This window comes from Candidatus Binataceae bacterium (assembly GCA_035500095.1).
Taxonomy (GTDB): domain Bacteria; phylum Desulfobacterota; class Binatia; order Binatales; family Binataceae; genus JAKAVN01.
The window spans coordinates 54,470-109,919 of the sequence record DATJXN010000132.1 but is presented as its reverse complement, the minus strand read 5'-3'; the positions used below and the strand labels follow the sequence as shown (position 1 = coordinate 109,919).

Annotated in this window: 56 protein-coding genes, 2 tRNA genes, 1 other RNA gene and 1 pseudogene (1 of these 60 only partly in view); 16 read left to right on the top strand and 44 right to left on the bottom strand. The window is 65.3% G+C overall.

All coding sequences use genetic code 11. From position 1 onward, the window contains the following. On the top strand, nt 1-466 hold a 466-nt coding region (locus VMI09_14695), incomplete at its 5' end, for a GNAT family N-acetyltransferase (protein ID HTQ25936.1). Between the two features lie 32 nt (nt 467-498). Here VMI09_14695 and VMI09_14690 read toward each other — a convergent pair. Continuing rightward, nucleotides 499-1,710, bottom strand: coding sequence for a DNA recombination protein RmuC (locus VMI09_14690; protein ID HTQ25935.1), 1,212 nt, complete (start codon nt 1,708-1,710; stop codon nt 499-501). Between the two features lie 223 nt (nt 1,711-1,933). Between VMI09_14690 and VMI09_14685 the strand changes: the two genes are divergently transcribed. Then, the gene (locus tag VMI09_14685; GenBank protein HTQ25934.1) at nt 1,934-3,196 is read left to right on the top strand and encodes an ArsA-related P-loop ATPase; all 1,263 of its coding nucleotides are present in this window, start codon (nt 1,934-1,936) and stop codon (nt 3,194-3,196) included. On the opposite strand, the gene rnpB is transcribed toward VMI09_14685, so the two are convergent. From rnpB to VMI09_14660, 5 genes are all read right to left on the bottom strand, one after another. Continuing rightward, an RNA gene (gene rnpB / locus VMI09_14680) (RNase P RNA component class A) lies at nt 3,186-3,524 on the bottom strand. The two genes, VMI09_14685 and rnpB, sit on opposite strands and share 11 nt — an antisense overlap. A gap of 38 nt (nt 3,525-3,562) precedes the next feature. Then, complete coding sequence (locus tag VMI09_14675; GenBank protein ID HTQ25933.1) at nt 3,563-4,243, bottom strand: C4-type zinc ribbon domain-containing protein; 681 nt, start codon at nt 4,241-4,243, stop codon at nt 3,563-3,565. A 132-nt stretch (nt 4,244-4,375) separates the two neighbouring features. Beyond that, nucleotides 4,376-4,451, bottom strand: a tRNA-Ile gene (locus tag VMI09_14670). A gap of 114 nt (nt 4,452-4,565) precedes the next feature. Then, nucleotides 4,566-6,338 carry a DNA primase gene (dnaG, locus tag VMI09_14665; GenBank protein HTQ25932.1) on the bottom strand — a complete coding sequence of 591 codons (1,773 nt, stop codon included), beginning with the start codon at nt 6,336-6,338 and terminating at the stop codon, nt 4,566-4,568. Then, complete coding sequence (locus VMI09_14660) at nt 6,338-7,042, bottom strand: glycerophosphodiester phosphodiesterase family protein (GenBank protein ID HTQ25931.1); 705 nt, start codon at nt 7,040-7,042, stop codon at nt 6,338-6,340. Before VMI09_14660 ends, dnaG begins: the two co-directional genes overlap by 1 nt. Before the next feature lie 154 nt (nt 7,043-7,196). Between VMI09_14660 and VMI09_14655 the strand changes: the two genes are divergently transcribed. The 4 genes from VMI09_14655 to VMI09_14640 all read left to right on the top strand — a co-directional run bounded on the left by VMI09_14655 (nt 7,197) and on the right by VMI09_14640 (nt 10,043). Further along, on the top strand, nt 7,197-8,114 hold the full coding sequence (locus tag VMI09_14655; protein ID HTQ25930.1) for a 50S ribosomal protein L11 methyltransferase: 918 nt from the start codon (nt 7,197-7,199) through the stop codon (nt 8,112-8,114). Further along, on the top strand, nt 8,111-8,863 hold the full coding sequence (locus tag VMI09_14650) for an RsmE family RNA methyltransferase (GenBank protein HTQ25929.1): 753 nt from the start codon (nt 8,111-8,113) through the stop codon (nt 8,861-8,863). The genes VMI09_14655 and VMI09_14650 overlap by 4 nt, the downstream gene beginning before the upstream one ends. A gap of 3 nt (nt 8,864-8,866) precedes the next feature. After that, entirely contained in the window at nt 8,867-9,826 is a 960-nt protein-coding gene (gene gshB / locus VMI09_14645) for a glutathione synthase (GenBank protein HTQ25928.1), read from the top strand. A gap of 141 nt (nt 9,827-9,967) precedes the next feature. After that, a tRNA-Phe gene (locus VMI09_14640) sits at nt 9,968-10,043 on the top strand. 445 nt (nt 10,044-10,488) lie between these two features. On the opposite strand, the gene VMI09_14635 is transcribed toward VMI09_14640, so the two are convergent. After that, nucleotides 10,489-10,809, bottom strand: coding sequence for a hypothetical protein (locus VMI09_14635; protein ID HTQ25927.1), 321 nt, complete (start codon nt 10,807-10,809; stop codon nt 10,489-10,491). Nucleotides 10,810-11,084: 275 nt separating this feature from the next. Next, nucleotides 11,085-11,360, bottom strand: coding sequence for a hypothetical protein (locus VMI09_14630; GenBank protein HTQ25926.1), 276 nt, complete (start codon nt 11,358-11,360; stop codon nt 11,085-11,087). A gap of 1,365 nt (nt 11,361-12,725) precedes the next feature. Here VMI09_14630 and VMI09_14625 point away from each other — a divergent pair. Further along, entirely contained in the window at nt 12,726-13,010 is a 285-nt protein-coding gene (locus VMI09_14625) for a hypothetical protein (protein HTQ25925.1), read from the top strand. Between the two features lie 213 nt (nt 13,011-13,223). Here the strand turns inward: VMI09_14625 and VMI09_14620 are convergent, their stop codons facing one another. Beyond that, nucleotides 13,224-14,153, bottom strand: coding sequence for a hypothetical protein (locus VMI09_14620; protein HTQ25924.1), 930 nt, complete (start codon nt 14,151-14,153; stop codon nt 13,224-13,226). A 692-nt stretch (nt 14,154-14,845) separates the two neighbouring features. Next, nucleotides 14,846-17,104, bottom strand: coding sequence for a protease pro-enzyme activation domain-containing protein (locus tag VMI09_14615; protein ID HTQ25923.1), 2,259 nt, complete (start codon nt 17,102-17,104; stop codon nt 14,846-14,848). 350 nt (nt 17,105-17,454) lie between these two features. Here VMI09_14615 and VMI09_14610 point away from each other — a divergent pair, with 350 nt between their 5' ends. Continuing rightward, nucleotides 17,455-17,646: a hypothetical protein gene (locus VMI09_14610; GenBank protein ID HTQ25922.1), complete on the top strand. Its 192-nt coding sequence runs from the start codon at nt 17,455-17,457 to the stop codon at nt 17,644-17,646. Between the two features lie 110 nt (nt 17,647-17,756). Here the strand turns inward: VMI09_14610 and VMI09_14605 are convergent, their stop codons facing one another. From VMI09_14605 to VMI09_14590, 4 genes are all read right to left on the bottom strand, one after another. Continuing rightward, nucleotides 17,757-18,029: a hypothetical protein gene (locus VMI09_14605; GenBank protein HTQ25921.1), complete on the bottom strand. Its 273-nt coding sequence runs from the start codon at nt 18,027-18,029 to the stop codon at nt 17,757-17,759. 364 nt (nt 18,030-18,393) lie between these two features. Next, a complete protein-coding gene (locus VMI09_14600; GenBank protein ID HTQ25920.1) occupies nt 18,394-18,792 on the bottom strand; it encodes a nuclear transport factor 2 family protein in 399 nt (132 codons plus the stop codon). Between the two features lie 325 nt (nt 18,793-19,117). After that, nucleotides 19,118-19,318: a hypothetical protein gene (locus tag VMI09_14595; GenBank protein HTQ25919.1), complete on the bottom strand. Its 201-nt coding sequence runs from the start codon at nt 19,316-19,318 to the stop codon at nt 19,118-19,120. A gap of 154 nt (nt 19,319-19,472) precedes the next feature. Next, on the bottom strand, nt 19,473-20,036 hold the full coding sequence (locus VMI09_14590) for a hypothetical protein (protein ID HTQ25918.1): 564 nt from the start codon (nt 20,034-20,036) through the stop codon (nt 19,473-19,475). 38 nt (nt 20,037-20,074) lie between these two features. On the opposite strand from VMI09_14590, the gene VMI09_14585 reads away from it, so the two are divergent. Further along, nucleotides 20,075-20,341 (top strand): hypothetical protein, encoded by a 267-nt coding sequence (locus tag VMI09_14585; GenBank protein HTQ25917.1) that lies wholly within the window; start codon nt 20,075-20,077, stop codon nt 20,339-20,341. Between the two features lie 247 nt (nt 20,342-20,588). On the opposite strand, the gene ruvB is transcribed toward VMI09_14585, so the two are convergent. The 4 genes from ruvB to VMI09_14565 are packed head-to-tail and all read right to left on the bottom strand — an operon-like array spanning nt 20,589 to nt 23,609. Next, entirely contained in the window at nt 20,589-21,638 is a 1,050-nt protein-coding gene (ruvB, locus tag VMI09_14580; GenBank protein ID HTQ25916.1) for a Holliday junction branch migration DNA helicase RuvB, read from the bottom strand. Beyond that, entirely contained in the window at nt 21,628-22,263 is a 636-nt protein-coding gene (gene ruvA, locus VMI09_14575) for a Holliday junction branch migration protein RuvA (protein ID HTQ25915.1), read from the bottom strand. Before ruvA ends, ruvB begins: the two co-directional genes overlap by 11 nt. After that, on the bottom strand, nt 22,260-22,805 hold the full coding sequence (gene ruvC, locus VMI09_14570; GenBank protein HTQ25914.1) for a crossover junction endodeoxyribonuclease RuvC: 546 nt from the start codon (nt 22,803-22,805) through the stop codon (nt 22,260-22,262). The genes ruvA and ruvC overlap by 4 nt, the downstream gene beginning before the upstream one ends. Before the next feature lie 51 nt (nt 22,806-22,856). Further along, nucleotides 22,857-23,609: a YebC/PmpR family DNA-binding transcriptional regulator gene (locus tag VMI09_14565; protein HTQ25913.1), complete on the bottom strand. Its 753-nt coding sequence runs from the start codon at nt 23,607-23,609 to the stop codon at nt 22,857-22,859. Between the two features lie 170 nt (nt 23,610-23,779). Between VMI09_14565 and VMI09_14560 the strand changes: the two genes are divergently transcribed. Further along, a complete protein-coding gene (locus VMI09_14560; protein ID HTQ25912.1) occupies nt 23,780-24,352 on the top strand; it encodes a hypothetical protein in 573 nt (190 codons plus the stop codon). Between the two features lie 43 nt (nt 24,353-24,395). Here the strand turns inward: VMI09_14560 and VMI09_14555 are convergent, their stop codons facing one another. The 4 genes and pseudogenes from VMI09_14555 to VMI09_14540 all read right to left on the bottom strand — a co-directional run bounded on the left by VMI09_14555 (nt 24,396) and on the right by VMI09_14540 (nt 28,287). Further along, nucleotides 24,396-26,855, bottom strand: coding sequence for an arylsulfatase (locus VMI09_14555; protein HTQ25911.1), 2,460 nt, complete (start codon nt 26,853-26,855; stop codon nt 24,396-24,398). Continuing rightward, nucleotides 26,852-27,319, bottom strand: coding sequence for a glycine zipper family protein (locus VMI09_14550; GenBank protein HTQ25910.1), 468 nt, complete (start codon nt 27,317-27,319; stop codon nt 26,852-26,854). The genes VMI09_14555 and VMI09_14550 overlap by 4 nt, the downstream gene beginning before the upstream one ends. 131 nt (nt 27,320-27,450) lie before the next feature. Further along, nucleotides 27,451-27,810 (bottom strand): annotated as a pseudogene (locus VMI09_14545) (transporter). 108 nt (nt 27,811-27,918) lie between these two features. After that, nucleotides 27,919-28,287, bottom strand: a complete 369-nt coding sequence (locus VMI09_14540; protein ID HTQ25909.1) for a hypothetical protein — start codon at nt 28,285-28,287, stop codon at nt 27,919-27,921. 212 nt (nt 28,288-28,499) lie between these two features. Here VMI09_14540 and VMI09_14535 point away from each other — a divergent pair, with 212 nt between their 5' ends. The 3 genes from VMI09_14535 (at nt 28,500) to VMI09_14525 (ending at nt 31,725) form a co-directional block, all read left to right on the top strand. After that, nucleotides 28,500-29,117 (top strand): TetR family transcriptional regulator, encoded by a 618-nt coding sequence (locus VMI09_14535; protein ID HTQ25908.1) that lies wholly within the window; start codon nt 28,500-28,502, stop codon nt 29,115-29,117. 246 nt (nt 29,118-29,363) lie between these two features. Continuing rightward, a complete protein-coding gene (locus tag VMI09_14530; protein HTQ25907.1) occupies nt 29,364-30,542 on the top strand; it encodes a hypothetical protein in 1,179 nt (392 codons plus the stop codon). A gap of 97 nt (nt 30,543-30,639) precedes the next feature. Beyond that, on the top strand, nt 30,640-31,725 hold the full coding sequence (locus tag VMI09_14525) for a zinc-binding dehydrogenase (GenBank protein HTQ25906.1): 1,086 nt from the start codon (nt 30,640-30,642) through the stop codon (nt 31,723-31,725). A gap of 23 nt (nt 31,726-31,748) precedes the next feature. Here VMI09_14525 and VMI09_14520 read toward each other — a convergent pair whose 3' ends face one another. Both VMI09_14520 and VMI09_14515 read right to left on the bottom strand, forming a co-directional pair. After that, a complete protein-coding gene (locus tag VMI09_14520) occupies nt 31,749-32,666 on the bottom strand; it encodes a hypothetical protein (protein ID HTQ25905.1) in 918 nt (305 codons plus the stop codon). After that, nucleotides 32,663-35,650: a phospholipid carrier-dependent glycosyltransferase gene (locus tag VMI09_14515; protein ID HTQ25904.1), complete on the bottom strand. Its 2,988-nt coding sequence runs from the start codon at nt 35,648-35,650 to the stop codon at nt 32,663-32,665. Before VMI09_14515 ends, VMI09_14520 begins: the two co-directional genes overlap by 4 nt. 155 nt (nt 35,651-35,805) lie before the next feature. On the opposite strand from VMI09_14515, the gene VMI09_14510 reads away from it, so the two are divergent. From VMI09_14510 to rpsT, 3 genes are all read left to right on the top strand, one after another. Further along, nucleotides 35,806-36,468, top strand: coding sequence for an alpha/beta fold hydrolase (locus tag VMI09_14510; protein ID HTQ25903.1), 663 nt, complete (start codon nt 35,806-35,808; stop codon nt 36,466-36,468). 17 nt (nt 36,469-36,485) lie between these two features. Then, nucleotides 36,486-37,292, top strand: coding sequence for a nucleoside triphosphate pyrophosphohydrolase (gene mazG, locus VMI09_14505; GenBank protein HTQ25902.1), 807 nt, complete (start codon nt 36,486-36,488; stop codon nt 37,290-37,292). Between the two features lie 67 nt (nt 37,293-37,359). Further along, nucleotides 37,360-37,650, top strand: coding sequence for a 30S ribosomal protein S20 (gene rpsT, locus VMI09_14500; protein ID HTQ25901.1), 291 nt, complete (start codon nt 37,360-37,362; stop codon nt 37,648-37,650). 73 nt (nt 37,651-37,723) lie between these two features. Here the strand turns inward: rpsT and VMI09_14495 are convergent, their stop codons facing one another. From VMI09_14495 to VMI09_14400, 20 genes are all read right to left on the bottom strand, one after another. Next, entirely contained in the window at nt 37,724-38,791 is a 1,068-nt protein-coding gene (locus VMI09_14495; GenBank protein HTQ25900.1) for a hypothetical protein, read from the bottom strand. A gap of 71 nt (nt 38,792-38,862) precedes the next feature. Continuing rightward, nucleotides 38,863-39,462, bottom strand: coding sequence for an LPS assembly lipoprotein LptE (lptE, locus tag VMI09_14490; protein HTQ25899.1), 600 nt, complete (start codon nt 39,460-39,462; stop codon nt 38,863-38,865). Beyond that, entirely contained in the window at nt 39,446-39,907 is a 462-nt protein-coding gene (gene nusB, locus VMI09_14485) for a transcription antitermination factor NusB (GenBank protein HTQ25898.1), read from the bottom strand. Before nusB ends, lptE begins: the two co-directional genes overlap by 17 nt. A gap of 71 nt (nt 39,908-39,978) precedes the next feature. Beyond that, complete coding sequence (ribA, locus tag VMI09_14480; protein HTQ25897.1) at nt 39,979-41,190, bottom strand: GTP cyclohydrolase II; 1,212 nt, start codon at nt 41,188-41,190, stop codon at nt 39,979-39,981. 61 nt (nt 41,191-41,251) lie between these two features. Continuing rightward, nucleotides 41,252-42,358, bottom strand: coding sequence for a bifunctional diaminohydroxyphosphoribosylaminopyrimidine deaminase/5-amino-6-(5-phosphoribosylamino)uracil reductase RibD (ribD, locus tag VMI09_14475; protein ID HTQ25896.1), 1,107 nt, complete (start codon nt 42,356-42,358; stop codon nt 41,252-41,254). Nucleotides 42,359-42,403: 45 nt separating this feature from the next. Further along, nucleotides 42,404-42,949, bottom strand: coding sequence for a transcriptional regulator NrdR (gene nrdR / locus VMI09_14470; protein HTQ25895.1), 546 nt, complete (start codon nt 42,947-42,949; stop codon nt 42,404-42,406). A 169-nt stretch (nt 42,950-43,118) separates the two neighbouring features. After that, on the bottom strand, nt 43,119-43,358 hold the full coding sequence (gene acpP / locus VMI09_14465; protein ID HTQ25894.1) for an acyl carrier protein: 240 nt from the start codon (nt 43,356-43,358) through the stop codon (nt 43,119-43,121). A gap of 297 nt (nt 43,359-43,655) precedes the next feature. Then, nucleotides 43,656-44,612, bottom strand: a complete 957-nt coding sequence (gene fabD / locus VMI09_14460) for an ACP S-malonyltransferase (GenBank protein ID HTQ25893.1) — start codon at nt 44,610-44,612, stop codon at nt 43,656-43,658. Between the two features lie 90 nt (nt 44,613-44,702). Further along, nucleotides 44,703-46,067, bottom strand: a complete 1,365-nt coding sequence (plsX, locus tag VMI09_14455; GenBank protein ID HTQ25892.1) for a phosphate acyltransferase PlsX — start codon at nt 46,065-46,067, stop codon at nt 44,703-44,705. An 18-nt stretch (nt 46,068-46,085) separates the two neighbouring features. Next, a complete protein-coding gene (gene rpmF / locus VMI09_14450) occupies nt 46,086-46,265 on the bottom strand; it encodes a 50S ribosomal protein L32 (GenBank protein HTQ25891.1) in 180 nt (59 codons plus the stop codon). 39 nt (nt 46,266-46,304) lie between these two features. Further along, nucleotides 46,305-46,871 (bottom strand): DUF177 domain-containing protein, encoded by a 567-nt coding sequence (locus VMI09_14445; GenBank protein ID HTQ25890.1) that lies wholly within the window; start codon nt 46,869-46,871, stop codon nt 46,305-46,307. 57 nt (nt 46,872-46,928) lie between these two features. Then, nucleotides 46,929-47,609, bottom strand: coding sequence for an endonuclease III (gene nth, locus VMI09_14440; protein ID HTQ25889.1), 681 nt, complete (start codon nt 47,607-47,609; stop codon nt 46,929-46,931). 14 nt (nt 47,610-47,623) lie between these two features. Further along, the gene (locus VMI09_14435) at nt 47,624-49,204 is read right to left on the bottom strand and encodes a glycerol-3-phosphate dehydrogenase/oxidase (protein HTQ25888.1); all 1,581 of its coding nucleotides are present in this window, start codon (nt 49,202-49,204) and stop codon (nt 47,624-47,626) included. Between the two features lie 96 nt (nt 49,205-49,300). Beyond that, nucleotides 49,301-49,906, bottom strand: a complete 606-nt coding sequence (locus tag VMI09_14430) for a sulfite oxidase-like oxidoreductase (protein ID HTQ25887.1) — start codon at nt 49,904-49,906, stop codon at nt 49,301-49,303. A 49-nt stretch (nt 49,907-49,955) separates the two neighbouring features. Continuing rightward, nucleotides 49,956-50,945, bottom strand: coding sequence for an isocitrate/isopropylmalate dehydrogenase family protein (locus tag VMI09_14425; protein HTQ25886.1), 990 nt, complete (start codon nt 50,943-50,945; stop codon nt 49,956-49,958). A gap of 193 nt (nt 50,946-51,138) precedes the next feature. After that, nucleotides 51,139-52,515 (bottom strand): DUF4147 domain-containing protein, encoded by a 1,377-nt coding sequence (locus VMI09_14420; protein HTQ25885.1) that lies wholly within the window; start codon nt 52,513-52,515, stop codon nt 51,139-51,141. Nucleotides 52,516-52,532: 17 nt separating this feature from the next. Further along, complete coding sequence (rpiA, locus tag VMI09_14415; GenBank protein ID HTQ25884.1) at nt 52,533-53,222, bottom strand: ribose-5-phosphate isomerase RpiA; 690 nt, start codon at nt 53,220-53,222, stop codon at nt 52,533-52,535. Between the two features lie 68 nt (nt 53,223-53,290). Then, nucleotides 53,291-53,932 (bottom strand): GTP cyclohydrolase I FolE, encoded by a 642-nt coding sequence (gene folE / locus VMI09_14410; GenBank protein ID HTQ25883.1) that lies wholly within the window; start codon nt 53,930-53,932, stop codon nt 53,291-53,293. Next, nucleotides 53,922-54,824, bottom strand: coding sequence for a methylenetetrahydrofolate reductase (locus VMI09_14405; protein ID HTQ25882.1), 903 nt, complete (start codon nt 54,822-54,824; stop codon nt 53,922-53,924). Before VMI09_14405 ends, folE begins: the two co-directional genes overlap by 11 nt. Before the next feature lie 115 nt (nt 54,825-54,939). Continuing rightward, nucleotides 54,940-55,450: the final stretch of a homoserine kinase gene (locus VMI09_14400; GenBank protein ID HTQ25881.1), read on the bottom strand. 524 nt of this gene lie beyond the right edge of the window; 511 of the gene's 1,035 nt are visible here — the last part of the coding sequence; its start codon lies off the right edge, out of view; it ends in the stop codon at nt 54,940-54,942.

Sequence of the window (55,450 nt, the reverse complement as noted above, 5' to 3'; positions counted from 1 at the left end):
CGAAAAGCTCTACTGGGGGCGGCGTTACCTGACGCGCGAGTTTTTCACCGAGATGCGCGAGCGTTTCAAGCGCCATGTCTGCCTGGTCTGTGCCTATCGCGGGCGCAAGCTGGTCGCCGGCACCTTCAACCTGCAAAAGGGGGGCGTGCTTTACGGGCGCTATTGGGGATGCTTCGAGGACCTGAAGTATCTGCACTTCAATGTCTGCTATTACTCGGCCATCGAACATTGCATCGCCAGCGGCATCGGGCGCTTCGAACCGGGCGCGGGCGGCGAATACAAGTGGCTTCGCGGCTTCGATCCCGCGCTTACGCACAGCGCTCACTACGTCGCCCACGAAGGATTGCGCCGTGCGATCGCCAACTTCCTCGCCCGCGAACGGCGCGAGGTCGAGGCCTGGATCGCCGAAGGCCAGGAGCGAAGCCAACTCAAGGCGCCCTCGCCGTCAAACGTCGAGCAGCCGTAAGGCGGCGATACGACCCGCCGCGTCATCCCCCGCTATTTCGGCGGGGCCGCCTCGATCCGATCGTCGGCAGAAATCGCCGCTTCGCGCGGCGCGAGATCGATCTTGTCGATCTCGCCCAACTCCTTTTTCCCGACCACCCCAAGCTCGCGAAAGCGCCGCGCAAGCGGCATCACCCGTCCCTCGAAGGACCCGACGGCGTCGTTGAACGCGCCTACCGACGACTTCAACGCGGCGCCGAGGCGCCGCAGATGATCGACCATCGTCGCGAACCGGTCGGAGAGTTCGCGCGCCATCTCGTTTATCCGCTGCGCGTTTTCCGCGAGCTGCTCCTGGCGCCAGCCGTAGGACACCGCGCGCAGAAGCGAAATCAGCGTGGTCGGCGTCGCAAGAATCACGCGCTGTGCGACTCCCTGCTCGATCAGCGAGGGATCCTGCTCCAGCGCCGCGCTGAAGAACGACTCGCCGGGCAGAAACAGGATCACGAATTCGGGCGCCGGCTGAAACTGGTCCCAGTAGTTCTTGGAGGCGAGCGCGCCGATATGCGCGCGCAGTTGCTGCGCGTGCTGTTTCAGCTTCTCTTGGCGCCCGGCCTCGCTCGGTGCTTCCAGCGATTCGAGATACGCCTGCAGCGGCACCTTGGCGTCCACGATGACGTTCTTGCCGCCGGGCAGCTGCACGCGCAGGTCGGGACGCAGTTTGCCGTCGTCGTTGACGGCGCTCGCCTGCTGAAAGAAATCGCAGCGCTCCAGCATCCCGGCCATCTCGACCACCCGCTTGAGCTGGATTTCGCCCCATCGGCCGCGCACCGACGGCGCGCGGAGCGCGCGCGACAGGTTGGAGGCCTCCGAGCGCAATTCCTTCTGCGCCGTGATGAGCGAGTTTATCTGCTCGCCGAGCGCGCCGTAGGCCTGGCGGCGCGCGCCTTCGATCGTGCGGATCTCCTGGTCGAGCCGGCCGAGCGATTCGTTGACGGGACCGACTACCGAACCCAGTTTCTGATCGGCGAGAGTGAGGAAACTCGAATTCGCAGCTTCGAGCGCGTCGGCCGCGAGCGATTTGAACGTGTCGGCGAGCTTGCGCTCCGAGCTTTCCAGCAGCGTCTTCTGCTCGAGGAAGCTGCGCTCGCGCTCCTCCATCCGGACCGCGGCCTCGCGCACCTTGCCTTCCCAGCGCCGGGCGGCGGCGAGCCAGGCGACCGTCGCTCCCACCGCCAACGCCAGGATCACAGCCGCCAGCAATTCCATCGTGCAACCTCCCCGCCGCCACACCCCGAAAACGGCGCGGCCATCACATAGTATGCGCCGCATCCCGCCTGCGTCCAATTACCGCGGGCGAGCCCGTCCACAGGTCTGTGCGTGCGCGCGCTTTGCCCGCCCGTTCTGCTATTTTGGCGCGTGAGGTCCGCGGCCCTTCGCGGAGGCGCCGCAACCGCGCAAGACGCGTCGTGCAATCTGTTTTCAACCTCTCATGAAAGACCTGCTCAAGCCGCGCTCCGTCCTCGTCGTCCTTGGCTCCGGCGGCGTCGGCAAGACCACGATCGCCGCCGCGCTCGGCGTCGCCGCCGCAAGGACCCATATGCGCACGGCGGTCATCACGGTCGATCCTGCGCGTCGTCTGCGCCAGGCGCTCGGTCTTCCGCGCCTTTCCGGCAAGCCGACGCGAATCGATGTGCGCCGCCTGCGCGCCGCCGCGCTCGATCCGGCGCTCAAGCTGAGCGCGATGGTGCTTGACGTAAAAGGCGCATGGGACGCGATGGTGGCCGAGCACGTCGCGGATCCGGTTCTCCGCAGGCGGATTCTCGACAACCCCTTCTACCAGAGTCTCAGCACCCGGTTCGCCGGTTCGGACGCCTACGCTGCCCTGGAAGCGCTGCATGACCTTCACACGGCGGGCCGCTTCGACTTGGAAGTCGTGGATACTCCGCCCGCCGCGCACGCATTGGAGTTCGTGCAGGCGCCGGCGCGCCTGATGCGGCTGCTCGATTCGCAGGCCGCGCGATGGCTCCTGGGGCCGGACGGGCGGCCCGCATCGCTCGCGCTCAGGCTCGCCGGCCGGATCACCGGCTACGTCGCACGCGAGTTGGAGCACTTCGCAGGCGGCCAGACGCTGTCCGCGATCGCCGACTTTTTCGCCGCCGCTTCCGGGGCCGTCGAAGGGATCGGCGCCCGCATGCAAAAGGTCTCCGCCCTGCTGCGTTCGCCGGCCGTCCATTTCGTGCTCGTCACCACCGCCGAAGCCGATCGCCTGCACCAGGCCGAGAGGCTCATCGAGCGGATGGAAGCCGAAAGGCTTCACCTCGATGCGGTCGTCATCAACCGTTTCCTTGACGAATCGATCTTTCGCGGATTCGATCGCGCGCTCGATGAAATTCCCGCGCTGGCCGCCGCGCTGCGCCCGGATGGCGCCGGCGACAGCGGTATCGCCGCCGCGCTCGAATATCTGGAGAGCTATCGCGCGCGCGCCGAGCAGAACCTTCGCCGCGTGAAGCGCTTTGTTCATGGATTGCCGCCGCGGATGCGGATCGCGCTCGCACCCGAGCTTCGGCCGGGCGCACCCGGCCTCGCCGCGCTGGGCCGGCTTGCGGATTTCCTGGTGACGCCGCAGGCGAGCGTCGAGCGGCCGGGGCGCCGCACGAACGCGCCGCGCGGCGAGGCGGACGCGCGCCGCTCAGCAGCGGCAGCTGCGTCGCGGAAAAGTCAGAGCCATGAAACTCGTCGCATGCCGGAGTGAGCCTGTAAGCCGGGTTCTGTGCCCTTGCGGGCGGCGATCATTCATCTAGGCCGGACGATTGCTCGCCGGCTCCAGCGACCGAACCCGAGGGATTTTGAGCGGGCCGCTCACCCTCCTATTTGGTCTTGCTCCGGGTGGGGTTTAGCATGCGCACGCGATCACTCGCGCGCCGGTGGGCTCTTACCCCACCATTTCACCCTTACCCTCGCGGGCGGTGTATTTTCTGTGCCACTTTCCGCGGGTCGCCCCGCGCCGCCGTTAGCGGCCACCCTGCCCTGCGGAGCCCGGACTTTCCTCCCCCCAAAGGGGCGATCGCCCGGCCCACTCCGGCATCGACGATCCTAGCACGGCCGCGCGGCGCGCGGATCAGCCTTCGTAACAGAGGATTCGCTGGCAGTTGGGGCAGAAATGGATCTGCAGATGCTTCTGGATTTCGTTGTAAAGCTGTGGCGGCAGCCGCATCCGGCATCCCTGGCAGGTGCCTGATTTCGCCAGCGCGACCGCCAGCCCGCCGCGGCGACTGAAGATCATTTCGTAGCGCTGCAGCAGCCCGTCTTCGATCGACGCGGCCTCGCGGTCGCGCTCGACGCGCTGGCGCTGAATCGACATCTTGAGTTCTTCAACCTCGGCCGCGATCTCTTTCTCCGCTGCCCTGAGCTCCGCGCGCTTGCTCGCGATAAGTTCGGTCAGCTCCTTGATCCGCGGCCCGCGCGGCTCTGCCGCCTGCATCGAGGCCAGCACTTCGCCTTCCAGGCGCTGGTTGTTTTCCTTGAGCGCCTCGACCTCATGACCGAGCGCCTGCAACTCCTTGTCGTTGCGCACCAGGTTGAGCCGCATCCGCTTGTTGCGGATCTGCGCTTCGCCGTCGGCCAGTTCGCGTTCGAGCAGGCGGCGCGCAGCGGTCGTCTGCTGATCTTCCTCGGTGAGTCGGTCTAGTTCGGTCTGAGAGGTTTCGATCTCGCCGCGGAGCTGATTGACGCGCTCCGCGACCGAAGACAATGATTGCCCGAGCTCGTGCAACTGCCGGTCGATGGTTTGCAAATTCATTAACCGGGCTATCTCTTCCCGCAATTCTGCCTCCGTTTCATGCGAGCCGCTGCAGACGCGCGACGCCGAGCGTGCGCAGATCGCGCGCGCCGCGGCCCTGCGGCCAAACCAAAGTCCTGTCTGTTGATGATATGGGCCCACCAGGATTTGAACCTGGGACCAGCCGGTTATGAGCCGGCAGCTCTAAACCGGACTGAGCTATGGGCCCTCGCGAGCGCATTGAACAACAATGCATCATATCAAGTTTTGCGGCACAAATTAAATAGCGCTTCCGCCACGATTTCGCTTGACTGCCGCGATGCCATGCCTTCAACGGCCTGGTTCATCCGCCGCGCCTTCGAAGCGCGATCATTTCCTGCGCGGCGGCTACCCTTTCGTCGTCGCTGCCGGCGCTCGCCGCGGCGCGCCGCGCGTTCTCCATCGCACGTTGTTGCCGCCGCCGCGCGAGCGCGCCGGCAAAGTCGCGCGCGAGCGAGCGCGCCTGCTCTGCGGTTTCCATCAGCGGCCCCACGGCGAACGCTGTAAGGCGCGAGCGCTGCCCCTCCCCGAGCCGCTCGGCAACGCGCACTTCCAGCGTCGCCGCGCCCTCGTCCGAAGCGCACACTTCGCCAAGCGCCGCGGCGACCGCCGCATCCTCGAGCATCGCGGCGTGCGCCGCTAACTCGGCGCGCAATTCGGGGTAGAGCAGCGCGACGGCGAGCAGCCCGGCTTCGGCCGCCGCAGCGCCGTCGCCCGCTCCCGCTCCTGCGCCAGCGGAGCCGGTGCGAGAGACACCCGCCGCTCCGCGCGCGACGCTGCCCTGCGGACCGGCGCTGCGCGTTGAGCGACGCGCTTCCGCGCGCAGTACCTCTTCGCCGACGCCCAGCGCGTCGGCGGCCTTGCGCGCGAGCAGGTCGAACTCGAACGGGTTCGCCACCGACTTCAGCATCTCGGCCACCGCGGCGGCGGCGCGCGCCCGCCCCTGGAGCGAGCTGCGTGCGGCCGCCGCCTGCTCCTCGAGAAAATAATCGACCAGCAACTCGGCCGATTCGATAAGCTCGGCGAACGCCTGCGCGCCGCGCTCCCTGATGAACGTGTCGGGGTCGAAGCCGGACGGGATGAAAATCCCGCGCCCGAGCAGCCCCGCGGCGAGAAAGATCTCGAGCGCCCGCAAGGATGCCTTGCGCCCTGCAGCGTCGCCGTCGAAGCATGCGAGGACGTTGCGCGTATGACGCCCGACGAGCCGTAACTGATCGGCCGTGAGCGCCGTGCCGAGGCTCGCGACCGTCTCCTTGAAGCCCGCCTGCCACACCGCGATCGCGTCGAGGTAGCCCTCGACCACGATCGCGCGGTCGGCGCTCGCGATCGCCGCGCGCGCCTCATACAAGCCGTAAACATTGCGCGACTTGGAGTAGAGCGGCGATTCTGGCGAGTTGATATATTTCGGCAGCCGCTGGTCGAGAACCCGTCCGCCGAACGCAAGCACCCTGCCCTGCGCGTCGCGAATCGGGAACATCAGGCGTCCGCGAAACATGTCGCGCGTGCCGCCGCCGTCCTGCCTGACCAGGCCCAATCGCACTGCCGCAGCGAGCAGGCCGCGCTTCTCGAGCGCGCGCGCCAGGTTGGCCGTGCGCTCGGGCGCGAAGCCGAGCATGAATGTGCGCGCGGTCTCGGCCGCGACGCCGCGCGCGCCGAGGTACTCGCGCGCCGGCGCGCCGTCGGGCGTCTTCCACAGGACGTGAGCGAAGAATTCCGCGGCGGTCTGGTTCGCACGCAGCGCTGCGTCGCGTTCTCCCGCGCCCGGACCCGCGTCGCCACCGCGCTCGGGCAGCGCGACGCCGTAGCGGCGCGCGAGCGATTCGATCGCCTCGGGGAAGTTCAGCCCCTCGGTCCGCATCACGAAGTTAAAGACGGTACCGCCCGCGCCGCACCCGAAGCAATGGAAAAACCCACGCTCCGGATTGACCGAAAACGACGGCGTCTTTTCGTTGTGGAACGGGCAGAGGCCGACGAAGTTGCGCCCGGCGCGCTTGAGCCGCACGTGCGCCCCGATCACCTCGACGATGTCGGCGCGCGCGCGAATCTCTTCGAGCTTGTCGTCCGGATACCGCGCCATCACGCCGCTGCCACTTCGCGAAGCTTTCCCGGGTCGTTGGTCATGATTCCGTCAACACCCGCCGCGATCATCCGCCGCATCGCCGAAGCCTCGTCCACGGTCCATGCGTAAACCGCAAGGCCGCGGCGATGCGCTTCGGCGCAAAGCGCGGCGTCCACGATATCGAACTGCGGCGCGATCGCGAAGGCGCGCATCGCCTGGGCCGCTTCGAGCATCTCCGACGGAGTCTTCTCGCCAAGCAGTGCGATGCGCAACTCCGGTTCGTGCCGGGCGACGATCTCAAGCTGCTCCCAATCGAAGCTCGAGACTATCGCGCTCGCGGCTGCGGCGCATCCGCGAAGTATTTCGCAGACGCGCCCTTCGAGGCCGCGCGCCTTCAGTTCGACGTCCATTTCGCATCCCCGCCCGCCGAGCGCATCGGCAACTTCGGCGAGGGTTGGAATCCGTTCGCCACGAAATTCCGCGCCGAAGCGGACTCCGGCGTCCAGGCGCCCGAGCGACGCCGCGCTCATCGCCGCGACCCGGCCGCGCCCGTCGGTGGTACGATTAACCGTCGCATCGTGAATCACAACGATCTCGCCGTCGCGCGTCATCCGCACGTCGAACTCGCACATATCGGCGCCGAGCTCGGCGGCGGCAATAAACGCGCGCAGGGTATTTTCAGGGTAGTGAGCGCTCGCGCCGCGATGGGCGATCGTCAGCATCGCCTACGCCACCAAAACTCCGGCTCGACCACGCTCATCGAGCCCGAGTTTACCCGCCACGCCTTGCGGCGAGCAAATCAGCCTTGGTCTGCTCTCCACAGGCAACCGATTCGCGCGCGCAGGGCCCTCCTCGTCAATCCGCGCCCCGCCGCCTATGCTTGGTCGAATGACGGTGACCCGCAGCGCTACGTCCGCCGCGCGCAAATACGTGCAGGTCGCCTTCGCGACTCCGGCCGCGATGGTTGACGACGCGGCTGCGTTCCTGGTCGCGCAGGGAGCGCTGGGATGCGCCGTCGGCGGCGACCATCGGAGCGCCCATCGCCATCCAACGCTGGAACTTCATGCCTATTTCGACCATCTAAGCCGACCGCGCCTTGCCGCGATTCGCCGCACGATGGCGGCCGCGGGAATGCTCGCCGATTCCGGCCGGACGCCGCCGCCCCGGATCGTCGCCGACCCCGGATGGGCGACCGCATGGAAAGACCGCTTCGAGCCATTGCCGATAGGACGCCGGCTGTTGGTCGTGCCGCCATGGAACGCCGAGGTCGCCGTGGACCGCACCCGTATCGTGATAAATCCCGGACAGGCTTTCGGCACCGGCCATCATGGGAGCACCTGCGGCGCACTCGCGACGATCGAAAAGCTCTGCGCCGCGCGGCGCTTTGAGCGGGGGCTCGATGCCGGGACGGGCTCTGGCGTGCTGGCGATTGCGATGCGCATGATGGGCGTCGGCGACGTGCGTGCTATCGATATCGACCCTGTGGCTCTGGAGAACGCGCGCGAGAACGCCGCGCTCAACGGCCTTGGCGGACGCGGCGGGATCCGTTTTGCGACTACGCCCGTTGCGCGCCTTCGCAGGCGCTTCGATCTGATCGCGGCCAACATCCTGAGCTCCACATTGATCGCGATGGCCGCGCCGCTGACCCGCCTGCTCGCGCCAACCGGCCGTCTCATCCTTGGCGGAATCCTCAGTCGCGAGGCGGCCGCCGTGCTCCGCGCCTACCGGCCGCCGCTACGATGCCTTGGCGTGCGCCGCGACCGCGGCTGGAGCACGCTGGTGCTGGCGCGATGAAGCGGACGGCGAAGGTTCCGCCACGGTTTGCGATATCGTCCGCGGCGGTTGACGGCGCGGTCGCGCGCGTTGACGGCGCGGAGCTCCATCACATGCGCGACGTGATGCGTCTTGCGCCGGGAACGGAAATCGCACTGTTCGACGAACGCGGCGCCGAGTACGCCGGCACGATTCGGAACTACGAGGCGCGCCACGCCCTGGTCGAAATCGCCGCTGCCGCGCGCCCGCCCGCGGAATCCACCGCCGGGCTCATCCTCGCCGCCGCTGTGATCAAAGGGCCACGGATGGACTTCCTGGTCGAAAAGGCCGCCGAGCTTGGCGCGGCGGAACTCTGGCCGGTGCTGTGTGCGCGCGGAGTTGTGCGCGAGGTCGGCGGCGAGCGGCTCGCGCGATGGCGGCGCCTGGCGACCGCGGCGGCCAAGCAGAGCCTGGCGCCGCGCGCAATCGAAATCGCCGCTCCGCTCGGCCTCGGAGACTTGATCCGCCGGCCTGACGGGGGCAGGCTCTGCGTGGTTCTGAGCCCGGGCGCGCCCGCGCTGGGGGCGGTATTGCGCGCGGCGCGCAGCCGCTCAATCCTGTTGCTGTGCGGTCCGGAGGGCGGCTTTACGGATGACGATCTCGCGGCCCTGCGCGCCGCCGGCTTCATCGCGGCGGGACTGGGCGGGCGGCGGCTTCGCAGCGAGACCGCGGCGCTGGCCGCGCTCAGCATCGCGGCCGGCGCGCTCGACGAGTTTGGGGGAAAGGACTGACCGGTGGCAAGTTACAAATTCGCCTTCGTGATGGATCCGCTGGAAAAGGTGCTGCCGGACAAGGACACCACCTTCGCGTTCATGCTCGAGACGATCGCGCGCGGCCATCAGGCCTATTTCGTCGCGCTGCACGACCTCTACGCGGTCGGCGCTCACGCGTTCGCCTCGGCGCGGCGATGCACGGTGATGCGCGGAACGCCGCACTACCGTTTCGTGGACGACGGCGCCGAGTATCCGCTGGAGGCGTTCGACGCGATCTTCATGCGCAAGGATCCGCCGGCCGACGCTGCCTACCTGTTCGCCACGATGCTGCTCAGCCTGACCGATCGCCGCCGCAGCTTCATCCTCAACGAACCCGCGGGGCTGCGCGAGGCCAACGAAAAGCTCTATGCGCTCAATTTTCCCGATGCGATCCCGGCGACTCTGGTGAGCCAGGACATCGCGCGGCTCAAGAAATTCATGGCCGAGCAGGGCGGACAGATGATCGTCAAGCCGCTCGACGGACACGGCGGCGAAAGCGTCTTCCTCGCCTCCGCCGACGACCGCAACTTGAACGCGATCCTCGAGGCGGTCACGCGTTTCGAGTCGCGCCCGATCATGGCGCAACGCTATCTCGCGGAAATCCGCGACGGCGACAAGCGTCTGATCGTGCTCGACGGCGAGCCCCTCGGATGCACGCTGCGGGTGCCGCGCGACGACGAGAACCGCGGCAACATCCACGTCGGCGGCAACTGCGTCAAAGCCGAGGTAACCGCGCGCGACCTCGAGATCTGCGCGATGATGCGGCCGCGGCTCAAGCGCGACGGGCTCTATTTCGTCGGGCTCGACGTCATAGGCAACTATCTGACCGAAGTGAACGTGACCTCGCCCACGGGTATCCAGGAGATCGATCGGCTCGACGAGACCAACCTCGAGGCGCGGGTGATCGATTTCGTCGAATCGCGGGTCGCAGCGCTCAAGTGACGGATGCGCGCCGCAACGCGGCCCGGCGGGGAATGATGCGGCCGGGCGAAGAGTCCGGGGACGGGACGGACTGTTGCATGCGAGAGTCAGGACGGGTACGAATTAAGACCGCCGCGAAGGGCCGGCAACCAAAGCCCCGGTGGGCAGGTAGCTCAGTCGGTAGAGCAGAAGACTGAAAATCTTCGTGTCGAGTGTTCGATTCACTCCCTGCCCACCATCACCAAATTCTTCTCTCCCAAGAGGTTTGAAGCAATCGGTCCGCTTGAGGCTTTTGCCTCAGACAGCCCGACTTTGAACAATACTTTGAACAAACCTTGGCAGTCCGCGACCCGCGATGCAGAGTAAGTGCTGGGCGGCGTACCACCCCTTATTTCCGAACTTCGTTTCTTTCAACTTCAATCATGACTGCCCGAAGTGCGGCGAGATTTTGCCTGCGAAACTGGCGCCCCAGAGCCACCAGGACAACAGAGCCACCCTATCACCGAACCGAGGAATCTAAAGAGCGCCGGCAACATTCCCTACGCCTCATCTTTATTTTGCCGATACCTACGACCTTGCGCGCTGCCTTGGTCTCACTGTGATGCGGCGCCGAGAGCTTGGTGCTGGCATCTTTGAGCATGCCTTCGTCGGCAATCGCGTAGCGGGAATAGACGCTCTGGGTCCTATGCCCGACCATCGCCATCGCCGCTGACCTCGGGACTCCCGGCACGCTCCAGATTGCGCAGAGCACCGCGCCTGAAATCGTGCGGGATGCGCCTGCCCGCCTGCATGTCGAGAACCATGCGCGACGGGAAGACCCGGATGGGCTGGCGCTCGTTGTGAAACAGCCAGGGGATGACGATTTGCCACGTCGCCATTTCGAGCGCGCGGGTATGTTCGAGCTGGGCTTCGAGGATTTCGCCCAGCTCGCCATGTCCTCGAAGCGGTCGAACCCGCGAGGTGAATGACGTGGCTGGCGAATACATGGTCTCAGCGACCCCCATCCTGCTCGATGCGCCCGTCCTGCACCCGTGTCCGCCTGCACCGTACGGCATCGCGGCATCGGTCCTGTCGAGACTGTCGCGGTCAGACATCCGCGCTTGGGCGTCGTGCTCATCAAGGGTTCGGACTATGACCCGGACCACCACGGTGCGGTACTGAGGAGTTACGACGCGAACGGCAGGCTGGTCGACTGATGAATGGCATCGAACTCGTCGAGCCCTTTGCCAAGTTGCAATGGTACTGAATCAGGGCGAAGCGACGCACTAGGCTGGCACGCCTAACCACTTGGCTCCGCCTGACCAGCCGCGACCATGCGGCGCATGCGTTGAAGCATCTTGACCAGTACCTCGTCGGCGCCCGTGGCGATGAAGACCACCTCGCGCACGTGGCGGCGAGCCTTCTGCTGGGTATCGAGTCGCGCTGCCGCAAGCGTGAAGCTGTACGGGCGGATAGGCGGCAAGTGCGCTGAAGGGCCCGAGAGCCGCAAGGAGCAATCGAGATGGCGGGTGAGCGAGCAGCATGCAATCAGAGTCCCGGACCTTTTCGTGAGCACCGTGGTGTGCTCTAAATGGAAAGGAACCAGACGGGGGTGCACCGGCCTCGACGATTGTGTCCCCGGGCGGGCCGGCGAAATATTCAGCGGCCCAACCGCGCCAGAGCCGCGCGTCGAGTCAGAGGCGGCAATCAAAGACCCGAAGCGCGACGAGCACGAGCATCTGATTTTGTCAGCTGCCGTCGCCCGCGCAGCACGTCTGAGGCGCTACGGGACAGGCCGTGGGAACAAAGCCCCTTTCAACTCAGAACCGCTCTCGAGATGCCATTGGAGGTGTTCATGCCACGATTGGCGGACTCTCTCAAAAGAACCATTAATCGCTTCTTAGCGATTAATAGGATATGAAATTCACAAACAATCCTTGCTGAGGTACGAACCTATTGGGCTTGAGGGGTTAATTCCACCCCGGCATCTTTGGGTGGGACCGGGGGAACCTCTGTACATGTTCATTGGTGGTGCTTGGGAATATCGAACATATTTGACGCTGTTATCCGGGATGCGAAAGGATGGGTCCGTCCTGGAATTACGCTGCAATCACGGTAGAACGATGCTTATGCTTCTCGACTATCTCGAGCCGCCGGGAAGATACGAAGGGTTGGACATCCTCGCGGCTCAGATAAGCTTCGCCCAACAGAGTATTCATTCACGTTATCCTCATTTTTAATTTCAATCTCGCCGACGTTTATAACAAGTTTTATAACCCCACGGGCAAGCAAAGCGCCGATGCCTATACTTTTCCTTTTGCGGACGGTTCGTTCGATATCGTCTACGGAGCTTCGCTATTCACTCATCTTGTTCCTTCCGACACTGTCAACTACTTGAAGAAAAGCAGACGGGTTTTGCTCCCGGGAGGTCAATGCCTCTTCAGTTTTTTCGTGCTTGACTATTATCGAGGACGGGAACAATCATCCGCAGCAATTCTTTGAATTTGATAATCCTGTGCGTAACTTTGATGGTGTGGCCACTTCCAATCCGGACGTTCCGGAAAATCTAATAGCCTACAATCTGTCTTTGATAGAGCGAGTCGCCGAACAGACTAGGCTAAGAGTCAAGCGAATCATTCCGGGTTTTTGGTCGAAGACGCACAAAGTCGGCGTCACTGAGCAAGACCTTATAGTCTTTGAGGCTGTCTGAATAGTTAATGTTCCTTGAGTCCATGAGGTTCAACTCCTCAATCGCCCGCTGGAAGGCCGAACCGGTTGCTTTCATCGCCGAGGTGCTGATTAATCCTGAGACCGACAAGCGCTTCGAGCTTACCCGGCGCAGGTGTCCTTCATCTGCGAAGCCTTCACGTCCCGGCCCGACGACTCCTTGCTGTAGGCGGAGCTGGTCTTCTCGTGGCCGAAAAAATCGGGTAAGTCGACGATGGCTCCGTGGCTGATGCTCTACGTCATCGTCTGCCTCGCCGCACAGGATGGCGAAGCTTACGTGGTCGCGAACGACTTCGAGCAGGCAAGGTCCGGAGTGTTCGAAGCCTGCGCGCGCATAGTGAAGGCGAGCCCGCTCTTGCGCAATTCGGTTCGCGTTGCGGTGGACAAGATTACTTTCCGCAGCGCGGGGGTTCGATTACTGGCATTGCCGCTGACTATACTGGCGTTGCCTCTAACGGCCCGGCTTCGAACAAACTTTGACGGAGATGTGCGAGTTTAGGCGTGGCTTTCGCCCCGGCGCGAAGCAGTGCGACCAAATATGCTCACGGGAACATCCTGCCAAATCTCTCGAGCACGGCGGGCGCGCGCGGCTGAGCGCGCCCAACCCGGGCAGCGAGGATGACCTGACGCAGGCGGCAATTGCAACTCCTGTTCTCTCTGGAGGTTTCGTGAGCGCGCTTGTCCGGAACCGAACACTCGGAGTGAATAACGTTTAACTCGCGGCCACATGCGCCGGCGGATCCACTACTGCCAAAGTCAGAGTTATATTTTGTGAAGCGATGCCTGCCTCGCCGGAAGGATCGTGCACAAGGACTCTGTGAATGGTTGCGGGAATGTCGCTGATGGAGCTCAGTTTCAGGGATGGAAACAATGCCATTGCGTTATCCGTGATGGGGAGTGAGACCCAGCGACCGTTCCAAAGCACCTGGGTATTCAGATTGTCTCTGCGTCCCATCAGAGCGGTGATGTATCTGGTTCGATCGATGTGTGCAGGTGCAATCACTTTGAAGTCTTCCGGCACCGCACCCTCGCCGGTCTCAGACATCCTCTCATTCAGCGCATTCAGGATCCTTCTGAATCCCGGCACCAAAGACGCTATGGCAAAGAGATCCCTGATTCCCTTCGGTTTAAACAGGCCGGCCGCGCGCTGCTTGCCCGCATCGATGCGATGGCCAAGCTGTGACCAGTAACCTTCGGTGCCGCTCGAATCCGATAGCAGCCTGCTGTCGGTCAATAGAGTCTGAATTCTACCCGCATCCAAACTCGACGTTGGATAGACCAGCACATCGACGTCGATGCCAAAGGGCAGGTCTCGCCAACGATCCGGCAGCGTGCTCACAAGAGCTTCGGACATCAGATTCCACGCTGTCTCTATGATGTCCTGCGGGACGGGAACCAGCCGGTTGTTGGAATAAAATGCGGGGGGCCAGGCACGAAGCGAATTATCCTCCGGAGCGCGATATACCTCGAATTTCCGCGCGATGTGGGAGTACAAACTCGGGATGAATCTTAACATGTCGCCCGACCGTCCGGTTCCTTTCTGATGGTTTCGTGCGAGATCGAAAAGCGATCCGTCGAAGGAGCGCTGGCCTTTCGAACCGCTGCCTTCAGCGAGCCCAAGCCAGTCGAAGGTTCTCTCCACGAATCGGTTGATTCGATCGTCTCCGCCGAGGATTGCCGCTGGCGCGTGGTGAAATAGGGTCGATATTTCACGCCATCGTGCTTCTTTCGAGGTTACGCTCGGGATCTGGCTGTTCCCGTCCCCTCTTGCGTCGTGAGGAGGCCGTTCGAATACGGCCGGCCGTTCGGCCCATTGACCAGTACTCGTGCGCTCCGCGATTGTCCTTGCAGAGGTGGGACCTGTAACTGCCATCAAACTGACTCCTTCAGGAAAAATCCCGCACGCCCCTTTTAGTCGTGGCTGCTCAAGCACTGCAGGCCGATCTTCACCCGTTCAGCCGGTGCGTTCGTCAATTGTCGTGCTCAATTGATGTAGCTCCCGCTGACCACTGACAGGCTGTGTTTGGCTGGCAAACAGCCAAAAAAAAGCGGCCCGACATCTTGGGAGGGGTTGGGCCGCTTAGACCGTATCCTGTTGCGTTCGGCGGACACCCGCGGTCTTACGCGATACTGACCACCGGCCTGATGCAGGACAGCTTTCATATGGAACGCGTCGGAACGATCTCCGACATGGTCATCGCCTCGTTCGTCTAAGCCTCGCAAGGTCCTGTCTCGCGCCGCTGCGCGGGGGCAAATAACTTGCCGCCGTCGAAAAAAAACGCCGGGCCGAAAAAAGCGGCCCGGCGTGGTGTGATCACCCGCGGTCGAGGCTGGCTACTTACCCGTCCCGCTGAGGCTCACCGTCTGAGGACTGTTTGACGCGTTGTCGACGAACTGCAGCGTGTCCGCCTTTGCGCCCGTGGTCTTCGGAGTGAACTTCACCCCGACGTTGCATGAGCCGCCCGGCGCCAACACTTTGCCCGCGGTGCAGGTCGAGGACGCGATCGTGAAGTTGGTGCCCGCGGCGAGGCTCGTCGAGGTGATTTTGGCCGAGCCCGCGTCATTCGACGGATTGGTCAGCGTGACCGTCGCGCTGCTGCTCGAGCGGCCGACCTTGACGGCTCCGAACGAGACCGACGACGGGGACACGCTCAGCGCGCCCGGAGTTGGCGTTGGCGTTGGAGCCGGCGTCGGCGTCGGCTTAGGCGTCGGTGTTGGGGTCGGCTTCGGAGTTGGCGTCGGCTTCGGGGTCCGGGTCGGTTTCGGCGTCGGGGTCGGTTTCGGAGTCGGCGTCGCGGTCGCCGTCGGCGTCGGCTGACCGCTATAGGCGGACGCAAACGCCGTCATATCCACGCTGCCCCATCCTGTGACCTGGTCGTAACCGACAGCAGCGCTGAAGCCTGTCACGCCATTGTAGGTGTTGCTGCCGTTGGTGACGTCCTCGATTCCGTTGGTCAGCAGGCCCTTGCCCGCGAGGCTATAGATCGTCGAGTTGAGCAGCCCCAGACGCGTGACGTTCTGGGCCTTGGCGAGCTCGCGCGAATATCCCGCCCATAGCGGCGCCGCCAGGCTGGTGCCGCCCCAGCAGCATTGCATCACGGCCGTGCCGCTTGAATCGGCGCCGATGAAGACGCCCGGCGACCACGCGATCATCGAGACGTCCGGGACGTCGCGCGCCGAGTCGTTGGGAACGCCGGTGCCGGTCTGCCACGCGGGCTTGGAGAAGATCTGGCTCGCGCCGCCGCCGCTGCCGTTCCATCCGCTCTCGATCCCGCCCGGCGCGACGCCGACCACGCTGGTATCGTTGCCCGACACATTGAATTGCGGGCTAAATGTAGTCCCGCCGACGCCGGTGACGTGTGGACTCGCCGCCAGCTCGCTCGCGTTCCGAGTCGTGCCGGTCACGCAGGAGTTGCTTGACGAATCATACGCGAGGCCCGCCGCGCCCCAGTCGCCCGAACTGATGAAGATCGATTGGCCCTGGGACGCGGCCTGCGAGAACAGCGAATCGAGCGAGGTAAAGAACGATGGCGACGAACTGCAATAGATGAAACTGACGCTGATCGCGCCGCAGGCGTTGTCGGTGATGCTGTTCTGGATCGAGGTGTAGAGGCTGCTGTTCATGTAGACGCGAATCGGCGTGCCAGGGGCGGTCGCGTGCGCGTAGTCGATGTCGAGCAGCGCCTCGGATTCGTCGCCATTGCGGCCGGGCGAGGTTCCGGCGCGCGAGATGTTGAACGGGATGAAGCCGAAGGTCGAGGCGAAGAGCGTCACGGCGGCGTCGAGGTAGTCCGAATCCTCGTCCAGCGCGACGCAATCGGGCGACGCGGTTCCGGTGTTGCCGCCGGAGATCAGCGGCGCTTCGTTGTAGAAGGTTTCGACGTCAAACGGGCCGAATGCGGTGGACCCGTTGACCGTAGCGCCGGGAACCGGCCCGCCGTCCTCGGAATCCGGATGCGAAACGTCGGCCAGCGCGAGCTTCGCGCCCTGGCCCGGGGTCTCGCCTGCGGCGGCGGGCTGGAGGCGATGGAGTCCGGCGGGCACCACCGCATGCATGTTGTCGAGGCCCTGGATTGCGGCGATCAGGCCGTCGAACTCGGCCGGAATCGCGGGGTCGGACTGGTTGCCGAAACTCGTGCCGCTCGTGACGATCGTGGTCGCGAAGGCGCTCTCGGCCTGGGCCACGTTCGCTGTCGCGTCGATGGTGCGGCCAAGGCCATTGATGGACGTGATCCTCAGGCCCTGGCTGCGCAGCCATTGGGCGACCGCGTGGGTTTGCGTCGGACTTGGCCCGAAACGCCGATTAAACTCCGCCGGTGTGAGCCACTTGCGGTATTGATTGGACGAAGGATTTTGCTGGTCGGCGAGCAATTGCTCGAGCTTGGCCTGATCGTGCAGCCCGAGCACGACGGTCAGATGAAGCTCCATCGCGGGGTCCGCATGCACTACCGGGCCGAGACGCCCCAGTTCAGTGGGATGATTGCCCTTGATCTTAATCGCTCCGGGGCCGTCGGCCACGGCAAGTCCAATTGCTCCAAAGACGGAAAAGGCCATGGCGGCCATTCCCGCCAGCATCCAGCCCGATTTACGCACTCCGGTTCGCATATCCCTCCCTCTGCGTCGAGCCTTGGGCTCACATGAGCCAGCCTTGGCTCTTTCGCGCGGAATCACCTAAGCAAGAGCGACGCCACGGCTTCGGGATGGAAAAATGTAAGATTCTCCGACCATTTTTATTAGTCGCCAAACGACGTAAAGTGCATTTTGGTCACTTTAATTTCACTTTAGAAACATTTATATGCTGCTATCGCAACAGTGTACGAAAATAACGCCCTGAGAGTGTTCAAATAAAAGAACCTCCGGTAAAAAGCTTGGCTTACCTCATATCTCCATCTAAAATTTGTCTACACGTTGTTTTAGACATTGACGCGAATGGAGAAACATCGATGAATTTCGTGCTCCAGCTTCTCGTCCGGGCGCATGAGACCCTTGGCAACAAGCGCAACGCTCAGACTATGACGGAATACGTGCTCGTTCTTTCGGCCATCGCCGTAGTGGTTTATGGGGTTTACCTGGTGCTCGGAAACAATGTGAGCACTTTCGCGAGCGGGGTCGATTCGGTGATGACGAACGCATAGCCCGTCCCCGGCGGAGTAAGGAAGGCCCTGGCGTGGGGGCAACGCCCGGGCGAGCGGAGGCCAACGTTTCGTTTTGTTTAAGTCCGGCAGATGAGGAGATCGCAGCTTTTTCAGTTGCCGGTCTCGTAGGGCAGTTCGCCTTCCGTCTCCACGATCAACGCACCGCGCATCGCCAGCCATATCCGCGCAATAACCTCGCTAGCCGCCGCCGTGTCCGGATCGCCGCGCGAGGCTTCGTCCTTGTAGCTGAGCCAGTTTCCGAGCACCCGGAGCGAATGCCATAAATCGTCCGGATCGACCGTCCTGATCGGCACCCTCAGCACGGAGGAAACGCCCACCCGAGCGCCGAAGCGGCGCAGATGCTCGGCCGCAAGCGCATCCAAAGTCCGCTGAACAGGCTCTGCGGCAGATCGGTACTTCGGCTTATCCCCTCAAGCATCGCGAGCGTACCTTCGCTCACTCTTGTCAGGCCGAGATCCACTTCCATTTGTCTGTTCACCTTCACGCCCGACAGCGCAACTCCCGAGCCGCGAGCGGTTTTGTCGCCAGGAATTATGGAAAGTCTCAGGCGTGAGCAGATTCTGCTCGCACCCGATCCATCCGTCGCGCCTTTGGCGGCACAAGCCGATACTGAGCGTCGCAAAAGCGACGATCCGATTGATGAACGGTGCTCGATCGCGATCGCGGCCGCCAAGGCCCGCAAGCGACGTCTCAGTGCTCTGAGACATCGGCCGGGTCATTTCCGGGTCAGGTCAGAAATACTTCGCGCACGAGGTTGGTGTCGTTGAACTCGAGCCCTTCGGCGATCAGACTGCCCTCGAAGCGCAGGTAGAAGTGATAACGCTGCAGGTAGCGCCGACCGTTCATCGCAACAGTATCGCATGAGGCCTGAACCGCCACGTGCGGAGGCTCGCAGACGATAGCGCCGAGCTTCATCTTCAAGCCGTCCGGAAAAAGCGCCAGGAGGCGTTCGGTCTCAGCCCGCGCAAATTCCGCCTTGCCCCGCGCGGGCTCGAACTCTTTCATGGTCGTGATCATCTCGAATCTGAAGTCGTCGGTGACGAGCTCCTCGAAAATTCGTGGATCGGGATGGTTGAAATTTTCGAGAAACCGGATTGCGCGCTCCTTGTAATCCGCCGCGGTCATCGCTTCTCCCTACGAACGTCGCTCAGTTCCACGCGGCCTCTATCGGGCATGGGCGGAACCCTATCGGCAACTCGCGCTAATGCGCAGTAAGCGCCGCCGGCTCAATCCTCTCACCTGGCCGCGCTTGGTCCGGATTTCTGGTCTTTATTCCTGAGATACTCTCGCGGGTACAATTGCGAACGCAAAAGCCGAGCACGCGATACTTTCCGAATCGTCGCCGGCGGCGAAACCTCGGGCAGCTTCGGGGTATTCGTGGTGCGGTGGCTCAGCCTGATCCGTCGCGGGCGGCATCCGAGGCGGGCGCAACGGTCTTAGTGCTGCTTGCTTAGTGCTGCTTCTCTTCTTCCGCCGGCTCGACCATCCTGTGGCTGATAAGTCCGGTCAACGCACCGTCATCAAGTGCGCGCAGACGAAAGAATGGCGCCTCGCTCTGCGCGCCAGCCTTGGCGCTCATCACCTGATGCCGACGTCCGCGAAAGATCACCACGCTGCCGGGCAACATCCGAATAGCGGTAGACTTGTCCATAATCGGACCCTCCTCCGCGCGGACCGATAGATCCCCTCGACCGGTCCAAAGCACTGCTGAAATGTACGTTTTGAGTATTACTGACGGAGGTCAGATCGTCAATCGGCTGGTCTTTATGAAGCTTCGATATTTATCCACGGGTCAACAGCCGCTTCTACGGATTGGCGTTAGAGGCCGTCCCGGCCCCCGCCCCACCCTTGGTGTAGACGATCGCGATACCACCCATGAAACGGCCGGGATGGCCCGGCTCGCCCACGACCGCATGATGCGTCTTTCCGCCGCCCTGGGGATCGATCCCGATATGCGCCCCCTGCTCAACGTTTGCCTCAGAGCCGGGGCCTATATTGCCGAAGCGCCCGGGCGCGACGCCAACGCGAAGATCGCCCTCGTGTTGCGTCTGCTGTGAGGTCAGGACGACGGCATCAGCGCCGACCTGACAGGCCTGGCGCTTGAGCTGCGCCAGCAAGTCATCGTCCTTTACGGCAAGATCCCCCCACGCATCGACCAGAGCCAGCTGCTGATGGCCGGCAAGGGGCATCGAGTCGAGGATCGGCATCGCACAATCCGGCGGCTTGGCGGGCCGCATCGCGACTCCCAGGGGCGTGGTACTCACGATCGGCGGATTGACCGCCGCCGGCGAAATGCATCCGCCGCCCCAGGCCGCCGCTGAAATCACAACCGCGGCCAGTACCGCGCGTCCTCCGTCCGCAATCCCCATAACCCCTTTTTAACCGAACTGACGCGTGATTAGAATGCTTGCGCACGAACCGAAAGACGATGCACGCGTCGCTCAAGCAGCGCGCGGCAGAGTTGGAGCTGGCGCACATGAACGGAGGAGTGTTCGGCGGAGGTCCTCTCGACTGGCCCACTATCATTCGCCTTGTGGTGGTGATAGCGGGTGCGCTGGCGGTGCGTCAGCTCGTTCTGCGCTTCGGCTCCAAGGTGATCGACAGCCGCCGCGACAAGAATCGAAGCGGCGGCGGCAAGCCGCCGCGCGAGGGCGCTCGCCGGCCACCGCGATGAAGCTACCGCGCAACTCTTCCGGCCGCGCGCTCGCCGCCGGCCTGAGAGAGCAGCGCGCAATCTAGTGTGGTCTCGTGGAAATAGGTTTCATCCCAGGATCTCGACGCTGTCATTCCGAGCGCAGCGAGGAATCCCGGCTTCCACGAAAAAGAATAGAGATCCGGGATTCTTCGGTCGCTGACTCCCTCGGAATGACACCTTGACGCTTTTCCGGATATGCAAGCTATTTGCGAGACATCACACTAGTCTAGAGGAGCGTGCCGCGGCGGCTGCGTCCGAGATGGCTATAGGCGCGCGGGGTGGCGACGCGGCCGCGCGCCGTGCGCGCGATGAATCCCTCCTGCAGCAGGTAGGGCTCGTAAACTTCGCCTATGGTGTCGGCTTCCTCGCCCACCGCCGCCGCCAGGCTCTCGACTCCGACCGGCCCGCCGTCGAACTTGTCGATAATCGCGGCCAGGATCGCGCGGTCCATCCGGTCGAAGCCGCAGGCGTCGATCTCGAGCAGCTCGAGCGCGCAGATCGCAACCTCACGCGTCACCGATGCGGCGGCGCTGACCTGGGCGAAGTCGCGCACGCGGCGCAGGAGACGATTGGCGACGCGCGGCGTGCCGCGCGCGCGGCCCGCGATCTCGCGCGTGCCCTCTTCGTCGATCCGCACGCCAAGCAATCGCGCCGAGCGTGCGACGATCTCGGTCAGTTCGTCGCGGACATAGAAATCCAGATGAAAGTGCTGGCCGAAGCGATCGCGCAGCGGCGCGCTCAAGAGGCCCGAACGCGTGGTCGCGCCGACCAGAGTGAACGGCTTGACTGCGAGCGGCATCGTGCGCGCACCCATCCCCTTGCCGACCACGATGTTGAGCTCGAAGTCCTCCATCGCCGGGTAGAGCACCTCCTCGACCGGGCGGGCGAGGCGATGAATTTCGTCGATGAACAGGACGTCGCCTTCCTCGAGCCCGCTGACGATCGCCGCGAGGTCGCCGGCGCGCTCGATCGCCGGTCCCGAGGTCGAGCGCATGCTGACCTTACGCTCGCGCGCGATGATATGCGCGAGCGAGGTCTTGCCGAGTCCGGGCGGCCCGGAAAAGAGCACGTGATCGAGGACCTCGCCGCGCTGGCGCGCCGCTTCAATCGACATCCCGAGGATCTTGCGCGTGCGCTCCTGCCCGACGAACTCTCCGAGCATGCGCGGACGCAGGGAGAGGTCGAGCGCGCGGTCCTCCTCGCGCTGTCCCGGCGCAGCGAGCCGCGCCGGCTCGACCATCGCCTCGGCCTGGTCCTCTTGTGGCTTACCTTTCACCGGCCAGCTCCGCGAGCGACTCGCGGATGATCGCTTCGAGCTCGCGTTTCTCCCCGCCGCCGCGCGCGGCGGCGGCGTCCACTGCGCGGCGCGCCTGGAGCGGCTTGTAGCCGAGATTGACCAGCGCCGAAACGGCATCGTCGAGTTCGGAAGCGCCGCCTTCAGGGGCGCCGTTGGCGGCGCCGTCGAAGTCTTCGACCGGCCCCGACCCGATCAGCTTGAGCTCGGCGGTCTTGTCGCGCAGTTCGCGCACCACGCGCTCGGCCACCTTGGCGCCGACGCCGGGCACGGCGTCGAGCCGCTCGACGTCTGCGTGCGCGATCGCGCTCACCAGGTCGTCGGGCGAGAGCACCGAGAGGATCGCCAGCGCGAGCTTCGGACCGACGTGCTGCACCAGCATCAGCAGGTCGAACGCCTGCTTTTCCGCGCGGGTGAAAAATCCATAGAGGGTCAGCGAGTCTTCGCGCACGACCTGGCGAATCTCGAGCGCGACCTGCGCCCCCAGCCCGGGCAGGCGGTAGTAGGTAGCAAGCGGGATCGAAACCTCGTAGCCGACGCCGCCGGTCTCGATCACAACCCTGCCGGCTTCGCGATGCTTGAGCCTGCCGCTTAGCGTGGCGATCATTTCGCGCCGGCCTCCGTGCGGCTTGGCCCCTTGCGCCTGTCCGCGGCGGCCGGTGCGGACGCCGCGGCGGCACGGGCGCAGAACAGATGGCAGAGCGCGATCGCCAGCGCGTCGGAGGCGTCGTCGGCGAGCGCAAGCTCCTCGTCGGCGCCGAGCGCGCGGCGCACCATGAACTTGACCTGCGCCTTGTCGGCGTGGCCGTGGCCGGCGACCGTCAGCTTGACCTCGTTGGGCGTGTACTCGAAGAGCGCGAGGCCGCGCGCCGCTGCCGCCAGCATCGCCACCCCCCGCGCCTCGCCCAGGCGAAACGCGCTCTGCACGTTGGCCGCGACGAAGCTGCGCTCGAGGCTCATCGCGGACGGCGAATACCGATCGATGATCTCGAGCAGACGGTCGTGAATGGTCTTGAGGCGTTCGCCGCCGCGCAGCCCGGCGGGCGGACGAATCGTGCCTGCCGCGATGTGAGCCGGATAGGTAACGCTGCCTTCAATCACGCCGAACCCGGTGACCGCGTTGCCCGGGTCCACCCCTAAAATCCGCATCCCCGCCACCTCCTCGCGCGACGCACTTACCCGCGAGGCAGAAAATTCCGTTCAAGCCGCCGAGAACTGCGCCATCTCCTCGTCGCTGATATCGAAGTTGGAAGCCACGCCCTGGACCTCTTCGTGATCCTCGAGCTCCTCGACCAGCTTGAGCACCTGCTCGGCCGTATGGCCCGAGACCCGCACCGTGTTTTCGGGTGTCTTAATCACCTCGGCGCCGGCGATCGGAATCTTGGCCGCCTCGATCGCGTCGCGCACGGCGCTGAACGCCTCGGGCGCCGTCATCACCTGGAAGGTGTCGCTGTCGCCGACCACATCGTCGGCGCCGGCTTCCAGCGCAAGCTCCATCAAGCGATCCTCGTCGACGGCGCCGCGCTCGACGGTTATCACGCCGCGCTTCTTGAACATCCAGGCGACGCAATTCGACTCGCCGAGGTTGCCGCCGTGGCGCGAAAGGATGAAGCGCAGCTCGGCGACCACGCGGTTGCGGTTGTCGGTCAGGACGTCGGCGATTATCGCGACGCCGCCCGGACCGTAGCCCTCGTAAACCACTTCCTCGAGCTGGCCGCCGCCGAGCTCACCGGTGCCTTTCTTGATCGCGCGCTCGATATTATCGTTGGGCATCGACTGGCCGCGCGCGGTGGTGATCGCCGTGCGCAGCCGCGGATTGGAATTGATGTCGCCGCCGCCAAGCCGCGCTGCGATGGTGATTTCCTTGATGAGCTTGGTGAAAAGCTTGCCGCGTTTGGAATCGCGCGCAGCCTTCTTGTGCTTAATCGAACTCCACTTGGAATGACCCGACATTGATAAAAGCCCCGTGAGCTCGGCCTCGCACGACCGTCCGCTCGGCGCCAGCGTACCACATCGGCTCATCTCGTGGGAGTCGTAGATCGGCGCGCGGGCTCACAGCCGTTGCACGGAACCGGCCTCGTCGGCTGAAATGAGACGCCCGCTTGCGGGCCGATAGCCAAGCCATGAAACGCGCGTCCATAACCGCAACCGTCTTGCCCGCGCTCGTGCAGCGCTGGGCCGCCGCCGCGCTCGCCGCCGCGGGGCTCGCGGCGGCCGCGATGGCGAGCGGATGCTTTTATCCGCCCACCCAGAAGCCGCCCGCGCCGAGCAAAAACCAGATCACGATCGACCGGCCCTACGATATGGTCTGGGACGCCGTGCACGAGGTGATCAAGGAAGACAAGCTGCAGGTCAACGCCGACGACCCCAACCAGGGCATCATCGAGACCGAGACCAACCAGTTCACGCTCGCCGAGGCCGACTGCGGCCAACTCAAGGATATAGGCGGCAAGCACGCCGCCGAGCCCGACCGCGCCGCGACCGCGGTTTACTTCTTCAAAATCAAGCCCGCGAGCCACGAATCCAGCACCGTCAGCGTGCAAGCGACCTTCAGCGCGCCGCTCTACGTTCCGCTCCATCCGCCGCGCGCCGTGCAATGCGTCTCACGCGGCAAGGCCGAGGCCAAGTTGCTGGATCAGGTGGCCGAGCAGGCCGCCGCGATGCATCGCCCGACCTTCGCCAAGCCGTCGAGTTGACCGGGCGGCCCTGACGCTTCTCGCTGCAGGAGCGGGGATTAGCTCAGTCCTCGGCGGCCTTGTCCATCAGCATCTCCTGCGTGGCTTTGTCGACCTTGTCCTTGATGTCTGGGCCGACCGGTTTCAGCGCGATCGTCACCTGATTGATTTTGCCGGTGAACCGGTTGTCGGGCCCGGCGTAATCTTCGGTGACCGGCGTCCCTTCGTCGACACCGACGTCGGCTCCCTCATCGGCGGAGAACATAAGGCCGTTGGTGTTGTCGATTCGTCCGGATGCGACGTTTGCGCCGTTGACGAAGAGCGTGCCGGTCCCGCCGGCGCCCAGTTTGCCGCCGTCGGTGGCGAACTCGAACCGAATCGTCGCCTTGCCCGGCGCAATCGGCTGCTTTGCGGCCACGGTGTAGCGGTTCAGCCCGACCCAGTTGTAGGTGAACATGGACCGGCCGTTTTTCAGGAAGAGGGTCCATCCGCCAAAGCGCCCGCCCTGGCAGATGATGACGCCATTGGGGTTCTTTTTCGGAACCTCGACGTCGGCAGTTATCGAGAAGGAGCGGTTTTTGATGTTGATGAACGCGCTTTCCATCATCCCGGTCATTCCGCTGTAAAGCGTGAGCGAGGTGCGCCCGGCCATCAGGTCCGGCCGGCCGGCCAGCGCCGGATTGAGGCGCTCGACGCCGCGATCGTCAATCGGCAGAACGTGATTCTTGATGGCTTCCTGAAGGAACAGTGCCTGCATCTGCTTTAGTTTGTCCGGATTGGCGGCGGCGAGATCCTTGGCCAGGCTGAAATCCTTGTCCGTATCGTAGAGCTCCCACTTGTCGTTATCGAGCATGGCGCGCGGCTGTCTTTCCCAGGGCGCGCGATGGACCGTGCCCGCAAGCCAGCCGTCGTGATAGATCGCGCGATTGCCCGCGATCTCGAAGTACTGGGTCGTATGCGTGCTTTTGGCATGAGCGTCATCGAATGTGTAGGCCATGCTCACGCCCTGCATCGGAGCCTGAGTTATGCCGTCAACGGTTTTGGGTTGAGGCAGTCCGGCCACTTCGAGCACGGTCGGCGCGATGTCGATCACGTGATGGAACTGGAACCGCAACTCCCCTTTGGCCTTGATCCCTTTGGGCCAGTACACGACCATACCATCGCGGGTTCCGCCGAAGTTGGACGCGACCTGCTTGGTCCAGGCAAAGGGCGCATCGCCCGCAACCGCCCATCCGGCCGCGTAGTGGCTATAGGTCATCGGTCCGCCAAGCTGATCGACACGTTTGAGTTGCGCTTCGATCGGTTCCGGCACGGCATTGAAAAAAGTATTTTCGTTGAAGACGCCGTGCATCCCGCCTTCGGCGCTCGAGCCATTGTCGCCCGCGATGTAGAAGACGATGGTATTTTGCAGCTGGCCCATAGCATCGATCGCCTGGATGAGGCGGCCGATTTCGTAATCGGCCATTTCGCCGAAGCCGGCGTAGACTTCCATCTGGCGCGCGAAAAGCTTCTTCTCGGCGGGCGAGAGCGTGCTCCAGTCCTTGATCGCCTGCGGCTTCGGCGCGAGCCTGGTGCCCGGCGGAACCACGCCCAGCTGTTTCTGGCGCGCGAGCGTCTGCTCGCGCATCACGTCCCATCCCGCGTCAAACTTGCCTTTGTATTTGGCGATCCAGCTTTTGGGCACGTGATGCGGCGCGTGCGTTGCGCCGGGCGCAAAATAGATCAGGAATGGCCGGTCGGGAGTGAGCGCCTTCTGATACCGCATCCATGCTATCGCGTGGTCGGTCATGTCGGTCATGAAATGGTAATTCGGGCCGTGCGGGGTCTCGATCTGCGTCATCCCGTCATACAGAAGCGGCGCCCATTGATTCGTTTCCCCGCCCATGAAGCCGTAAAATATGTCGAACCCTTCGCGCGTCGGCCAGCGCGTGGTCGGACCCGAAGGGCTCACTTCCCAACCCGGAGTCTGATGCCATTTTCCGAACGCGGCGGTGCTGTAGCCGTTGAGGCGTAGGATCTCGGCAAGCGGCGCGACGCTGTTCGGGCGCACGCCGGTGTTGCCCGGGAAGGCCGTCGCGACGTCCATCACCGCGCCGGTGTTGGCCATGTGATGGTTGCGCCCGGTGAGCAATGCCGCACGCGTCGGGGAACAGAGCGCGGTCACGTGAAATTCGTTGTAGCGCAGGCCCCCTTTGGCCAGACGATCGAGGGTCGGCATACTGATCGGCCCGCCGAAGGTGCTCGGCTGCCCGAAGCCCATGTCGTCGATTAGGATGACGAGCACGTTCGGCGCGCCCGGCGGCGCTTTCACTTCGAATCGCGGCGGCGGCGTGGCGTTGCGCGCGTCGAGAGTGGTGATCGGCGGATAGCTCGGATCGGGTATGGGGAGCGCGGTTCGATCCAGCGCCTGCGCGTTAACGTGCGGCGCGCCCAGCGCGATGATCGCGATCGCGACTATGGCGTGCAGCGCGCCGAGGATCATCCGGCAGACACCTGCTTCGCGACGCCGGCTATGCGTGCTCACTTTACGCTGTAGCCGCGGCCGTCGAGACATGCAGCCATCGCACGCTGATAATTGGCGCCCGCTTGCGACACCTGCGATTGCTGCGCGTGCTGCTGCGCCATCTGCTGTTGCCTGCGCTCGTCCCTGCGCCGGAAGCCGCCGGCGAGACCGCCCATCGCGGCGCCCGCCGCGGCGCCCTTGCCGGCATCGCCCGTGATCGCGCCGCCAACCGCGCCGAGCGCCGCGCCTCGCCCGGCCCCTTTCAGAACGTGCGGCTGCGAAGGCCGATAGGGCTGCGGGTCAAGCGTGTTGGGATTGCTCGGATACGCCCTGCTTGGATCGAATCCGGTTTGCTGGACGGCCCAGGTATGGCACGAGTAACGATCCTTCTCCTGCTGTTCCGGGCTCTGACCTTTTTGCGGGTAGATGTACATCTGCCCGCTTTGCGCGGCCGCGGCCGAGGGCACCAGCAGGGCCAGAGCCAAAAGTGCGAACTCCGGCAGTCTGTTCCGCATGGCTGTCCGAAAAATCATAGTTGCCCGGACCATCGTTTAACTCCTCTTTTTTCTTCGAACTGTCGCCTTATTTTCGCGGCGCCAGACACTTATTGATATCTCTACATCGATTCAAGCGGGCCCTGCGGTTTCGGTCCCCAGCTCACCCCGAGGTTGAACCGCACGGTGTTGCCGTCGAGCCTGTTCGACACTCCCAGTTCCGGCAGCCACTTCGCTTCGCCGGCGAGATCGAAGTCGCCGATCCGGTATGCGTAAGAGCAATCGCGCCCGATGCCCGCACTCATTCCCTCGAAGCCGCCGAGCTTCGCGCCGCTGCCGCTGTCGCCTGTGATCTGCTGATAGAAGTATCCGTTGACGCCGGCGCCGACAAAGCCGCCGAAGAGCGGCAGATGCTCGGCGATCGCGCCGTCGAGATGGAACTGATCGCCCGTCTGGTAATCGGTTGCGTCATTCATGGTGTTGAAATCGAACCCGCAAACGCGGTGACCTCCAGGCCGAACCTGCTGCTTAGATGACTGACCGCCCCGCTCGGTTCAAAGGTCCAGTAGTTTCTGCCGATATTGGCGAGGTCACCTTTCTTGAAACTGCCGGTTGGAGCATAAACGCCGAACTGTCCCTGCCATTTTCCACGGCCCCTGACACTGGAACAGGAAAGTGTCGGAATAGATCGTGCCCTGTCCTCCCGCCGTCAGCAGGCCGCCGAATTCCAGCTCCTGCGCGGACGATGCCGAGCCATCATAGTAGGTGAACGCGTTCGCCACGACGGCAGACGAGCTGCCGCGGTCGGGCAGCATATCGATGAACGAGCTGGTCGCCCCCGGGATGTAGTGTCCCACGCCCGCCTCCTCGCCACATGCGGCGGCCGAAGCGAGTGCGATAGCGAGCGCGATCAGCAGTGTCCCGGACAGGGCGTGGGCCGAGCGGTTGCGTTTCGTCAAATTCCGTCACTCCCAATCCCGATCGCAATCGGCGTGCGTTTCTCCGGAGCAAGGATTCCTGCCCGATCGGCGGCGCGGGTCTTGTGCGAAAAATGACTACAGTGTATAGCAATGACTGTCAAGATCGATATTGAACGTCTTGGTCATTACCGGGACGAAGCGCCATGAAAGCTGCGAGCAAGCCAACCCCAACAAAGCGCGCGGACAGACGGTTGGTCCGCAATCGCAAGGCCCTGCTCGCGGCCGCCGAACTGCTCATCGCGCGCGAGGGTGCCGACCGCATCACCGTCGATCAAATCACCGCCACCGCGGATTTGGCCAAGGGCACCTTCTACAACTACTTCACGGACAAGGATGCGATCGCACGCGAGGCCGCGCTGCTCGCCCGCGAAGACCTTGAAGCCAGGGTCAAGACGGCTCAAGCCGGCGTCCGGGATCCTGCCGAGCGGTTCGCCACCGGGATGTCCGTGCTTTTCCGCGCCGCCGCCGTCGAACCCAATCGCGCCGCCGTCATCGCCCGGATGCACAGCCAGTGGCTCCATCCCGGGGCCAAGGGCAACGTCATGCTGCGCAAGGACCTGGAAGACTGCTATCGCAGCGGACGGTTGTCGAACTGCGGACCGCCCGCCGCCGTGGTGCTGACGGTCGGCGTCGTCCAGGCGGGGATGATGCGCGTGATCGCGCTGGGCGACGCGCGCACGGCCCAGCCGCTCGCCGTCGAGCAGGCCTCGTTGGTCCTTTGCGCGCTGGGGATGCGATGGCATGAGGCGCAGGCGGTCGCGGCGCGCACTGTCGCCCGCGTATTCGCCGCCGGCTGGGAAATGAAGTAGCGCCGCCTCCGGCGCCGGAATTTCAACGCGAGCGCACCGCAAGCGCCCCGAACCCGCACACGCAGGAGGTCTCTCATAGTGTTGCTTTCATCGATGATCAGAAACCCGTTTTCCGCGGCCCCTTGGGGCTGGGGCAGGCTGACGCTTACCGCACTTGCCCTCATGGTGCTCGCACCGGCCGCATCTATCGCCGCCGATCCGGCCGGCCAGTTTGAAAAGCCGCCCGTATTGCAGGCGAAGGATCTGGTGCCCGCGACCCTCCTCTCCGGAGAGGGCTTCCACGTGGACGACGCGGTGCCGACCGATGGCCTGATGGCCCTCTTCACGCTGCACACCGAGCTTGGCACGCTGCAGGTCCATGGCATCGAGCTGCTTCGAATCCGGGTCGCGGAAGTCCCGGCGATGCTGGAACTGTCGCACGAGAGCAAGACCAAGGTCTTCGCGCAGGCTCTGGCGAGGACCGGAGCCGAGCCGATAAAGGCTGCCGGCCAGATGGTGATGCATCCGGTGGACACGGTGAAGGGCCTGCCTGGCGGAGTTGGCCGGTTCTTCGGCCGCGTCGGTCTCGGCGCGCAACGGATCAAGGAGGCCGCGACCGAGCCGGAAGAAGCGTCGGCGGGCGAGAAAGCCGGCGAGGTCGCCAAGCGCACGGGCCAGACCACCCGTGACATCCTGGGCTATGAGCAGGAGCGTCGGGAGCTGGCGCATCGATTGCACGTGGATCCGTACACCACTAATCCGATTCTCTCCAAGCAGCTCGACGAATTTGCCGTGGTTGCTTTCCGCGCCCACGTCGCGGTGACTACTACCATTTCCGTGGTGGTTCCGGGTTCGATGGCGATCACCGCGACCAGAATAACCTCCAACATGGTCTGGGACACACCCAAGGCCGATCTGATAGTGCGCAACCAGAAAACGCTCGAAGAGCTGCAGGTGCCGCCCGCAACCATCAAGGCCTTCATGCGCAATATGGCATTTCCGCTCAGCGTGCAGACCGCCTTGGTCGAGGATCTCAACGATCTCTCCAAAGTTTCGGGAGTGGTTGACGCGGTGACTCTGGCGAGCACGGCCCAATCGGAAGACCAGGCGCGTTTCATCGCCGACTGCCTGGACCTGTTGTCCAGGTATTCCAAAACCCATACGCCGGTTGCGCGGATAATCGCGCGCGGCACGATCGTCGGCCGCGACAGCACCGGAGCGATCGTGGTTCCCGCGGCAGTTGACTACGCCTCGTGGACATCCCGCACCTCGTACTTCGCCAATCGTCCCGATCTGGCGGCGCCGAAACGGAGCGTGTGGCTCACGGGCCAGATGTCTCCGCTGGCAAGGAAAAACTTTCTGGCCTTGGGCTGGCAGGTGAACGAGAAAACCGCTCTGCTGCCGGCGGGAAGCGCCCTCGGCGGCACGGCGCCGTCGCACCCTTGACATCGCGCGCGGGGCGCGGGCCTAATCCAGCATCGCGGCTACGGGCGCGGGCCTGCGCCCGATTGCATAGGCCCGAAGTCATCGAGGAGCGAATGAGATGAAAGGAAAAGTCGCCTTTATTCCCGGCGCGCACAAAATCGAGTTTCACGAATTCGACGTTCCGGCTCCGCCGCCCGGCGGCCTTATCGCCGAGGTTACGCAAAGCAACGTCTGCGGCTCCGAGGTCCACATGTGGCGGGGCGAGTTCGGCGGACGGCACGGAATCGCGCCGGGGCATGAGATGGCCGGGCGCATCCGGGATTTGGGCGACGGCGTGAAGACCGACTGGGCCGGCGTGTCGGTCAAGGCCGGCGACCGGATCGCCCCAGTTTACTATTCGGTGTGCAATCGATGCTCGAACTGCGTGGCCGGCAACCAGGCCGCCTGCACTGCCAAGGGCTTCGGCGTGCGTCATCCGAGCGAGGCGCCGCACTTCACCTCGACCTTCGCCACGCACTACATCGTGCGCGCCAACCAGAACTTCTACCGCATCCCGGACAACGTGCCCGACCTGGTCGCGGCGTCGGCCAACTGCGCGATGTCGCAGGTGTACTGGGGCCTCGACAAGGGCCGCGTGGGCTACGGCGAAAGCGTGGTGGTGCTGGGCGCGGGCGGACTCGGATTGCACGCGATGGCGATCGCCAAGGCGCGCGGCGCGCACGTGATCGCGGTTGACGGCGTCGAGCATCGGCTCGATGAAGCGATGAAGTTCGGCGCCGACGCCACGATCGATTTGCGCAAGCATCCGACGTCCGAGGAGCGCCAGAAGCGGATCCGCGAGCTAATCGGCGGCGCGCCCGACGTTGTGTTCGAGGTCGCCGGCGTGCCCGAGGCCTTTATCGACGCGCTCGAACTCGCCTCGATCGGCGGCCGCGTGATCGAGATCGGCAACATCTCGCCGGGGTTGACCGCGCCGATCGCGCCGTCGCGGGTGACGTTCAAATCGCTCGAGGTGATCGGCGTGGTGATGTATCCGCCGAGCTATCTAAAGAAGTCGCTGGACTTCCTCGCGATGCATATCGACCGCTATCCGTACCGCGAGCTCTGCGACGCGACTTTCCCGCTCGCGAAGGCGGCCGAGGCGCTGGAGAAGAGCGACCGGCGCGAAGTCACGCGCGCGGCCCTGCTTCCGCAGCAAGGCTAGCGGCGCGTTGGATGGAGTGAGCTTCAGCGGCGGCGGCGCGCGGCCGCGCTCTCGCGCCGGCGACGCTCGCTCCGCGGCATCGAGGGCGGCGGCTGGCTCCCCACCGGCACTGGCGGTAGATTGTCGCCGCCATAGATTCGCCATCCCGCCGCCGCCACAACCGCCAGCAGGACGAATACCGCAATAAGCGTCCACGGCCTTCCGATCGGCGGCGCCACGGAGGCGCGCCTGACGGCGCTCAGGTCGAATGCGGGCCCCGCGTTGGCCGGGAGCGCGTGGAGTTTGACCACCCTCGCGTTTCGGAAGAACGCGCGGCCGGTGTTGAGGCTGCCGAACCCGCCGAGCCTCAGCGCCACGTCGATGTCCGCGCCGTGCGCGCCAATCCTGATATACAGTCCAAGCGGATGCCACTCGGTGGTGCCATGCAGCGCCGGCGAGTTGACGCTGTCTTCGTCGAGACCGACGCTTGCACCGGCGGCATTGGCAGGCACACCATCGGTCCGGACTTCGGCGCCGACGTAGTACCATCCCGCATCGAGCGTCATCGTCTGGAGCCATCGCGCGTCGTTGGGCTGTATATTGCTGACGGCGAGCTCGGGCTCGCTGCCCGGCGAGTGCAGCCAGTCGTAGGCGGTGACCGCCGGCGATTCGTTCCATCCCCCGGTGCGCCAATGGTCGGGCGATTTGCCGGAACCGGTCGCGAAGTCACCGTTGGAAAGCAGATTCGGTCCGGCCCGAGCCTCCGGGCCCGCCGCGCTCGAGGCTGGCGACGGGGTCGCGGCGGCGCTCGCGCGCGTGCTAGCGCCGGCGCTCATCGCGGGAGCGTTCGAATCGGCGCGGGATAGAGTGGCCGCGATTGGCAGCGCCGCCGCAGCGATCGCCAATTCAACCGCAAGCGCGGCGGCGACGCGCAATGCGGGCCCGATGCGGCGCTTCTTCATATCCAGTTGCGCAAACCCGGACCCTGCAGCCACATCCGGTGATAATAGCCGTCGCGATCGATGAAAATCCCCGTCCACAGCGGAAAGTAATAGACGAACAGGATCGCCGCCGCAGTCACGAACAATGCCGCGACCAGCCGCGGAGCCCATCGCTGCGGCTCGAGATCGGGCAGAGCGTCGGGCCCTATCTCGACCGCGAGAAGGTATATGGCGAGCAGTCCGATCGCCGCGCCAGGGAACAAACCTAGCCAAAATCCGAGTCCCATCATGCACGCGGGCAGGATCGTCAGCAGCAGCGCTGCGCATTCCCACATCGCGGCCTCGCCGTTCCACGCATCCGCGACGATCGCGGCCAGCGCCATGTAGCCGAGGTACACCGACGGCATGTAGTGGTAGAGAAAAAGCGTGCGCCCTACTGGAGTCCACATCAGGAGATACGCGAGATAGCCGATCACGAGGAACGTCCGTGCCGCGTTGGGCCGTTCCAGCGCACGCACGGCCGTAATCGTGATTGCGGTCAGCGCACTCCACCAGAGCAGCGGATTTCCCCCGCCCCAGATTGTCGCGACCTTGCCCTGCGGCGGAAAACTTTGCCAGTAGGCGATCGGCCGCAGCATCAGCGGCCACGTCCACCACTGCGAAGAATAGGGATGCGTCGCGTTCCTGACGCTGTTCTCGTACCACAGCACGTCGCCGTAGTAATGGACGAGGTCGGCGATTCCGCCCCACCATCCGAGCAAGAAATGCGGCAGGAAGACCGCGATATAAAAGGCGGCGCTCAGCGCCCCTACCATCAGCAGCGCCCCAAACGTGCGCCACCAGCGTGCCTCCCACGACGCCGTGCGCTCGGCATCCAGGATGAACCAGACCATGAACCCAGCGCACAGCAGGAAGGTCAGCACCGGGACGTACAGCTTCGAGCCGAGGCACAGTCCTAGCGTCGCGCCCATCGCGGCGAGCGTTCGGCGGCGGTCGCGCGGGTCCGTCGATTCGGCGAAGCGAAAGAGCAGCAGGTAAGACCATGCGGCGAGCGTCAGATACACGATGTCGATTACCGCGACGCGTGAGTCCACCAGAAACATCCCGTCGCAGATGATGAACGAGGCGGCGAGTGCGCCCGCCAGCCGCGACGCGAACATCCGCCGCCCCAGCATGTAGCTCAGCCCGACCAGCAGGATTCCGCAGAGCGCATTGCCGATCCGCCAACTCCACGGATGGTCGCCGAAGAGCAGAATCCCGCCTGCGATCACGAGCTTCGCGAGCGGCGGATGCGGGTCGAGGAACGGTTCGCCGCGGATGTAATGACGCGCCTGCGCGACGAAATGAACTTCATCGAAGACGATCTCCGCCGGATGGCCGAGATGCCAGATCCGGGTCGCGGCGGCGGCGGCAACCAGCGCGACGAGCACGATCGTGTCGATGCGCGTCCATGGAATCGCGACCAAAGGCTCGCGCGCTACGGGAGCGGCCGGAGCGCGGCCTTCTGCAGCGCCGGCCTCGCGCGCCGGGGCGCTCCCGGCGCCGTCGCCAGCCCGATCCGGCATCCCGCCCAACGACGTGAGCTTTTGCCAGAGCGGCCCTGCTCCCTCGGCCAGCCCGAGGCCGTAGTCGATCATGAGCACCAGGGCGAGGACGTTTACCGCCGACGCGAACATCGCAAATCCGTCGCGCGGGTCGAGAAAAATCGTCGCGCTGCGAAGCGCGGCCAGCACGTAGGCGAGGTTGAACAGACAGGTCGCAGTCAGAATTGCGAAGACGGCTGCGACCTCGGCACCCTCGACCGCGAGCGGCGCGGCGAACACCAGCCCCGCATACAGGTAACGCTCGTGCATCCGCGGCGCGAACATGAAGAATCCGAACACCGCGGCAAAAACCGCGTACATCATCCCGCGCGGCGTGCGCTCGCTCCAAAGCCGCCAGCCGATAAACGCGTAGAGCGGCACGAGCAGGCCCATCCCGAGACTGAAGTACGAAAGCCCTGCGAACGTATCGGTATCCGGCTTGCGCAGGCCGCCCATCAACGCGAGCAGGTTGAACGCGTTGACCGAGGTCTCGTGATAGTACGCGGCGGTCGAATGGTAGAGCTCGAAAATCCAGTACCAGGGATGGCCGAACTGAAACGGCAGCACGCCGACCATCCCCACAGCGATCGCGGCCAGCGCCGAGCGCCACCATCTGCCGTAGGGCAGCTTGAGCAGCGTCCACACCCCGAGCACCGGCACATACATCAGCGCCTGCGGCTTGAGCAGCACGCTCAGCGCGGCGAGCGCCCAGGCCAGCTCGAACTCGCCATCGAGCGCGAGCGCCGCGCTCAGCATGATCACGACGGTCAGCGCCGAATCGCTCTGGCCCCAGACGATCGTGTCGAAGCCGAGCGCCGGATTCAGCGCCACCAGCAGCATCGCGACGTAGGCCGCTGTTTGCCGGGCAGGCGCGACACGCCGCACGAACACGAACATCAGCAGCGCGAGCACGAAGTCGGCGACCAGCGCCGGGGCCTCGACCGTCATCCGCAGCATCACGCCGCCGGCGCCGGTAGCGTGCGCGACGATTCCCGCGAGCCAGAGCGCGTAAAGGTAGCCGGGCGGATAGTCGAGAAAGTAGCCCTCGCGATAGACGCGCGCGGGCCCCTCGGAGGCCATCTGGAGCGCCCACGATTCGTAGCTCGCGACGTCGTTCCCGTAGCCGTCGAACCACGGGAGCAGCAATATTTTGACCAATGCGATCACGGCCAGGATCGCGAACGCCCACACGATCGAACGGTCGCGATTCCTGAGCAGCGGAGCGACGTAAACGTAGATCGAGTAGCAGAGCAGCGCGAGCAGCAGGAGGCCGGAGATCGTGCCGGCGAGCTTGCCGTCCCGCGGGGGCGGCAAAGCGCCGTCTGCCGCCGCACATATGCCCGCGAGCGCAAGGAGCAGCGCCGCCCCGGCAGCCGAAACCGTCGCCGCGTAGCGCGCTTGCGGAGCACCGCCACGCCACATCCTTTTATCTTCCACACCCCGCCCCATAGTGCGATACGTGGCCAGGCGGCCACGGCAACGCACAGCTAATCCGACCGTTTGCATACGCGCAAGCGAGTAGCGAGCGGTGGCGACGGCGATCTATGATGGCCGGACTAACCCGGGAGAACCTTCCGATGGATCTCATTCATGCCGCTTTCGAGCCGGCGGGCGCCGGGCCGCATCCCACGATCGTTGCGATGCACGGATGGGGCTCCAACGCGCTCGACCTGATGGGTCTCGCCCCGTATGTCGCGAGCGGGCGATGCCTGATGCTGTGTCCGCAAGGGCCGGTCGAAGTCGCGATCGGCGCGGTCAACGGCTACGGATGGTACCAGTTGCGGCCGGGCGCGCCGCCGGACATGGAAGCGATGGGCGAGGCCGCCGACCATATGATGCGCTTCGTGGACGCCGCGCTCGAGCGCTACCCCGCCGATCGCCGCAAGCTCATCCTGATGGGCTTCAGCCAGGGCGGCGTGATGGCCTACAACCTGGCGATTCGCCATCCCGAACGCTTCGCCGCGCTGGCTGCGCTTTCCACCTGGTTTCCCGAGGAGCTTGCCGAGCACGCGCACAATCGCGATGCGCTCGCGCAGCTCGCAACCCTGGTGCAGCATGGACGCGCCGACGATATGATCGAAATTGGAAAGGCGCGCCAGTCCATCGAACAGCTGCGCGCCTTCAAGATGCCATTAAGTTATCGCGAATACGACTGCGGACACGAGATCACGGTCGAGGGGATTCGGGATTTGTCGGCGTTCCTGACCGAGAAAGTGATCCAGCCGGTAATCACGGCGTAGCCCGAGCCTTTTTGGCCATGGATGAAGGATCGGCGCGCGGCCCGGGCGAAGAATTTCTCGCGCTGCTCGAAGTCGTCCGCGAATTGCGCGAGCGATGCCCCTGGGACCGCGAACAGACGCTCGCGACTACCTCGCGCCATCTGATTGAAGAAGCTTACGAAGCCGCCGATGCGATCGAGCGCGGCGACGACCGCGAAATCGACGACGAACTCGGCGACTTGCTGGTGCAGGTGCTTTTTGCGGGCAACATAGCCCAAGCGCAGCGCGGCCTTCAGATCGCTGCGATGCTAAGGCGGGCGCGCGAGAAGCTCGTGCGGCGCCATCCGCACGTTTACGCCGGAGCCGCGGCGGAAAACTCGGCCGAAGTCGTCCGCAACTGGGACAAGCTCAAGCAGCAGGAACGTGCGGATGCCGGTGCGACCTCGGCACTCGACGGCGTGGCGCGCGCTCTGCCCGCGCTCACGCGGGCGCAGAAGCTTGGCGAGCGGGCGCGGGGCGCCGGGATGGATTGGGCGGAGGCCTCGGCAGTGCTCGACAAGGTCAGCGAAGAGATCGCCGAGGCGCGGAGGGCGCTCGCTCGCAACGATGGCGATCATGCGGCCGAGGAGATCGGCGACGCGATGCTGGCGCTGGCCAATGCGCCGCGCTTCATCGGGCACGACGCGGAGACGACGCTTCGCTGCGCGTGCGACAAATTCATCACGCGTTTCAAGGCGGTCGAGCAGGCCGCCGCGGCGCGCAAGCTCGATCTCGCGAAGCTCGATCCGCAGCAGATAGAAAGTCTATGGCAGGAAGCGAAGCGCTCGATTGACGACAACAAGTAAGGCGCTTCCTTTCCTTGGAAGGCGGCGTATTGACCCGGCGCGCGTGCACTGTTAGCTAAGACTGGCTATGCCGCATATTCCAGTTCATCCGTCAGCAGAGAAGCGCCAGCGTCAGAACCTCAAGCGCCGCGACCGTAATCGTGCGATCAAGACCCGCGTGCATAGCGCGGTCAAAGATGCGGTTAAGGCGATCGAGGGGGCCGACGCCGCCGGCGCGCAACAGGAGCTGCGCCAGGCGACCCGCGTGCTCTACAAGGCCGCGGGAAAAGGCACGCTCCATCGCAACACCGCGGCGCGCAAGGTCGCACGCCTTTCGCGCGCGCTCTATCGCAAGCACGGCGCCGCCGCCAAGGCCTGATCCGGCCCGCCGCGCACCTCGGCGGGACAATTCTCGTCTGACGGCCCGAAACAGGTCCGCGCCTCGGTTGACGTCAGGCTCGGGCCGGCGACGACATCAACTCGAGCAGCATACCGGCCAGCGCCTCCTCGCGCTCCTTAATTTTCCCGTTCTTGAAGTCCGCGTCGAGCTGCGAGACTCGCCGCCAGGCGTCGGTCAACCGCGCGATTCCGAAGCGGCGCGCGCCGTCGATCGCGCGCTTGGCCAGCGGACTTGACGGCGACATCCCGAGCGCCGCGGCGATCTGCGGCGCGCTCTGACGCTCCGCAACCATCGACGCCGCCAGCATCATCCGCCGCATCACCGGGATAATCTCGACCGCCAGCAATTCAAACGGATCGCGCCCGGCCGCGATCGCGCGGGCGAGCAGCGTCAGCGCGGCCGCCGCGCGTCCGTTCGAGACCGCCTCGGCCAGTTCGAACAGTTCCGGGATTTTGGCGGCCGCGGGATCGCCGAGGTCGGCCGCGCTCAGCGTTGCGCCGGGTTCGCGATGGATCGCTGCCTTGGCGAGCGCGTTGACGATCGCGGAAAGGTCACCGGCGTGGCGCGCAGCCAGAAGCTCGGCTACGCCGGGTCCCAGGCGCAGGTCCTGGGCACGGGCGAAGGCCTCGGCGAATTGCGTGAGCTGATTGTCGTAGGCGCGCGGACAGTTGATCGCGAGGCCGCCCTGCTCTACCGCGCGGCGGATTTTGGCCGGCGCCGCGTCGCGCTCATAGAGGACGATCAAGGCATTCGGACCGCGCATCGTCTCGAGCGCCTCGGCCAGCGCCGCTTCGCCCCCGCGCGCGCTCGCTGCCCCGCTGGAATCATCGTCGCCATCCTCTTCGCCACCGCCGCGATGCGATCGCAGCACGCGGCATCCTACGACGCGGACCGGCGCAAACAGGTCGGATTCGCGCAACTCGGCAAGCACCACGTCAAAGCCCTCCGCGCCCCCTACTTGGAAGCCACGATACTTCATCCCCTGACGCAGCATCCGGCGCCGGACGAAGTCGAAGACGTATTCGCGGAGAAAGGCGTGAGGGCCGCTGATTAGGATCGCCGCCGCAAGCGCGGCGCGATCGCCCGCGCGAAGGATGGAGAGCGCCGTCTCAACCGCCATCGTCCGCCGCCTGCCTTAGGCCCTCATGCTCTCGGCGGCCGCGCGCCGCGGCGATTGCGGGCCGCGCGTGGCTAAAACCCCTCGGACATCGCAGAGTAAATGTCCTGCGCCATTCGCGTCATCATCTGCGTGGTCGAGGAGGCCTGCTGCGTTTGCGCGACCTGGATGTCGGGCATGTTGGCGATATTCTGCGAGCGCAGGTTCTGCTGCAGGAATTCGGGCGAAGTGGTTATGGTGGTCTGCGACACGGTCGGGAACTGATCGATACTGCTGAGCACGTTCGCCCACAGCACCTTTCCGGTGTGGCGATCCTCGAGCTGCGCGCGCACGACCATGTACTGCTGGTAGATGCTCGCTTCGGAAACGGCGTTGAAGCCCGCCGGGGCCGTCTCGACGCGCAGCAGTTCGCCCGTGAGCACCAGGTCGGCCTGCGACGGTTCCTCAACCAGCTGCAGGTGCTTGTGCTCGGCGATCTCGTCCTTCATGTAACGCATGAATTGATCGTTGAAGCCGGTGAAGCGCGAGACGTTGCTGAAGCGGGCGACGTAGATCGTCTTGGCGTCCTGCGGCAGACCGCTTCCCGACGCCGCGAAATGGTAGCCGCAGCCCGTCGTCAGCAGCAGCAATCCGCCGAGCATCGCGGCGAACCACGCTCTAATGTCCCTTGTCAAAACCGCGTTCGCCAACGCCACGTTCCTCACCCTTTTGCTTGAGTCCCAGCCGCCTCGCGAGTTCATCCAGCACCCCGTTGACGAAGCGGCCGGAGTCCTGATCGCCATAGACCTTGGCCAGTTCGATCGCCTCGTCGATCGTGACCCGCGCCGGAATATCGTTCATCCACAATAGCTCGCAGAGCCCGATGCGTAGGATATTGTGATCGACCCGCGAAAGCCGTCCGATCGACCAATGCTCCAGCGCGCCCGCAACCTCGCGGTCGAGCGCCGCCCGCTCGCGCTCGACACCTTCGACCAGTTCGATCGCGAACTTGCGCGCGCGATCGTCGGCCGGGAAGGTCTCGAACAGGAGCGCCAGCGCCTCGCGCGAGGAGCCGCCGCGGATATCTATCTGATAAAGGGCCTTGAGCGCGAGCTCGCGCCCCAGATGTCTTGGTCCCATAGCCAATTGCCGCCGGCCGTTTGATACGCACGCCGCGCGCGCGGGCTCCGCTCAATGAGCCGCGCTGTAACCTAGGTAATCACCTTGAGTTTGGAGAAGAGATGGCCAAGCTTCTCCTTCTTGGTGCGCAAGTAATCGATATTGCCCTGGTGCGGCGCGACTTCGAGCGCCACGCGGCTCACGCGCACGCCGTAGCTCTGCAGGCTTTCGATCTTGTGCGGATTGTTGGTCAACAGGAGAGCTTCGCCGACCCCAAGGTCGCGCAGGATCTGGGCGCCGATTCCGTAGTCGCGCAGGTCCTCCTTGAAGCCCAACTGCAGATTGGCTTCGACCGTGTCCAGGCCCTGGTCCTGCAGCGCGTAGGCCCTGATCTTGTTGGCGAGGCCGATTCCGCGCCCTTCCTGATGCAGGTAGATGATCACGCCGGCGTCGGCAGTCAGGATGCGTTCGATCGATTCGGCCAGTTGCTCGCCGCAGTCGCAGCGCTCCGAGCCGAACACGTCGCCGGTCAGGCATTGCGAATGGAGCCGCACCAGCGCCGGGCGGCCGCCGCCGACGTTTCCCTTGACCAGGGCCAGATGCTCGCGGCCGTCAACCGTGCTGCGAAAAACCACCGCCTTGAGCTCGCCCGACTCGATCGGAAAATCGACGTCGGCAACGCGCTGGACCAGAAGTTCGTTGGTCAGACGATAGGAGACCAGGTCCTTCAGAAAGAAAATCGGGATGTCGTGGGCCTTGGCGAACTCGCGCAATTCGGCGAGGCGGGCGGCGTCGCCGTCGTCGCGCAGCACCGAGCAAAGCGCGGCGCACGGCCGCATTCCCGCCGCGCGCATCAGGTCCACCGCGCCCTCGGCGCGCCCCAGGCGCATCATTACACCGCCGCTCAGCGCCATCAGCGGCAGCACGTGTCCGGGCATCACGATATCCTGCGGACCGCTCTTGTCGGAGGCCAGCACCTGGATCGTGCGCGCGCGGTCATGCGCGGAGATTCCGGTGGTCACTCCCTCGCGCGCCTCGACGAGCGAGCCCGCCTGCTCATCGGCAAGCTCGCTCTGCGGCGAAGCGACCAGCGGAATTCCCATCTCGCGCATGCGCCGCTCGGGCAGCGCCACAGAAACCACGCCGCGCGCATGACGCGCCATGAAGTTGACGTGATCGGGCGTCACTTTCTCGCCCGCCATCACGACGTCGCCCTCCGCCTCCTCTTCCTCTTCCATCACCATCAGGACCGTTTTGGCCGCGCGGATCCGGCTGAAGATTTCTTCCAGCGATTTAGACGACATTACCATTCGGTTTCCAGACGCTTGATGTTATCACCGCCTCCGTATGCTGACCAGCACGTCCTCAGCTCCGCCGCCTGGAGGCGCGGCGCTGGCCTGCGATTTCCGCCTCGATCAGCAGGTCGCGGCCGAGGCCTCGCACGCTTAGCCGGCCGAGCGCAATCGCGTCGCGCACGCGCTTGAAGCCGAGCCCTTCGATCGCGGGAGTTCCCGCTCCCACCAGGATGGGCGCGGCAAAAAAGGCTACGCGGTCCACGATTCCCGCGCGGAGCGCCGCTCCCGCCAGTTTGGCGCCGCCCTCGATCAGGACGTTGCACCAACCGCGCCGCGCGAACTCGCGCATCGCGGCGCGCAGGTCAACCTCGCCGCGGCGCCCCGGGCATCCCACCACCTCGACACGCCCGCCCCCGCCATCTCGGCCGTAGCGGCGTCTGGCGCGCGCCGCGTTGGCCGTCGTCGTGACCAGGAGCGCGGACGCCGTCGAGCGCTGGGTGAAGACTCGCGCGCGCGGCGAGACCCTGAGGTGTCCGTCGATTACGACTCGCACCGGGTCGCGACCGCCCGGAATTCGACAAGTCAGGCGCGGATTGTCGGCCAGCACCGTCCCCGCGCCGACCATCACCGCGTCGGCCTCGTTGCGCCAGCGATGGACCAGCGCGCGCGACGCCGCCGAACTTATCCATTGCGAATCGCCCGAGGCGGCGGCGATCCGGCCGTCGAGTGAGAGCGCGAGCTTGACCGTCGTGAACGGCCGCCCGTGCGTCACGCGCGTGATGAAGCCGCGGTTGAGGTCGCGGCATTCGTCTTCAAGCACGCCGTTTACGATCTCGATTCCCGCAGCGCGCAGAATCTTAAGTCCACGCCCGCGCACCGGCGGATACGGATCGACGCATCCGACCACGACACGCCGGACTCCCGCCTCGACTAGCGTCCGCGCACACGGCGGCGTGCGTCCCCGATGAGCGCAAGGCTCGAACGTAACATACGCCGTGGCGCCGCGCGCCCGCTCACCCGCGCGCTCGAGCGCCAGCGCCTCGGCATGCGGGCGGCCGCCCGGGGCGGTCGCACCCTGCCCGACGATCCGGCCGCCGCGCGCGATCACGCATCCCACGGCCGGGTTGGGCGAAGTCCGCCCGACCATCCGGCGCGCAAGCGCCAGCGCCTTGCGCATGTAGTGTGAATCGGCGGCGGAGGCCGGAGCGGCGGGCACGGCGGCTTACGAAGCGGATCCGCCCTTGCGCGGGGATGGCTCGCGCTTTCTGTCGCGCGCGGGAGCGAGCGGCGGTGCAGGCGGTGCGCCGGCCTCCTTGCGCAGCCGGATCAGGTCTTCAAGCTCGCGCATGAACTCGTCGATATCCTTGAAAGAGCGGTAGACCGAAGCGAAGCGCACGTAGGCGACCTGGTCAACGCGATGCAGTTCGTTCATGATCGCGCCGCCAATCACCGAGCTTGGAACTTCGCTCCCGCCATGCTCGGCGACGGCGGCTTCGATCCGATCGGCGATCTGCTCGACGGTTTCCATCGAGACCGGGCGCTTCTCGCAGGCCTTCTTGAGCCCGGCGACGATCTTGGAACGATCGAACGGTTCGCGCCGATTGTCCTTCTTGACCACCATCGGCGCGGATTCCTCGACCCGTTCGTAGGTTGTGAAGCGCCGCTTGCATGACGAACACATCCGGCGCCGGCGGATGGTGGCCCCGTCGCCGCTCAGCCTTGAGTCGACCACGCGGTTGCCGCGATGGCGGCAATACGGGCACCTCATGAGGCAAGTTTAGCGCGCGAGCCGCAGCCGGCGCATCCGGGCCGCGCCCGCTCGCAGGAAGACGGCGCGCGCGCGCCCGGCTTACGAAATGGGGGCGCGGCGGACGCCCGCCATAATACCGCCGGGCGCCGTGCGCAAGCTCTGAAGGGTGGAGGTGTGATGCGGACGGTCAGGCCTTGTGCGCTTCGATGTAATTGACGACGTCCTTGACAGTACGGATCTTCTCGGCGTCCTCATCCGAGATTTCCATCCCGTACTGCTCTTCCAGCGCCATCACCAGTTCGACGATATCGAGCGAATCGGCGCCCAGGTCCTCGATAAATGACGCTTCCGGCGTCACTTCATCGGCGGACACGCCGAGTTGCTCGCTGATGATCTCGCGAACCTTGGTTTCGACTTCTCCAGCCATCGTGGTTGCTTCCCTCCTGCCGGCCTGCGCCGGGGGCGGCGCGCCGCGCGTTTAGTTTGATTCGATTGCGGTTGATTCCGTCCCGCCTGCGCCGGATCGTGCTCGCGCGCGCGTTGGCGGCATCGCCCCCGGGCCAGCAAACGTTACAGCGCAGCTTAGGGAGTTGGCTTCAACTAGGCAAGTTGGCAGGCGTCGGCCGCTAAGGCGCGCGCAGTCTAGCCCGGCTGACGGCCGCCGGCGCTGCGGCTCTACGCCGCCGTCCCGCCGAACTTCGTCGCGCCGTCTTTTCTGTTTCCGCTAGGCGCCCGCTCGAGCCTCCTCGGCCAGAGCCTGGCCGCAGGCCCTCAACGAGGCCGGATCTTCCACCGACCGCACCTTGAAGCCCTTGTTGATTCGCCGCATCAGACCCGCGAGCACCCGCCCCGCGCCGAACTCGATCGCGCTCGTCGCGCCCGAAGCGCCGAGCCGGGCCATCGATTCTTCCCATCGCACGGGCGCGGTGATCTGCTCCATCAGCAGCGGCCTGATGCGCGCGGGGTCGCGATTCACCTCCGCGGTCACGTTGGAGATCACGCCAAAGCGCGGCGCGCTCACCGCGAGCGCCGCGATCACCGGCCCCATGCCATCGCGCGCGGGCTGCATCAGGGGCGAATGAAACGGCGCGCTGACTTTGAGCTCCACCGAGGCCCCGGCGCCGCGTTCCTTGGCAATTTCGAGCGCGCGCCGAACCGCCGCAGCGTGTCCGGCAATCACGATCTGGCCCGGGGCGTTGAGATTCGCAGGCACCGCAATCTGACCGCCCTGTGAAACCTCCTCGCAGACCGCGCGCACGGCGGCGAGGTCGAGTCCGACCAGCGCGGCCATCGAACCCTGCCCGGGGGGGCAGGCCTCCTGCATCTGGCGGCCGCGCTCGCGCACCGCGCGGAGCGCCTCGGCAAACTCGAGTGCGCCGGCCGCGACCAGCGCCGTGTATTCGCCGAGGCTGTGGCCGGCGGCGATCTCCGCGTCGACGCTGAATTCGGCTTGGAACGCGCGCAACGCCGCGATTGAAGTCGCGAGCGTCGCGGGCTGCGTGTTGGCCGTCAGGCGCAAATCCTCCTCCGGCCCCTCGAAGCAGAGCGTCGACAGCTTGAAGCCCAGCGCTTCGTCGGCCTCGGCGAAAGCCTCGCGCGCGCCGGCAAACTCGCGCGCCAACTCGGCGCCCATGCCGACCTTCTGCGCGCCTTGTCCGGGAAACAGAAATGCGACCTTCATCAGCCGACCCTCATGATGCCAGTCTTGGGCACTGTTCTACTCGAAACGGAGATTGCACGCGATGGCGCGTACGGGGCGCGGATATCAGGACTACCCGGGCTTGCGCGGCGCCGCTTCAGGCGGGGGGCCCGATTCGGACGCCTTATCCTCGTCCTTGTGCGATTCGGCATGCGCGGCATCGTCATGCGGCGCGCCACCCGCAGCTCCATTGACCGAGACGACCTCGGGCGTGGCGTGCTCGACCGGCGGATGCTCGAGCACTGCGGCCTTGGAGCTTGCCGAGGGCGATGCGGCCGGCGCGCCCGGGTGTTCGGAGTTTGGAGAATACGCCGGCGGTGCGGGCGCAGCGGAAGGAGCCTGCGGCCCGGCGGCCTCGCGGGGATGGCGATGCAGCCGTTCGCGCATCCGATCGAGCAGCGCACGGAACCCCTTTCCAGCCGGCTTGGCCGGCATCGCGGATACGTGACGCGCCAGCGTCTCGACGATCTCGGCATTGACGCGCTCGACCAGCGCCTCGTTGGCGGCGGCGCGCATGGCGTTGCGGATCGCGCGCGGATTGGACGAGCCGTGGGCGATGATCGCGACGCCGCCGAGCCCGAGCAGCGGCGCTCCGCCGTATTCCGCCGGATCGAGGCGCTCGCGAATCCTGCCGAGGCGCTTGCGCACCAACAAGTAAGCGAGGCGGCCCAAGAAGCTGCCAAAGACGTCGCGCAGGTTGCCGAGCAGGAAGGCGGCGAAGCCTTCCATCGTCTTGAGCGCCACGTTGCCGGTGAAACCGTCGGTCACCACCACGTCGGCCTTGCCGCGATTGATGTCGCGTCCCTCGACGTAGCCGATGTAATCGACCGACTCGCGCATCCCGCTGAGCATCGCGGCCGCCGCCCGCGTCAGGTCGGTGCCCTTGGAGTCTTCCTCGCCGTTGGCCAGGATGCCGATGCGGGGGCTGGGCACGCCGCGCACGCGATGGGCATACACGCTGCCCATCACCGCGAACTGCGCGAGATTCGCGGGCTTGACCTCGGTATTGGCGCCGGCGTCGATCAGGAGGGCGAATCCGTCGCTCGCCGGCACCAGCGACGCGATCGCGGGGCGCTCGACGCCGGGCAAGGTGCCAAGGATCATCATCGCCGCCGCCATGACGGCGCCCGAGTTGCCGGCGCTGACGAAGGCGCTGGCGTCGCCGCGCTTGACCATCTCGAGACCCACGTGAATCGAGGAATGCGGTTTGGTGAGCACCGACTCCATCGGAGAGTCGTCCATCGCGACGCTCTCGGGCGCATGTTCGACGGTTATCTTGAGGCCGCCGATCTTGTGCTCGGTCAGCTCGCGCGTCAGCAGATCGAGATCGCCCACCAGGACGACTTCGATGCCGAAGTCGCGCGCAGCCGCGACCGCGCCCTCCACGGTTGCCTTGGGGGCGAGATCGCCCCCCATCGCGTCAAGCGCGATTCTCACGCGCCGCTCCCGCGCCGCCTATTCGGCGGTCTCTGCGAGCTGCCGTCCACGGTAGGAGCCGCAGTGATGGCACACGCGATGCGGCATCGTGGGTTCGCCGCACTGCGCGCAGGCGACCGGATTGACCGGGCGCAGCGCGTCATGCGCGCGGCGCTTGTTGCGCTTGGAACGGGAGGTACGACGCTTGGGTGCTTGCATGGCATTACTCTCTTCTGTTTGAAGATGATTTGAGCGGCTTCAGGAGCGCTCGAGCTTCAGCGTTCGCAGAACCGCCAGGCGCGGGTCGTGGGCCTGCTGTTCGCAGCCGCAAAGATTAAAGTTGAGATTGGTTCCGCAAATTGGACAAAGACCCCGGCAATCCTCGCGGCAAAGCGCGCGGCTCGGCAGGGCGAGGATCAGTTGTTCGGCGATGAGCGGCGCGAGATCGATTTGATCGCCGTCATATAGTGAAAATTCCAGGTCTTCCGAGCGCAGACGGCCGTCATCGTCGTCGCCCGCGGCGCGCGGCGCCAGCACGAAGCGAAATGGACGCACGCTCGAGGCGCTGAACTCCTCGGTGCAGCGCGCGCACGAGGCGACCATCGGAGCGTTCAGCCGGCCTTCGAAAAACAGCTCCATACCAGCCCGATAGTATGACAAATCGACCGCGATCGCGCCGCCAACCCGGAACTCATCTACCGGGCCCTGGCGAAGGCGGCGGTTAACCTCCTCCTCGGACTGGAGAAAAGAGACCTCTCTGGCCTCGGCGGTTATTTCGTCGATCCTCAGTATCACGGTCAGATCACGCTTTTGAGTGTGCAGCAATTATTACACGTCGCCGCGCGAGGTCAAACATGGTTTTCGTCCGCAACATCCCCGAGATTACCTTGTGCCAGTCCGCGCCCGCGATTTCTCCGTGACTCCGACCCGCGGACAGTCCGCCCCCAGCACGCATTCGTCGCATCGCGGCTTGCGGGCGAAACAAACCGTTCGTCCATGCAATATCAGACGCATCGAGAACGCTGTCCATTCGACCGGTTTCAGGAGCGCCTGCAAATCACGCTCGATCTTTTCGGGATTCGACTCGCCGGTCAGCCTCAGGCGGTGGGCAACCCGCCGCACGTGGGTATCGACCACCAGGCCCGGCTCTCCGAAGACGTGGCCCAGCAGTACGTTGGCGGTCTTGCGGCCGACGCCGGGAAGCGTGACGAGGTCTTCCATCCGCGATGGGACTTCACCGCCGAAGCGCCCGAGGATCGCGCGTGCCGCGCCCTTGAGCGAGCGCGTCTTCTGGCGAAAGAAGCCGGTGTCGAGGATCAGACGCTCGATTCGGGCGGCCGGCGCGGCGTCCATCGCGCGCACGTCGGGAATCTCGGCGAAGAGCCGTGGCGTTACCTGATTTACGCGCCTGTCGGTGCATTGCGCGGAGAGAATTGTCGCAACCAGGCACTCCCACGGAGTCGTAAAGTCGAGACTGATGCGAGCTTCGGGATAGAGCCGGGCGAGCGCGGCGGCGATCCGCTTTGTGCGTTCAATCAGACTCTTGCGCGGCTCGCGCGTCATCGGGCTGCGATCCTTTACTCCCTTGACGATACCGCAGCACAAGCGCTGCGCATTTCAGGCGGCACGGGATTGCACGCCTCGATTTCGGCTTGCTCGCGCGCCGGGTCCCATCCCAGTTCCGCCGCCATCAGACGCGCGGCCGCGGCGGCCGCCGCACCGGCGTATCGCGGATGGCGCCATGAGAGCGCGACGCGGCGCTGGATGAAATCGGCGACCGAAAGCGCCATCTCGTAGCGCACCGCATAGATTACCTCCGCCGCGGCGACTGGGCATCCGGCGGCCAGCGGACGCGCAAGCTCCGGCGATTCGCGGACCAGGCTCGCTGGGATGATCGCGCGCGTTCCGTAGCGCGCGGCCATCGCTTCGCGCAAATCCGCGAGCATCGCGGCGAGCGCTTGCGCCGCGCCGCCCGCGCCTGCGATCGCCACCGGCCGCGCGCCGGGAAGCGGCGCGTCGAGCGTAGGGCAACGTCCGCCCGCGCGGCCGAGGACCGAGGCGGCGCGGTCCACGATTCTTTGGGCGATCTCGCGATGGGTGGTCAGTTTTCCGCCCGCGACCGAAAGGAGTCCCGAGCTGCTCTCGACGATAATCTCCTCACGCGACACGGACGACGGCGCGCGCCCTCCTCCCGTCGCCGCCAGCACGCGCAGGCCGGCGAAGCTCGCGGCGACGTCGGCCGCGCCGAGCTTCGCTCCGGGCAGGCTTTCCGAAACCACGTCAAGCAGGTAACCGATATCCTGGGGTTCGGCGGCGAGGTGCTCGCGGTCGCCGTTGAAGTCGGTGTCGGTGGTGCCCACGAGCACCTCCTCACCGTGCGGTATGACGAAGACGATTCTGTTATGGGCATCGCCTAGCACCAACGCTTCGCGCACGGGCAGGCGCTCGCGGCCGAACACGAGATGCACGCCTTTGGTCAGGCGCACCGCGGGCGGAGCCGCGGGATCGTCGAGCGTGCGCACGTCGTCCACCCACGGGCCCGCCGCGTTGACGAACATCCGCGCGCGCAACTCGAAAGGCACGCCGCCCAGGCGGTCGCGTATCCGGGCCGCGGCGATCTGGCCTTCTGCGTGCGCGAAGGAATCGAGCTCGACATAGTTGGCGATCGCACCGCCGTTGTAAGCCGCGTCGAGCGCATTTTCGATCGTAAGGCGCGCGTCGTCGCCGGCTGCGTCGTAGTACAACGCGCCGCCCTTGAGCGCTGCGGGATTGAGCATCGGCTCGGCCGCGAGCACGCCGGCGCTGCCGAGGCTCTGATGGCGCTCCGCGCGCGGCGTGCGCGCGAACAAGTCGTAGAGCCACAAGCCCGCGCCCAGGGCGAGCCGGCCGGGGCTCCGGCCGCGATAGAGCGGGAACAGAAACTTGAGCGGCTTCACCAGATGCGGCGCGGTCAGCCGGCGCAGACGTTCGCGCTCAACCAGCGCCGTACGCACCAGGCGAAGTTCGCCCTGCGGCAGGTAGCGGAGTCCGCCGTGAATGAGTTTGGACGAGCGCGAAGAGGTCGCGCCGGCAAAGTCGCCGCGTTCGATCAGGGCTACGCTGAACCCGCGCATCGCGGCGTCGCGCGCGATCGCCGCGCCGTTGATTCCTCCGCCGATGATCGCGAGATCGAAGCTCTCGCGCGCCAGGCGCGCGATCTGCTCGTCCCGAATCAGCGGCGATGTCCGCGCCTGGCTAATCTTGCCGCCCGATATTCAATCTTCGGGATCTTCCTGGAACGAATAGCGCTCCTGCGTCCACGGATCGGCGTGATTGTGGTAGCCGCGCACCTCCCAGAAGCCACGCCGGTCCTCGAACGCGAATTCGATTGCGCGCACCCATTTCGCACTCTTCCAGCCGTAGAGCTTGGGCACCACCAGCCGCAGCGGCCATCCGTGATCGGGATCGAGGTTGCGCCCGTCGTGCCGCCAGGCCAGTATCACGTCCGCGCCGACGAATTCTTCAAGCGGCAGATTGGTCGTGTAGCCGCCGTCGCAATGCACGATAACGTGGTGCGCCTCAGGCTTGAGCCGCACCCGCGCCATCAGGTCGGACACCAGTACGCCCTCCCATAGATTGTCGAGCCTCGACCAGGTGGTGACGCAATGAAAGTCGGCGCGCACGCGCCCGGGCGGCAGCGCGCGGAATTCCTCGTAGGAAAAACGCAACTGCTCCTCGACCATGCCGAAGACTCGGAAATCCCACTTTTGCGCATTGAAACGCGGCGTCGGACCGTAGCTCAGGACGGGAAAATCCTCGACCAGGTGCTGGCCGGGAGGAACGCGTGCGGCGACGTCGTCGGGCAGCGGCGGCTTACGCATAACGGACATACATAGCCAAGCGCGATCGCGTGGAAAAGAGCGGCCGGCGCTATTTGAGCGCGCGAATCACCGCTGCTGTCATATCCGCGGTCTTCGCCTTGCCGCCGATATCGGGCGTCACCACCCGTCCGGCGCGCAGGACCGTGCTCACCGCCTCGCGAATTCGGTCGGCGTCGGCGCCGTAGCCGAGATAGTCGAGCAGCAGTGTGCCGGTCTTAATCGCCGCCACCGGGTTGGCGATGCCCTTGCCGGCGATATCGGGCGCGGTCCCGTGGACGGTCTCAAAAATCGCCCCATGCTTGCCGTAGTTGCCGCCGGGGACGAAGCCCAGTCCGCCGACCAGTCCGGCGCAGAGGTCGGAGACGATGTCGCCGTAAAGGTTTTCGAGCAACAGCACGTCGAAGGCCATCGGATCGGTCACGAGCCGCATGCAGGCGGCATCGACGATCTGCTCGCGGTACTCGATGTCGGGGTAGTCGCGAGCCACGCGCTGCGCGCACTTCAGAAAGAGCCCGTCGGAGAGCTTCATGATGTTCGCCTTGTGAATGGCGGTCACCATGCGGCGATGGTTGGTGCGCGCGTAATCGAAGGCGAAACGCGCGATCCGGGTCGAGGCGCGCGCGGTGATGATCTTGACGCTTTCTACCACGCCGGGCGCAACCTGATGCTCGATACCCGCATAGAGGTCCTCGGTATTCTCGCGGATCACGATTATGTTGACGCCGCGAAAGGGCGTATGCACGCCGGCTTGCGTGCGCACCGGACGCACGTTGGCGTAAAGATCGAAGAGTTTGCGCAAATAGACATTGATCGAACGGTAACCCTCGCCCACGCGTGTCTCGAGCGGCCCCTTGAGCGCAACCTTGGTGGACTTGAGCGAATCGATAAGCGCGTCGGGCACCGGCGAGCCGAATCTCCTGAGCGCGGTCGCACCCGCCAGCTGCTGATCCCAATCGATTTTGACCCCGGCGGCCGCAATCACCTTGACCGCAGCGCCAATAACCTCGGGCCCGATTCCGTCGCCGGGGATGAGCGTCACCCGCGGCGGGCCCCCAGCCTTTCCGCGCGCGCCGCGCGGCCCATGGCTCTCTCTCCTGGTCCCGTTCACATTCGTGCGACGCGCATGATTGCCGCCCGCCCTACCGGCCTTCTTCACCATCGACCTCGCCATCCTGCTTCTTCTGTCCTCGATATCGACCGAAACAGAACGTCACGAACCGGGCCGCCGCGGTTCAGTAGTTGACCAACCCGATGAATATATCGGAGACGTTGGTGCCCGTCGGCCCCGTAATGAAAAGATCCCCGAGCGCGGCGAACAGCGGGTAAGCGTCGTTGCGCTTAAGCGCCGCGCCCGGATCGAAGCCCGCCTCGCGCGCGCGGGCCGGTGTGCGCGGCGAAGAGAATGCGCCGGCCGCGTCGGTGGAGCCGTCGATTCCGTCGGTTCCCGCGAACAGCGCGGCAATCCGCCCCGCACCGCCGAGCCGCTCCAGCTCGAGCGCCGTCGCCAGCGCCGCCTGCTGCTCGCGCCCTCCCTTGCCCCGCCCGCGTATCGTAACGACGGGCTCGCCGCCCGCAATCACGCATGTGCGCGCACCCGCGCCGGCGGCGATCGCCGAGAGATGCGCGGCCAGCGCGCGGCCCAGGTCGTCCGCCTCGCCATAAAGCTCGCGCCATCGATCGACCACGTAGCCGGCCGCCGCGGCGGCATCGGCAGCGGACTCAAGCGCCAACGCATTGTCGCCGATGACCAGGTTGTCGACGCGCTCGAGCAGCGGATCTCCTGGTTTTACTGTCTCCGCGATCTCTCCGGCAGCGCCGCGCTCGAGGCGGTCGCGGATCGCTTCGGGCGCGTGGCCCCACAGCCCACGGCGTTTGAGCACGCCGACTGCCTCGGCGAAAGTTGTCGGGTCGGCGGCGGTTGGCCCCGAACCGATCGTCGCCAGATCGTTATGCGCAACGTCTGATAGGATGAAGCTCAATACGCGAGCGCCGCCGCATGCGCGCAGCAATCCTCCGCCCTTAATCGCCGATAGATGGCGCCGCACGATATTGAGTTCGCGGATGGACGCACCCGAGCCGAGGAGTGCGGCGTTGATCGCTATTTTGTCCGCGCGCGTCACCGGCTGGGCGGGTGCGGCCATCAGCGCCGACGCGCCGCCGCTCAGTGCAAAAAGCAGCAGGTCGCCGCGACCGGCCTGGCGGGCGAATTCGAGCGCGGCGGCGGCGGCGCGTTCCGATGAGGCATCCGGCAGCGGATGAGCCGCCGCGAGGATCCGTATGGCGCGGCGAGCAGTAAAGGGCGCGAGATTGGAGACGGATTCGCCTTCGGGCGCCGGAGCGGGAACTATCGCAAGCGCGTCGTGAAGCCTTGGGCCAAGGCGCGCCGCCAGTTCGGCCGCCATCCCCATCGCGGCCTTGCCCGCCGCCAGCAGAAAAATCCGCGACGCATCGGCGAGCAGGGCCGGAACCTTGGCCCCGCCCGCAACCTCGCCGGCGAGCGCGCGGGGAATTAGGTGAGTCGGCGCAACCGCCGAAACGGCGGCAGCGTAGATACGTGTCAAATCGCGCCGGGCGGCCGAAGTGGCGGCGCCTGTCGAATCCGCGGCCATCCGATTCGCGCGCCGCTTCAGCGGCGGCGCTCGAGCGTGACGATCGAGCCGTTGCGGTTGGCGACCAGCACGGTGTCGGCGATCCCGAGGAAGAGACCGGTGCCGACCACGCCGGGAATCGCGAGCAAGTCGCGCTCGAGGCGCACGGGTGCTTCAAAAATGCTGGCGCCGCAGTCGATAACCAGGTTGCCGTTGTCGCTCAGAAATTCGCCGCCGCCCTCGCCGATCCGCACCGTCGGCTTGAGCCCCAGCTCGCGCATCCGGCGCATCGCGTAGGACGCGCCGAAGGGCACGACCTCCACGGGCAGGCGGCGGCGCTGGCCGAGATGGGCGACGCGCTTTTCTTCGCCGACCAGAATCACCACTTTGCGCGAAGCGCAGGCGACAACCTTCTCGCGCACCATCGCGCCGCCGTAACCCTTGACCATGTTGAGGCGCGAATCGACTTCGTCGGCGCCGTCGATATCGACGTCCAGCCGCGCCTTGCCGTCGAGCCCGACGACCTCGATTCCGAGCGAACGTGCAAGCTCCGCGCTGGCGTCAGAGGTCGGCACGCCGCGCACCTTGATACGGCGCGCGCCGAGAGCGCGGATGAAGGCCGAAGCGGCGCGCCCGGTGCCAAGCCCGATACTCTGGCCGGGTTTTACGTAGCGGAGCGCATACGCGCCCAGTTTATCGAGCAGGTCAGGCGAGGCGGGTACGGTCATCGCTTCGCCGCTTGGACGCCTTTCCCGCGCTCTTCCCACGCTCTTCCCACGCTCTTCCCACGCGGCCGTTACTGCTTGCGGAGCAGGTTCATGAACTCCTGCCGGGTCTCGAAATGGGTGCGGAACACTCCCAGCATCGCGGAAGTGGTGACGTAGGAATTCTGCTTCTCGACCCCGCGCATCCGCATGCACAGATGCTCGGCCTCGAGCACCACGGCGACGCCCAGCGGCTCCAGCTCTTCCATCAGGGTGTGCGCGATCTGCGTGGTCAGCCGCTCCTGGACCTGCAAGCGGCGCGCGTAGATCTCGACCAACCGGGCCAGCTTGGAAAGCCCGATAATGCGGCGGTTGGGCAGGTATGCCAGATGCGCCTTGCCGAAAAAGGGCAGCAGGTGATGTTCGCACAAGGAGTAGAAGTCGAGGTCCTTGCACAGGATGATCTCCTGGTACTCTTCCTCCGAGAAGACCGCGCCGTTGATCGCAACCTTGGGATCTTCTCTGTAGCCGCGGGTGAGAAATTCGAGTGCATGCCGCACGCGGCCCGGCGTAAGTCTGAGCCCTTCGCGCCCGGGATCCTCGCCAACGTGGCGCAGGACGAGCCGCACCGCATCCTCGACCGCGGCGGCGCCTGAGTTCCCCTCCGGCGCCCTCGCGGCTTGGTCCCGCGGCGAGCGACGCGCGGCCTCGAGTCTGATTTTTCTAGCGCGCACCGGAATCCTCCAGCAAGCGGCTGAACTCGAGCGCAAGCTCGATCGCGAGCGAAGGTCCGCCGCCACTCATTATGTTAAAGCCTGTGACCTCGTCCGCCAATGCGCGCATCAGCGCGATGCTCGAGTCGATCGACATGCGCCGCGCTTGCGCTTCGCTCGTTCCCGCGTAGCGGTCGAGATGTTCATGGGCGCCGGCGAGGTCGGGGATGCGGTCCTTCAGGTAGCTCGCCATCGATTCGCGCTTGACCGGCAGGATGCCGAGCACGACGCGCAGCTTGTGCCGGCGCGCGTGCGCGACGAACGCGCGCGCCACTGCCGGGTCGAAGACCGGCTGCGTTATGACGAACTCGGCGCCGGCCTGGGCCTTGCGCCCGAGCAACTCGAACTCGCGCTCGATGGCTTTGCGATTGGGATTGGCGACCGCGCCGATCGCAAACTGCGGCAGCGTTTTCAGCAGGCGGCGCCCCTCGCCGGTATCCCCGCGCCTCAGATCGTGCATCACCCGCAGCAGGCTCAGGGGCTCGAGGTCGTGCACCGCCCGCGCACCGCTCGGATCGTCCGCGAGCTTGTCGCCCGCAAGCGCGACCACGCCCTCCATACCAAGCGCGCCCGCGCCGAGCAGGTCGGCCTTGAGCGCGTAGCGATTACGGTCGCGGCAGGAAAAATTTAACACGACCGGCAGGTTGAGGCGCGACTTGATCATCGAGCCGAACACGAGCGGCGCGAGCTTCACCCGGCCAAGCGCGTTGTCGGCGAGGTTGATCGCGTCGACGTGGCCGCAGAGCGCCGCAAGCCGCGTCAGCATCGAATCGACTGCGATTCCGCGCGGTGGAGCGACCTCCAGCCAGAGCGCGGGCTTGTGCGCGTCGAGGCGCCTGAGGAGCGCGGACATCGGGTAGCTGCTCGGGTGAATGCTCGGGTTAGGTTGCGATGCGGCGGCTGAAGCGCGGCGCGGCGGCGCGACGGATACGAACTCATCGCGGGTCGGGAACGACGCCAGCCGCGGGTCAGGCTTTCAATCGCTCGTTCGCTTTTACCTTCTGGTACTTGCGGTAATCGTACCCGGTCGCCATCGCCATCAACAACGCCTCCATCCCGCCTTCGCGCTCGCGGCGCAGGATGCGCAGGCGCTCGAAGAATTCGCGGAAGTCCTTGTGCACGCGGCGGTTGTTGTCGAGCGGATGGAGAAAGAAGTCGTGCAGGCGCGTCACCGTGAAGCGCAGCGAGGAGTACCGCAGCTCATTGGGGAAGGCGTCCCATTCGGCCAGCGACAGCGTGCGCACCGACTCGTACCCGTGCAGCAGGTAGCGAAAGCGGTCGAGCGAATATTGGCTGTCGACGAAGCATAGCGCGTTGACCGCGGTCGCCAGGTCGAAGATGAATTTGCCGCGGCAGGCGGCTTCGAAGTCGAGCACCGCGGTCAGCTTCTCGCCGCGGAACAGCACGTTGTCGGCGAACAGGTCGCCGTGGATCACGCCCTTGGGCAGCTTGCCCTCGAGGTAGCGCGTCAGATAATCG

Coding starts and splice junctions, on each gene's coding strand:
- VMI09_14690 (HTQ25935.1), bottom strand. CDS start 1,710: ATGGAATTGCTGGCGGCTGTGATCCTGGCGTTGGCGGTGGGAGCGACG.
- VMI09_14685 (HTQ25934.1), top strand. CDS start 1,934: ATGAAAGACCTGCTCAAGCCGCGCTCCGTCCTCGTCGTCCTTGGCTCC.
- VMI09_14675 (HTQ25933.1), bottom strand. CDS start 4,243: ATGAATTTGCAAACCATCGACCGGCAGTTGCACGAGCTCGGGCAATCA.
- dnaG (HTQ25932.1), bottom strand. CDS start 6,338: ATGGCGCGGTATCCGGACGACAAGCTCGAAGAGATTCGCGCGCGCGCC.
- VMI09_14660 (HTQ25931.1), bottom strand. CDS start 7,042: ATGCTGACGATCGCCCATCGCGGCGCGAGCGCTCACTACCCTGAAAAT.
- VMI09_14655 (HTQ25930.1), top strand. CDS start 7,197: ATGCTTGGTCGAATGACGGTGACCCGCAGCGCTACGTCCGCCGCGCGC.
- VMI09_14650 (HTQ25929.1), top strand. CDS start 8,111: ATGAAGCGGACGGCGAAGGTTCCGCCACGGTTTGCGATATCGTCCGCG.
- VMI09_14635 (HTQ25927.1), bottom strand. CDS start 10,809: ATGGGGGTCGCTGAGACCATGTATTCGCCAGCCACGTCATTCACCTCG.
- VMI09_14625 (HTQ25925.1), top strand. CDS start 12,726: ATGGCTCCGTGGCTGATGCTCTACGTCATCGTCTGCCTCGCCGCACAG.
- VMI09_14610 (HTQ25922.1), top strand. CDS start 17,455: ATGAATTTCGTGCTCCAGCTTCTCGTCCGGGCGCATGAGACCCTTGGC.
- VMI09_14600 (HTQ25920.1), bottom strand. CDS start 18,792: ATGACCGCGGCGGATTACAAGGAGCGCGCAATCCGGTTTCTCGAAAAT.
- VMI09_14595 (HTQ25919.1), bottom strand. CDS start 19,318: ATGGACAAGTCTACCGCTATTCGGATGTTGCCCGGCAGCGTGGTGATC.
- VMI09_14590 (HTQ25918.1), bottom strand. CDS start 20,036: ATGGGGATTGCGGACGGAGGACGCGCGGTACTGGCCGCGGTTGTGATT.
- ruvA (HTQ25915.1), bottom strand. CDS start 22,263: ATGATCGCCACGCTAAGCGGCAGGCTCAAGCATCGCGAAGCCGGCAGG.
- ruvC (HTQ25914.1), bottom strand. CDS start 22,805: ATGCGGATTTTAGGGGTGGACCCGGGCAACGCGGTCACCGGGTTCGGC.
- VMI09_14565 (HTQ25913.1), bottom strand. CDS start 23,609: ATGTCGGGTCATTCCAAGTGGAGTTCGATTAAGCACAAGAAGGCTGCG.
- VMI09_14560 (HTQ25912.1), top strand. CDS start 23,780: ATGAAACGCGCGTCCATAACCGCAACCGTCTTGCCCGCGCTCGTGCAG.
- VMI09_14525 (HTQ25906.1), top strand. CDS start 30,640: ATGAAAGGAAAAGTCGCCTTTATTCCCGGCGCGCACAAAATCGAGTTT.
- VMI09_14520 (HTQ25905.1), bottom strand. CDS start 32,666: ATGAAGAAGCGCCGCATCGGGCCCGCATTGCGCGTCGCCGCCGCGCTT.
- VMI09_14515 (HTQ25904.1), bottom strand. CDS start 35,650: ATGTGGCGTGGCGGTGCTCCGCAAGCGCGCTACGCGGCGACGGTTTCG.
- VMI09_14510 (HTQ25903.1), top strand. CDS start 35,806: ATGGATCTCATTCATGCCGCTTTCGAGCCGGCGGGCGCCGGGCCGCAT.
- mazG (HTQ25902.1), top strand. CDS start 36,486: ATGGATGAAGGATCGGCGCGCGGCCCGGGCGAAGAATTTCTCGCGCTG.
- rpsT (HTQ25901.1), top strand. CDS start 37,360: ATGCCGCATATTCCAGTTCATCCGTCAGCAGAGAAGCGCCAGCGTCAG.
- VMI09_14495 (HTQ25900.1), bottom strand. CDS start 38,791: ATGGCGGTTGAGACGGCGCTCTCCATCCTTCGCGCGGGCGATCGCGCC.
- nusB (HTQ25898.1), bottom strand. CDS start 39,907: ATGGGACCAAGACATCTGGGGCGCGAGCTCGCGCTCAAGGCCCTTTAT.
- ribA (HTQ25897.1), bottom strand. CDS start 41,190: ATGTCGTCTAAATCGCTGGAAGAAATCTTCAGCCGGATCCGCGCGGCC.
- ribD (HTQ25896.1), bottom strand. CDS start 42,358: ATGCGCAAGGCGCTGGCGCTTGCGCGCCGGATGGTCGGGCGGACTTCG.
- nrdR (HTQ25895.1), bottom strand. CDS start 42,949: ATGAGGTGCCCGTATTGCCGCCATCGCGGCAACCGCGTGGTCGACTCA.
- acpP (HTQ25894.1), bottom strand. CDS start 43,358: ATGGCTGGAGAAGTCGAAACCAAGGTTCGCGAGATCATCAGCGAGCAA.
- fabD (HTQ25893.1), bottom strand. CDS start 44,612: ATGAAGGTCGCATTTCTGTTTCCCGGACAAGGCGCGCAGAAGGTCGGC.
- rpmF (HTQ25891.1), bottom strand. CDS start 46,265: ATGCAAGCACCCAAGCGTCGTACCTCCCGTTCCAAGCGCAACAAGCGC.
- nth (HTQ25889.1), bottom strand. CDS start 47,609: ATGACGCGCGAGCCGCGCAAGAGTCTGATTGAACGCACAAAGCGGATC.
- VMI09_14430 (HTQ25887.1), bottom strand. CDS start 49,906: ATGCGTAAGCCGCCGCTGCCCGACGACGTCGCCGCACGCGTTCCTCCC.
- VMI09_14420 (HTQ25885.1), bottom strand. CDS start 52,515: ATGGCCGCGGATTCGACAGGCGCCGCCACTTCGGCCGCCCGGCGCGAT.
- rpiA (HTQ25884.1), bottom strand. CDS start 53,222: ATGACCGTACCCGCCTCGCCTGACCTGCTCGATAAACTGGGCGCGTAT.
- VMI09_14405 (HTQ25882.1), bottom strand. CDS start 54,824: ATGTCCGCGCTCCTCAGGCGCCTCGACGCGCACAAGCCCGCGCTCTGG.